This is a genomic window from Pseudoduganella sp. LjRoot289 (assembly GCF_964252925.1).
Classification (GTDB): domain Bacteria; phylum Pseudomonadota; class Gammaproteobacteria; order Burkholderiales; family Burkholderiaceae_D; genus Rugamonas.
Genome location: NZ_CAXUPN020000001.1, coordinates 3,981,825 through 4,039,495 on the forward strand (window position 1 = coordinate 3,981,825; position 57,671 = coordinate 4,039,495).

A 57,671-nucleotide genomic window follows, 5' to 3' on the forward strand; every position below is an offset into this window, starting at 1 on the left:
TAATCCGCTATTTTACCTGCTCCCGTGCCAGTGCCCATGCGGCGCGCTCCCGCCGCAGTATCCGATTCGCCGCAGGTCGGCTATCATGAGGCACAAAATGTTTTCCATTTTATAAACATTCCAATATACATGGAGTCCCGAAACATGACTAAAGCTTCCCCGTCCACGCCCGGCGAAATCACAGCACGCGGCGTGATCCTGGGCATCCTGATTACGCTGGTGTTTACCGCGGCGCAGGTCTATCTGGGCTTGAAAGTGGGCCTGACCTTCGCCACGTCGATCCCTGCGGCGGTGATTTCGATGGCCTTGTTGAGCGCCTTCAAGAACGCCACCATCCAGGAAAACAACATCGTCCAGACCATCGCCTCGGCCGCCGGCACGCTGGCGTCGGTGATCTTCGTGTTGCCGGGCCTGCTAATGATAGGCTGGTGGGCCAACGTGCCGTTCTGGCCGACCTTCGGCGCCTGCGCCATCGGCGGCGTGCTGGGCGTGATGTACACGGTGCCGCTGCGCCGCGCGCTGGTGTCGATGTCCGACCTGCCCTACCCGGAAGGCGTGGCCGCCGCTGAAGTGCTGAAAGTGGGCACTTCCTCGCGCGAAGGCGCCGCCGAGGGCAAAGCCGGCCTGATGGCCGTGATCCTGGGCAGCGTGGCATCCGCCCTGTACGCGGCCGGCGCCGCCGTCAAGGTGATGGCCGGCGAAATGGCGGTGTATTTCCGTAGCGGTAACGGCGCCACCGGCCTGGGCGCTTCGAGCTCGCTGGCCCTGATCGGCGCCGGCCACCTGATGGGCATCACGGTCGGCATCGCGATGCTGGCCGGCCTGGCGATCGCCTGGGGCGTGCTGGTGCCCATCCTGACCGCCGCCCAGCCGATGGCCGATTTGTCGGCTGCCGACTGGGCGCTGAAAGTGTGGAAAACCGATGTGCGCATGATAGGCGCGGGCGCCATCGGCGCGGCCGCCATCGTCACCCTGGCCGGCCTGGCCAAGCCCGTCGTCGGCGGCCTGAAGTCGGCCATGGAATCGTCGCGCAAGGCCAAGGCCAACGGCGGCGAACTGCCGCGCACCGAACAGGACCTGCCCATCTTCATCGTCGGCCTGGTGACCCTGCTGGCCATGGTGCCGGCCGGCTGGCTGCTGGCGACCTTCCTGCAGGGCGGCGTGCTGTCGAGCATCGCACCGGCCCTGATCGCCGTGGGCGTGGCCTACATCCTGGTGGCCGGCATCTTCGCCGCCGCCGTGTGCGGCTACATGGCAGGCCTGATCGGTTCGTCGAACTCGCCGGTGTCCGGCATCGCCATCCTGACCGTGCTGGGCGCCGCCCTGTCGGTGGGCGCGGTCGGCAAGCACATCATGGGCCCGGAAGTGGCGCACGCGCTGATCGCGTTCGCCCTGTTCGTCACCACCGTGGTGCTGGCCGTGGCCGTCATCGGCAACGACAACCTGCAGGATCTGAAGACCGGCCAGCTGGTCGACGCCACGCCCTGGAAGCAGCAGGTCGCGCTGCTGATCGGCGTGCTCGCCGGTTCCTGCGTGGTGCCGCCGGTGCTGGAACTGCTGAACCGCGCCAACGGCTTCGCCGGTGCGCCCAACCTGCAGGCGATTTCCTCGCAGCCGCTGGCCGCGCCGCAGGCGACGCTGATCTCCACGCTGGCCAAGGGCGTCATCGGCGGCAACCTGCCGTGGCACCTGATCGGCTGGGGCGCCGCGCTGGGCCTGGGCCTGGTGGTGGTGAACTTCGTGCTGAAGAAGGCCAGCAACGGCAAGTACAGCCTGCCGCCGCTGGGCGTGGGCCTGGCGATCTACCTGCCCAGCACGGTGACCGCACCTGTGGTGGTGGGCGCCGTCGCCGGCTACCTGTTCGAGCGCGCGGTGCATCACCAGACCTGGGGCGAAATCGCCAAGCGCCTGGGCGTGCTGATCATGTCCGGCTTCATCGTCGGCGAGAGCCTGTTCAACGTGGCGCTGGCCGGCCTGATCGTGCTGTCCGGCGAAGGCGAGCCGCTGGCCATCCCGCTCGGCCTGGGCGAACACACCACCATGCTGATTTCGCTGGTGGTGGGCGCCGCCATCGTGGCGGGCCTGTACCGCTGGTCCAGCACCAATGCGCGCCGCGTCTCCGCTTAAGTATGTAAATATTTACAAGAAAGCCAGGCAATAAGCAGGCCGCCATGTCTCCGACATGGCGGCCTTTTTCTCGAGGATGTGTACAGCAGACGCGGCCGATGGTAATGTGTCCCAGACATTTCCCGGTGGCCGCCCATGAGATTTGAAACCCTGCGCAAGTGGCAGAAGCTGTTTGCCGTGCTGGCGGCAGCCGTGGCAGTGGTGTTTCTGCTCGTGACCGGGTTTGTGCTGCATACGCTGCACCAGAGCCGCGAGCGCTACTACGCGAACGCCGAGGAGACGTCCAAGAACCTGGCGATCACGCTGGAGAACTTCCTGCGCGGACACTTCTACGAGGTCGATCTGGCGATGCGCCGCGCGGCGCTGGAATTCCGCACTCTGCACGAACAAAAGCGCTTCGACGGCGATGCCTTCAGTGCCTATGTGCGCTCGCTGAAGGAGCGCATCCCGCACGCGCGCTCGGTGCGCGGCTCGGACCGCAACGGCCTGGTGGTCTACGGCGACGACATCGACCCGGCCAAGCTGCAGGATTTGAACATCCGCGAATTCTTCCAGCGCGCCAAGACCGAGCGCGAACTGGTGTTCGGCGTGCCGGTCAGGTCGCGCATCACCGGCGAGATGGTGCTGCCGCTGATGTACGCGCTGACCATGCCGGACGGCAGCTTCGGCGGCACCGCCTGGGCCAACATCACGAACGACACCATCACCGAAGTGCTGAAGTCGCTCAACGTGGGCGGGCACGGCGTAATCACGCTGCTCGACAGCCAGCACCGCCTGCTGCACCGCTATCCGGAAGTGAAGGAGGTGGCCATCGGCAGCAAGGTGACGCTGTCGGCGCCCACGCTGGCCATGCTGGCGAGCCAGCGCCAGCGCGGCACCTACACCTCCATCAGCGTGCGTGACGGCTTGCAGCGCGTGATCAGCATCGAGCGCATCGGCAAATATCCGGTGTATGTGCTGGTGGGCCTGTCGAGCAAGGACTTCCTGGCGCCCTGGCACGAAGAGGTGCGCAACAGCGCCCTGTTCCTGGCGCTGCTGTTCGTCATGGCGTGCGCCTTGCTGCTGGGTGCACGCTATGCGCTACGCCAGCAGTACCGGGCCCTGGAAGCGCTCACGGCCGCCAAGGACCAGGCGCTCGAGGCCGGCCGCGCCAAGTCCAGCTTCCTGGCCAATATGAGCCACGAGATCCGCACGCCGATGAACGCGGTGCTGGGCATGCTGCAACTGCTGCAGCAGACGCCGATGGACCTGCGCCAGCGCGACTACGCGGCCAAGGCCGAATCGGCGGCGCGCGCCCTGCTCGGCCTGCTCAACGACATCCTCGATTTTTCCAAAGTGGAGGAAGGCAAGCTGGCGCTCGATCCGCATCCCTTCAGCCTGGACCGGCTGCTGCGCGATCTGTCGGTGATCCTGTCGGCCTATGTCGGCGACAAGGCCGTCGAGGTGCTGTTCGAGGTCGATCCGGCGCTGCCGGCGTGGCTGCTGGGCGATGCGCTGCGGCTGCAGCAAATCCTGCTCAACCTGACCGGCAACGCCATCAAATTCACCGAACACGGCGAGGTGGTGCTGTCGGTGCGGCGCGTGCCCGGTGGCGCAGGACAGGGCGTGGCCTTCGCCATCCGCGACACCGGCATCGGCATCACGGCCGAACAGCGCGCCCATATCTTCGACGGGTTTTCGCAAGGCGAGGCCTCCACCGCGCGCCGCTTCGGCGGCACCGGCCTGGGCCTGGCCATCTCGCAGCGCCTGGCGCGCCTGATGGGCGGCGTGCTGCAGGTGGCCAGCACGCCGGGACGCGGCAGCATCTTCAGTTTCGAGCTCGAGCTGCCGCAGGCGCCGCAGCCCGACACGGCGGACGGGGCGGCCAAGATGCGGGAGCTCGATTGCCTGGTGGTCGACGATAACCCGAGCGCGCTGCAGGTGCTGGCGGAAATGGCCGCCTCCTTCGGCTGGCGGGTCGACACGGCCGGCAACGGCGCCGACGCGCTCAAGCTGGTGGCGCGGCGCAGCGCCCAGCAGCCCTACGACGTGCTGCTGGTGGACTGGCGCATGCCGCTGCTGGACGGCTGGGAAACCAGCGTGCGGATCCGCGAACTGGCGCCGCCGGGCGGCACGCCGCTGATCATCATGGTCACGGCCCACGACCGCGAGCTGCTGGCGCAGAAGCAGGCCCAGGACGGGACGGTGCTGGACGGCGTGCTGATCAAGCCGGTGACGGCGTCGATGCTGTTCGACGCAGTGGCCGGCGCGCGCGCGGGGCACCGTCCCGCAGTGCTGACGCAACCGCCGCCGCAGCAGCACCTGCTGGAGGGCTTGCGCATCCTGCTGGTCGAGGACAATCCGACCAACCAGCAGGTGGCCGGCGAACTGCTGAGCCACGAGGGCGCGCTGGTCGAGGTGGCGCCCTGCGGCGCCGACGCCATCGCCGCCGTGGCGCGCGCAGGGCCGCTGCCCGACGTGATCCTGATGGACATCCAGATGCCGGACATGGACGGCCACGCCGCCACCCGCGCCATCCTGGGCCTGCTGCAGGGCGCCGCGCCGCCCATCATCGCGATGACCGCCAACGCCATGCATTCGGACCGCGAACAGGCGCTGGCGTCCGGCATGGTGGACCATATCGGCAAGCCTTTCGATTTGCCGCAGCTGATCGCAGTGATCCTCGCGCATGTGGACGGGCGGCGCGCGCAGGCCTCGCCCTTGCCCGACCTGGGGCCGCACAACGAGGTGGCTGCGGCATCGGGCGCGCCGGCGGCATCGGCAGCATCAGCCACACCATGCGCATCAACGGCATCGGCCGTATTCACCCCACCCGCGTCCCCTGCGGCGCCTGCCGCATCCGCGCCGCCGGCGGCATCCCAGGCAAGCCCGCTGGACACGGTGGGCGCGCTCAAGCGCATGGGCGGCCTGACGGGGGTGTACCAGATCGCGCTGCGCAACTTCAGTGCGGAGGCGGCGGTACTTGCAGGGGAACTGCGCGCCGCGCTCGACACGCAGGATTTCGCCGCGGCCAAGCCTGCGCTGCACGTGCTGAAAGGCTTGGCCGGCACCATAGGCGCAGAGGAGCTCAGCGACCTTGCGTCACGGGCGGAAATGGCATTGCGGCAGCGCGCCGGCGCGGCGGCCTGCGGGGCCTGCATTGCAGCGGTGCTGGCGGCCATCCCGTCCGTCGTCGAACAGGTCGGGCAGCACGTGGCGCCAGCCTGAGCCTGCCCGTGTCGTCCTCGCGCATGCGGGGACCCATACTCAGCGGCTTACGGTCTAGCCCCATGGATTCCCGCATGCGCGGGAACGACATGCGCCTATCGCTGCCGCGCGTAGCTCACCGTCAGCATCTCCCACTGGTGGCCGGCCGGCTCGTTCCAGTAGATCATGCTGCCGCCGTACTCGGTGTTGATCTTGCTGTCGCTCGGTCCGCGCACACTGCTGCGGTAGGCGATGTTGCGCTCCTTGATGCGCGCCAGGATGGCGTCGAACCCGGGCTGGCTCACGCGGAAGCAGTAGTGGTGCACGGGGAAGGCTTCCTCCGTATTCAGGAAGTCCAGCGTCAAGCCGTCGTTGATGAACACCGGCGAGAACGGCCCCGGCGCGGTTTCCGACCACGGCACGTCCAGCAGTTCCGCCAGCATCCTGGCCGACGCCACCTGGTCATGCGTCGGCACGATAAAGTGATCGAGCTCAATTGCCATGATGCACCTCCGATTCTTCTGACTGTGCTTACAGCTCCGCCAGCACCTTGACGTGGGCCACCACGCTGCGGCCCAGCGCGGACAGGTTGTAGCCGCCCTCCAGGCAGCTGACAATGCGCCCTTGCGCGTACTGGCTGGCCACCGCCATCACCTGCGCGGTCAGCCAGGCGTAGTCCGCCTCGACCAGGCCCATGCCGCCGATGTCGTCCTCGCGGTGGGCGTCGAAGCCGGCCGAGATGAAGATCATCTCCGGCTTGAAGGCGTGCAGCGCGGGCAGCCATTTGTCGGCCACCAGCTGGCGCACCACGTCGCCCTTCGAGCCGCCCGGCACCGGCACGTTGACGCGGTTCGGCGTGTCCGGTATCGGCGGCGTGTAGGGGTAGAACGGATGCTGGTAGAAACTGACCATCAACGCGCGCGGCTCGTCCAGCAGCGCTTCCTCGGTGCCGTTGCCGTGGTGGACGTCGAAATCGACGATGGCGACCCGCTTCAGGCCGCGCACGTCCAGCGCGTGCTTGGCGGCGATGGCGACGTTGTTGAACATGCAAAAACCCATGGGCTCGCCCGGGCGCGCGTGGTGGCCGGGAGGACGGATGGCGCAGAAGGCGTTGGCGATCTCGCCGTCGATCACCGCGTCGGTGGCCGCCACGGCCGCGCCGGCCGCGCGCAGCGCAGCCTGCCAGCTGTGCGCGTTGAGCGAAGTATCGCCGTCGATCGGATAGTACTCGCCCGCCGCCGGCACGTTGTCGCGCACGATGCCGATGGCGTTGCGGCTGTGGTTGCGCTCGATGTCGGACAGCTGCGCCAGCGGCGCTTCGCGGTGCTCCAGCAGGTCGTGGATGTGCGAGTTGATGAGCTGGTCGGCAATCGCCTGCAGGCGCGCGGGCGATTCGGGATGCCAGTCGCCCATCTCGTGGCGCTGGCAATCGGGGTGGCTGTAAATTGCTGTACTCATGTCTCGTTTCTTTACCGCAGCGATCAGGGTGGTTCCCATGCGGGTTCTCGCATAGAATTGTAAATCTACCACGGGATAATAACAGGAACCATGTACACCAAACTGCACGCGGTAGCCCGCCAGGTTGGCCAGGTCATCGTCGGCAAGGATGCCCAGGTGCGCCTGGCGCTCACTTGCATGCTGGCAGGCGGTCACTTGCTGGTGGAGGACGTGCCGGGCGTCGGCAAGACCACGCTGGCGCACGCGCTGGCCATCTCGCTGGGCCTGAACTTCAACCGCATCCAGTTCACCAGCGACCTGCTGCCGGCCGACGTGTCCGGCATCTCGATCTACGAGCGCGAGAAGAACGGTTTCGTGTTCCATCCCGGCCCCATCTTCACGCAGGTGCTGCTGGCCGACGAGATCAACCGCGCCACGCCGAAAACCCAGTCCGGCCTGCTCGAGGCGATGGAGGAGCGGCAGGTGTCGGCGGACGGCGTCACGCGGCCGCTGCCGGAACCCTTCTTCGTCATCGCCACCCAGAATCCCACGCACCAGGTGGGCACCTTCCCGCTGCCCGAGTCGCAGCTGGACCGCTTCCTGATGTGCTTGTCGCTCGGCTACCCGGACCCGGCCGCCGAGCGCGCCCTGCTGCTGGGCGACGACCGCCGCGCCATGCTGAAGACGCTGCCGCCGGCCATGAGCTCGGCCGAGCTGGCCGAGGCGCAGCGCAGCCTGCGTCAGATCCACGCCTCGCCGGCCTTGGTGACCTATATCCAGGCGCTGGCGCAAGCGTCGCGCCAGAGCGGCGCTTTTGCCGAAGGCTTGAGTCCGCGCGCGGCGCTGGCGCTGCTGCAGGCGGCGCGCGCCTGGGCCGCGCTGGAGGGCCGCGACCACGTGCAGCCGGAGGATGTGCAGGCGGTGCTGGTACCGGTCTGCGCGCACCGTTTGCGGCCGCTGAAGGCCGCGCACGGCGTGGCCCTGGCCAGCCGCGACCTGGTGCTGCAGCTACAGGCCTCGGTGCCGGTCTGAGCCATGCTGGCCGCGCTGCGCAGTCTCATGAACCGCTGGCTGTTCCAGCTGCGCGAGCGCGAGCCGGGCCAGGTGCTGCTGGTGATGCGGCGCGTGTTCATCGTGCCGACGCGCCCTGGCCTGGCCTTCACCGGCCTGCTGCTGATCATGCTGATCGGCTCGGTCAACTACACGCTGGGCCTGGGCTTCGCGCTGACCTTTTTCACCGGCGCCTGCGCGGTGGCCGACATGGTGATGACAGCCCGCAACCTGGGCTTGCTGCGCCTGGCGCCGGGGCGGGCGCAGCCGGTCTTTTCCGGTCAGGAAGCGCAGTTCGAACTGCATCTGCATAACGGCACGCCGCGCGACCGCTACGGCGTCTGGCTGGGTTTCCTGCACGACGGCGAACCGCGCCAGGCGGTCGACGTGCCGTCCGGCGGCAGCGCGGCGCTGGTGCTGGCCGCGCCCACCGAGGGGCGCGGCTGGCTGGCCGCGCCGCGCGTGCGGCTGGTGACGCGCTTCCCGCTCGGCCTGTTCCGCGCCTGGGCCTACTGGCAGCCGGACCTGCGCGTGCTGGTCTATCCCGCGCCGGAAAGCAACGCGCCGCCGCTGCCGATGAGCGGCGCGGCCAGCGAGGACGGCCACGGCCAGGTCGGGCTGGACAATTTCGCCGGCATCCGCAGCTACCAGCCGGGCGATCCGGTCCGCCATCTGGCCTGGCGCCAGATCGCGCGCGTCGACCCGGCGCTGGGCGGACAGCTCACCACCAAGCACTTCGACGGCGGCGCGGTGTCCGAGATGGTGCTGGACTTCGCGCTGCTGCCGCTGAATATGGACCTGGAGCACAGGCTGTCGCGCATGACGCGCTGGGTGCTGGAGGCCGAACAGCGGGCCCTGCCCTACGCCTTCCGCATCGGCCACCACGACATCCCGCCGGGGCTGGGCGACGCCCACCGCGCCGCCTGCCTGCGCGCGCTGGCGCTGTACGGCCAGGAGGCGTACGCGTGAGCGCCGCGCGCCAAGCCGGGCGTAGCGCTGCGGCGCTGCAGGCCGGTCCGGCCAGCAGCCGAGGCGCCGCATGAGCGCACCGGGCAAGACCGGTATGCGCACCGCCCGCGGCCCGCTCGCGCGCTGGGGGCAGCGGCTGACGCGCGACAAGGCCGACACGCTGCTGCTGCTGGCCGCCGCGCTGCTGGTGCTGGCGCCGCACTTCGGCCATCTGCCGCTGTGGACCAGCGCCAGCATAGTCGCCGTGCTGCTGTGGCGCGCCAGCATTACCTTGCTGGGCAAGCGCATGCCGCCGCTGTGGCTGCTGCTGCCGGTGTCGGTGCTGGCCATGGCCGGCGTCTACCTGTCCTTCCGCACGCTGCTGGGACGCGACGCCGGGGTCGCCATGCTGGCCTTGCTGCTGGCCTTCAAGCTGCTGGAAATGCATGCCCGGCGCGACGTGTTCGTGGTCATTTTCCTCAGTTTCTTCCTGCTGCTGACCAATTTCTTCTACTCGCAGAGCATGCTCACCGGCGCGGCCATGGTGGCCACCATCATCCTGCTGCTGGCCACGCTGCTCACCTTCCAGTACACCGGCATTGTGCCGCCGTTGCGCCAGCGCCTGCGCACGGCGGGCAAGATCTTCCTGAGCGCCGCGCCGCTGGCGCTGCTGCTGTTCTTCGCCTTCCCCCGCATCCAGGGTCCGCTGTGGGGCATGCCGGGCGATGCGCACGGCGCCCGCAGCGGCATTTCGGACACCATGGCGCCGGGCAGCATGACCAGCCTGGCCCTGTCCGACGAGGTGGCCTTCCGCGTGCGCTTCCACGGCAAGCTGCCGGAGCAGCGCCAGCTGTACTGGCGCAGCATCGTGCTGGGCAATTACGACGGCAAGACCTGGACCCGCAGCGCCCGCAGCCGCTACCGGGGCGTCAGCAAAGACCTCGCCCGCATCTCCGGCGAAGGAGTGCGCCACGAGGTGACGATGGAGCCGACCGGCAAGCGCTGGCTGTTCATGCTGGAGCTCACCGATCCCGGCTTGCGCACCCCGGGGCTGCAAACCGCCTACAACGAGGAACTGGAAATCTTCAGCCGCGAGCCGGTACTGCAGCGGGTGCGCTACGAGGCCATGGCCTACCTGGACTACCAGATGCAGCCGGCACTGGACGAGCAGCAACGCGAGCGGGCGTTGCGCCTGCCGCAAGGCTACAACCCGCGCACGCTGGCGCTGGCCGCGCAGCTGCGCCGGGACAGCCCGGCGGCGTCGGCGCAGGCGGTGCTGAAGATGTTCCGCGAACAAAAGTATTCGTATACGCTGGAGCCCCCGCTGCTCGGCCGCGACGCCGTCGACGATTTCCTGTTCGACAGCAAGGCCGGCTTCTGCGAACATTATTCGGGCGCCTTCGTCGTGCTGATGCGCGCCATGGGCGTGCCGGCGCGCGTGGTCACCGGCTACCAGGGCGGCGAACTGAACCCGGTGGACGACTACCTCACCGTGCGCCAGTCCGACGCCCACGCCTGGGCCGAAATCTGGCTGGCAGGACGCGGCTGGCAGCGGGTCGATCCGACCGCCGCCGTGGCGCCCGAGCGCGTCAGCCTCGGCCTGGGCCGCGCACTGCCGCGCCAGGCGCCGTTCGGCCTCGGCGCCCTGATGGATTTGCGCAATGACGGCAATTCGTGGCTGGGGCAACTCCGATTCCGCTTTCATGCGGTGAATAATGCTTGGAACCAATGGGTCCTCGATTACAATCCAGAGAGGCAGAGCAGTTTCCTTGGGGAACTAGGAGACGCTTTCGGCAACTGGCGCGGCGCCGCCGCGCTGCTCGCCGCGCTGGCGCTGCTGTGGCTGGCGCGCAAGCTGCGCATGCGCGCGGCGCTGGACCCGGTGGAAGCGGCCTACGACGCTTTTTGCCGCATGATGGCCAAGCGCGGCATGGAACGCGCGCCGCATGAAGGTCCGCACGGCTATGCTCGGCGTTTGCAGGCCATGGACGCACCGGAAGAAAAGAAGGCCGCGATGCGCGCCTTCCTGGAATTGTACGGCGCGCTGAAGTACGCAGCGCCTGCAGGTGGGATAACAGCGCCAGCCAAACAGCTGGCCATTTTGCTGAAACGATCACGATGACACTGTCTTTGCGCAACAACACTTTCTCCTCCATGCTGCTGGCGCTGGCGTTGGCCGGCACCGCCCTGGCCCCTTCGGCGGCCGCTGCCGCATCCGACGCGCCCAGCAAGAAAGCCAAGGCTGGCGCCGCGAAAAAGGACAAAGCGGGCAAAGCGGCCAAAGCCGCCGCCGCGAAAAAAAGCACCGACTACGAAGGCGAGTTCGTCAACTTCGGCCAGTGGAAGGAAGTAAACCAGTTCCTCGACGAAATGGCAGGCAAGCACGGCTTCGAACGCGCCGAGCTGGACGCCACCATCGCCAAGGTGCGCTACGTCGATTCGGCGGTGCAGCTGATGAAACCGGCGCCGCCGGGCAAGCCGAAGAACTGGCAGGCGTACAGCAAGCTGTTCATCGAACCGGTGCGCATCAACGGCGGCGTGAAATTCTGGAACGAGAACCGCGAGGCGCTGGCGCGCGCCGAGGCGCTGTACGGCGTGCCGGCCGAGGTCATCGTCGGCATCATCGGCGTCGAGACCGTGTACGGCGCCAACACGGGCCGCTTCCGCATCATGGACGCGCTCACCACGCTGGCCTTCGCCTACCCGCTGGCGCCCTCGCGCGAGGCGCGCATGGCTTTCTTCAAGGGCGAACTGGAGAGCACGCTGCTGTATGCGCGCCAGACCGGGGTCGATCCGTTTTCGCTGCTGGGCTCTTATGCAGGCGCGGTCGGCCTGCCGCAGTTCATGCCAAGCAGCATCATGAAATACGCGGTGGACTTCGACGGCGACGGCCGCATCGACCTGCGTAACTCGGCCACCGACGCGATCGGCAGCGTGGCCGCCTTCCTGGTGCAGCACGGCTGGCGCCGCGACGATACTGGCCCGCTGGTGTACCAGGCGACGGTATCGCCCAGCCGCAACTGGGAACGCTACATCAACCAGGGCCTGGAAGCCAAATTCCGCCAGCAGGACTTGATGTCGGCCGGGGTCGTCACCACATCGTCCTTGCCCGAGGGAATGCTGTTCGGCCTGGTGGACTTGCAGAACGGGTCGGAGCCGACCGAGTTCTGGTTGGCGAACAATAATTTCTTTGCGATCACGCAATACAACCGCAGCTATTTCTACGCGATGTCGGTCATCGAACTGGGTCGCGCGGTCAAATTATCGCGCCGGGAAATGTAATGAAGCGTAAAGACACTTGAAATCTTTCCTCGCGGCAGCTATTGTATAGCTGACAGCAGTATTAAATACTTCGAAGCACGACAAGAATCATATCGTGCGGCAATCCTCGAGGTTTTTGCCGTATACTCAACTTTGTCCAAAAGACAAAAATATGGCGGGATCCGCAGAGGCATGGTAGCACAGGCCGCATGCGTCAATTCTCACACATTGTTGCGGACCGACAACAATAAGTACTTGCGCCAGATATTTTTTATTGCTCGCAAGTATTACATTGCCCAACGTTGTATAATTGTGTATATATTATGAAACTTGTTATTTCGGAATTCCGTCCGTGTGGTGAATTCGTTCCCAAGTAAGGATGAACATGGCTAGGCTCCGAGTGTTTCACTTTGCAGGACAAACTTTACAGAAGGAACAGACGAATCATGACTAACCAAGTGGGTATTGATATGAACAGCGATGCGGAAGGCGACGATCTGCTGCAGTACAATCCGAACCGGCTGCTCGACACGCTGATTGAAAACCTGCGCCTGAAAAACGATGCCGCCTTGTCGCGCGCATTGGAAGTGGCGCCACCGGTGATCAGCAAAATCCGCCATCACCGCTTGCCGGTGGGCGCTTCGCTGCTGATCCGCATGCACGAGGTCAGCGACCTGAGCATCCGCGACCTGCGCTACTTGATGGGCGACCGCCGCAACAAGTTCCGCATCAGCGACAAGCAGTTCAAGCCTAAAGAAGGCGAAACCCCGCAACAGGGTTGATGGCAGCCAGGCTGAACGCAGCCTGACCGACGTTCCCTCCCCTCGCCGGGGAGGAGGAACTTTGTTTGCACAGACTGTTACGCCGGGAACACGCCGGTCGACAGATAGCGGTCGCCGCGGTCGCAGACGATGAACACGATGGTTGCGTTCTCCACGGTCTGCGAAATCCGCAATGCAATCTCGCAGGCGCCAGCCGCCGAGATGCCGCAGAATATACCCTCTTCCGCCGCCAGTCTGCGCGCCATGCGCTCGGCTGCCGCCTGCGTCACGTATTCCACCTGGTCCACGCGCGCCTTGTCGTAAATCTTGGGCATATAGGCTTCCGGCCATTTGCGGATGCCGGCGATCTGCGAACCCTCTTCAGGCTGCGCGCCGATGATGCGCACCGCCTCGCTCTGCTCCTTCAGATACTGCGACACGCCCATGATGGTGCCGGTGGTGCCCATGGCGCTGACGAAATGCGTGACCCGGCCTTCGGTGTCGCGCCAGATTTCGGGGCCGGTGCCGACGTAGTGGGCGCGCGGATTGTCGCCGTTGCCGAACTGGTCCAGGATGATGCCCTTGCCGTCCTTCTGCATCTGCTCGGCCATGTCGCGCGCGTATTCCATGCCGCCCGTTTTCGGCGTCAGCATGATCTGGGCGCCGTAGGCCGCCATGGCCTGCTTGCGCTCCTCGCTCTGGTTCTCCGGCATCAGCAGCAGCATCTTGTAGCCGCGGATCGCGGCCGCCATGGCCAGCGCGATGCCGGTGTTGCCCGAGGTCGCCTCGATCAGCGTGTCGCCCGGCTTGATGTCGCCGCGCTCCTCGGCGCGGCTCAGCATGGACATGGCGGCGCGGTCCTTGACGGAACCGGCCGGGTTGTTGCCTTCGAGTTTGCCGAGGATGATGTTGCCGCGCGCGGCGGCGTCGGCGCCGGGGATGCGCACCAGCTGCACCAGGGGCGTGTTGCCGATCGTATCGGCAATAGTCTTGTAAGCCATTGTGTTCTGTTTTCGTTCAGCAAAAAGAGCATTTTAATCCGGGACGCGAAAGCGCGCCCGGCAGGGGGCTAAAGCTTGAAGCTCATCAGCGTGTAGGCGAGCTGCTCACCGTCGATGCGGAACATGTCGGCGATCTCGCCGGTCTGGCGGAAACCGCAATCGCGGTATAGCGCGCAGGCCGGTTCGTTGACGCTCAACACTTCCAGGTCCACCCACGCCAGGCCCTGCTTGCGGGCCCAGTCCATGGCCGAGGCCACCAGCACGCGGCCCAGGCCCTGGCGCCGGGCCAGCCGGTGCACGCCCATGCCCAGCAAGGCGCGGTGCGCGCTGGCGTTCTCCGGCCGGGCGCGCAAGTCGATATGGCCGAGGATGCCGTCCTGCCCGGTGGCGATCCAGGCACGGCGCCAGCCGGGCTGGCCGACCGCGATGCCCAGGCCCTTGGTAAAGGCGGCCGCCTTGTCGTCCGGGAAAACGGACTGGCCGCGCGGCATGGGCTGGAACAGCGGATGGCCGTTGCCGCCATTGTCCCGCAGGTGATCGTTCAGGTAGGCGAAGAACTGCGGCGCTTCGCGCGGATCGAGCGCGCGGATGGCGGGGACATGGGAGAGGGGGACGGCGGACATGGCGTTGTTGTCAAGATGAATACCAAAGATTGTACCAGCCCAGCTCCCCAATAAGATGTTGGCATGGAAGTGACGGCTTGCGCTAGACTGCAGCTTACACCGCAGGTGACAACCCACACTCGAAAAAATCCGCCATGGCCACCGAAGACTCCCCATTTGCAGCAGACGCCAACGCCAGCGAGGGCAACGCCGTCCTGCCCGAATCCCTCGAATCGCGCCGGCACCAGATGTTCCCCACGCTGAGCGAGGCGGAAATCAAGCGCATGCACCGCTTCGGCACCGTGCGCCACTTCCGCGACGGCGAACGCCTGCTTGAAGCGGGCCGCACCGCCTTCGGCATGCATGTGGTGCTGAAAGGCAAAATCGCCATCAGCCGCTACGACGGCCTGGGCAACACCTCGCTGATCACCATGCACACGCCGGGCCAGTTCGGCGCCGAGGTGGGCCAGCTGTCGGACCGGCCTTCGCTGGTCAACGGCGACGCGGTGGGCGACGTCGAAGTGCTGGTGATCCCGTCCGAATCGCTGCGCGCGCTGGTGGTGGCCGAGGCCGAGCTGGGCGAACGCATCATCCGCGCGCTGATCCTGCGCCGTGTGGGGCTGATCGAAGCGCCGTCGGGCGGCCCGGTGCTGGTCGGCCCGCCCGGCCATCCGCGCCTGCACCACCTGCAAAGCTGGCTGGCCAGCAACGGCCATCCGCACTCGGTGCTCGACCCCAAGACCGATGCCCAGGCGCGCGCGCTGTGCGAGCACTACCAGCCTACGCCGGAGGAATTGCCGCTGGTGGTGTGCCCGGACGGCAGCGTGAAAAAGAACCCGACCAATGTCGAGCTGGGCCGCTGCCTGGGCATGCTGCCCGAACTGAGCAGCGACAAGGTGTGGGACGTGATCGTGGTCGGCGCCGGGCCGGCGGGGCTGGCGACGGCGGTGTACGCCGCGTCCGAAGGCTTGTCCGTGCTGGCGCTGGAAACGCGCGCCTTCGGCGGCCAGGCCGGCGCCAGCGCGCGCATCGAAAACTACCTCGGCTTCCCGACCGGCATCTCCGGTGGCGCGCTGGCCGGCCGCGCCTATGTGCAGTCGCAGAAATTCGGCGTCGAGATCGCCATCCCGGCGCCGGCCGGGCGGCTGATCTGCGACACCTACCCGCTGCAAGTGGAAATGTGCGGCAGCCTGACCAAGCTGCAGGCGAAGACCGTGGTGCTGTCCTGCGGCGCGCGCTACCGGCGCCCGTCGCTGGCCAACCTGAAGCAGTTCGAAGGACGCGGCGTGTACTACTGGGCCTCGCCCATCGAAGCCAAGCTGTGCAAGTCGGAGGAAGTGGTGCTGGTTGGCGGCGGCAACTCGGCCGGGCAGGCGGCGGTATTCCTGTCCGCGCACGCGTCCAAGGTGCACATGCTGGTGCGCGGACCGGGGCTGGCGGCCACCATGTCCAGCTACCTGATCGAGCGCATCGAAGCCACGCCCAACATCGTGCTGCACACGCACAGCGAAATCGTGGCGCTGGAAGGCGACGAGGAACTGGGGCTGCAGCAAGTGCGCATCCGCTGCAGCCGGACCGACGCCGAGACCGACTACGACGTCTGCCGCGTATTCCTCTTCATCGGCGCCGACCCCAACACCGGCTGGCTCAGCGACTGCGGCGTGGACGTCGACGAGAAAGGCTTCATCCGCACCGGTTTCGACGTCACCAAGGCGCAATGCCGGGCCAACTTCACCAAGGGCGTGTACCCGGCCGAGCTGCCCGCGCGGGCGGCGCTGGAAACCAGCGTGCCCGGCGTGTTCGCGATCGGCGACGTGCGCGCCAATTCCACCAAGCGCGTGGCGGCGGCGGTCGGCGAAGGCGCGGCCGTGGTCTCGCAGATCCACAACTTCCTCGCCAGCCTGCCGCGAAACACCTGATCCGTCGGCACTGGCGGGTTACGCGACAGGCGCTAGCCCGCCCTTGGACCATCGGCGGCACCGGCCTGTTACGCGACGGGCACCACCCCGTCCGTGGACTGCGGTGCCGTAGGGCGCGTAACCCGCCGCGGCGCTAACGCAGAGGTACGGGGTAGCTGGCTGGACTGGCGTTGCCGTCCGTATCGATCGCCTGCACGCCGAAGTAATAATTGTCTTTCGACAGCGGGACGCGCGCTTCTGTGACGTTGCCGACAAAGGTGCTGCCCTGCCAGGCGGCCGCGCCCGTTTCGCGCCACACGATGCGGTAGCCGGCCAAATCGGGCTCGCCATTGGCTTTCCACACCAGCGCGGTGTCGTTCTCCAGTTGCGCCGTGCGCACCTGCACTTGCTGCGGGGCTGCGGGCGCCAGCGCCAGCGTGGCCAGCGCGGCGGCGTTCACCCGCGCCACCTTGGCGATGTAGCCGTAGTCGTTGTACCCGGGCATGTCGCCGATGAGCACGCCGTTTTCCGTGCGCACGTTCTGGTGCTGGTGGTTGAAGTCTTCCGCCGGTTCGGTAAACCGCAGCGCCGCGTAGCCACGCTCCAGGAAGGGCATGTGGTCGCCGCCGCGCAGGTAGCGGTCGCGCCGCTGGATGACGTTGACCTTGAAGCCCTTCACATAGCGTTCGCCATACTCCTTCACATGCCGCGCCAGCTGGCGCGATAGCGAATCGTTCTCGCCGCCGGTCTGGATCAGGGTGCGGTTGGTTTCGCTGGCCTCCTTCTCCACCGGCAGACCTTCTGCGAACAGGCGCACCTGCTTGTCGTCCACCTTGCCGTGCTCGTTGCGCGAACTGCCGATGATGTCGTTGGTGAACATGCCGGCGATGTTCAGCTTCTTCTGCCTGGCCTGCTCGGCCCAGTGCGCCGCGCCCAGCAAGCCCTGCTCTTCCGCCGCCACCGTCATGAACACCAAGGTCGCGTCGAATTTGTATTTGGACATGACACAGGCCATCTCAATGACCGCCGCCGTGCCTGAGGCGTCGTCATTGGCGCCGGGCGCCAGGCCAACGGCATCCATCACGTCGGTGTTGCGCGAGTCGTAATGGCCGCTGACGACGTAGATGCGCTCCTTCGATGCATCCTGCGTGCCGGGCAAGGTGGCCACCACGTTGACGATCTCGGTCGGACGGCTGATGCGGCGCGACACGGGCGCGATGTGGCTGTCGAATTCGACTTGCAGGTGGCCGCCGTTCTGCGCGTTGCAGCGCTCGAATTCGCTCTTGATCCAGCGCCGCGCGGCGCCGATGCCGACCGTGTCGGACTCGGTCTCGGACATCGTGTGACGGGTCTGAAAGCCGACCAGCTTGCGTATCGTCGCTTCGATGCGCTGCGGCGAAATCTCGCTGATGATCTTCTCGATCTGCGGCTGCCGGCGGGTCGTGTCCGCACTTGGTGCGGCAGCTTTAGGAGCCGGGGCGGCGGCGATGGCACTTCCTGCAGCCAGTGCGGTGACGGTGGCGATGAAGATCTTCTTGGTCTGAGCCATATCGTTGTCCTGGTTGATACAGCCTGCAATATTCTCACGAACCTCGCACACCAAGTAACCGTATTTTTGTATCGATAAGTAGCTGCTCGCGTTCGCCCCGTCGCTACAATGGCTTGCCGTTCAGCCTGACGGCACAGCCCTGGAACGGCTGCGCAAACGGTGGTTGGTTCAGCACGTAGATTTCGACCTGCCGGGTGATCTGCGGCTCGCTCCAAGTCGCGCCGCCATCGGCCGACGTGCTATGAAAAACCGCGGTCACCCGTTAATCGTTACCTCCAGTGTTGATAAGTGGCCGCTCAAATACCAGCCGCCCGCTGCGCGGCAATACCAATGAGTAGCTCAGCACCGGCATCGCGCCAATGGCCTGCAGTTGCGCGCGTATTTCGGGAGGCTGGGATTTCGTTGCTGGATATAGCAGCAGCTTGCTCGGTAACAGCGCGTCATCAAACCATTTCCTTCCCGGTTCCAAGTAGCTACCGCTGACGAGCAGCACGCCGTCGACAATGCCAATGTGGCTGCAAGCTTCAACACCAGCCGAGTGCGGGATTGACCGCGGCGGGTGTTGCGCATCTCGGCCGCCGCTTGCTTCAAACCGTATTTGCCACGACTCTTGATTCAGACGCTTCGACAAGTCGGCTGGAATGATTTCTGCCAGCGGACTCCATTCATAACGGGCCGTCAAGGTGGCCCGCCCGCCGTTCGGCAGAGCGCATTCCAACACATCCTTCCGTGGGATCGCTTGCGCCGCCGTAGCAACGCCCGCAAGCAGGCAGAATGCCAGGGGCAGCCGAACTGGCCGCAGCATCATAGTCCCCTCATCTTGGGTTCACCTTCTTGCCGTTGAGCTTGACCGCACGCCCCTGGAACGGCTGCGCGAAGGGTGGCTGGTCCAGCACATAAATTTCGGCTTGCCGGGTAATCTGTGGCTCACTCCAATTTGCACCGCCATCGGCCGACGTGCTTTGAAAGACTGCAACCACATTACGAGGTGCGCCTGGTTTTATGTCGAACAGTGCCATCTCGTAGACCAGCCGTCCGTTGCGCGGCACTATCAAAGCATAATCCAGCACCGGCATCGCCCCCATGGCCTGCAGTTGCGCGCGTATGACAGGTGGCTGAGATTTCGTTACGGGAGTAAGCAAAAGCGGTCTAGGCAGCGAAGCGTTATTAAACCATTTTCCGCTTGGTTCTAGATAACTCATATTGACAATCAGCATACCGTCGATGACGCCGACACGGCTGCACGCTTCCACACCATGGACATGCGATATGGACGTCGGCGCGCGTTGCTTACTTCGACCACCGTTAACGTCGAATTGAATCTGCCACGGCTCCTGATTCAGGCGCTCTGACACATCCGCCGGGATTATTTTTGCCAGTGGACTCCAGTCGTAAGTGGACGTTAAGGTCGCCCTTGCGCCACCAGGCAGTGCACACTCCAGCACATCTTCCCTAGGGATCGCGTGCACTGCGGTACCGAACGCACCCAGGACGCCCGCAATTGCGACGAGAACTGCTTTCTTCATCGGACTGTCCTATTTCGTCGGTGGCAATTTGCCATAGCTAGTACTGTGCTGCCCTAATGCCTTGGCGTCCATCTTGAGACTGAGCCCACGCGAAGAAGCGGGGCCAACTGTAAACGCAGAACATCGCGTACATTTTCACAAAATGTAACGATAGCAAATAAATAATATTTATTTTAAATTAGTGCTTTTATTGCAACTATCTCAATCGTGCGCGGCGGATGATTCGGTTACGATAGCCGCCCGGCGGCGGCGTGAAAAAAACCCCGCCGGCTCGCGCCGGCGGGGTTTTTAGGAGTACTGGAACTTATTTGCCGGTAGCGGCAGTCTTGTCTGCCATTTTCTCGGCCGCCTTGGCAGGCTTCTCGGCCTTGGCCGGTTTGGCGGCTGCCGCGCCCTCTTTCGACTTGCCGTTCACTTGCAGGCCCGCCTCGGACAGCTTGATGGCGTTCTTGTCGCCGATGCCTTTTACGCGCTTTTCGAAGTCGGCCCAGTCCTTGAACTCGCCGCCCTTGGTGCGCTCCTCCAGGATGGCTTTGGACTTGGCCGGGCCGATGCCCTTGATGCCGTCCAGCGCGGCCGCGTCGGCCTTGTTGACGTCTACCTGTGCAAATGCGAAGCCCATCGTCACAACCAGCGTAACCAACGCCATCAACAGTTTCTTCATCATGTCTCTCTCCAGGTGAAATAAGCGGCGGCGCGGATGCGCCACGCTCTTTCCTAAACGGCCACAACCCTTCATGGTTGACATACAAGCTTTGTGAAATATCAAGAGTTGTTGTCAACGTCCATCAAGAGTTGCCGCTGCGACGCAAGTCACCCGCCGCGTCCTGCGCCAGCCAGGCGTTGCCGCTGCTGGCCAGGAAATCGAGCGCCTGCGGCCCCTTCAGCATGGCGATGGTGGCGCAGGCACCCGCCGCCACCGTGAGCGGCGCCAGCACGCTGACCGAGCGCCAGTACGTCACGGGGTAGCCGGTGGCCGGATCGAGGATGTGGCAATAGCGTCGCCCGTCCAGTTCGAAATAGCGTTCATAGTCGCCGGACGTAGCCAGCGCACCGCTGCTCACGTCGATGGCGGCGATGGTGGCGCCCTCCCTGCGTGGGTCCTGGATGCCGATACGCCAGGGACTGCCGTCCGGCTGCGGCCCCAGCACACGCATGTCGCCGCCCAGGTTCACGTAGCCGCTGCGCACGCCTTGCGCCAGCAGCGCAGCGGCGGCGCGGTCGGCCGCGTACTCCTTGCCGAAGCCGCCGAAGTCGAGCTCCATGCCGGCCAGCGGCAGGCACACGCCGCGCGCGCTTCCGTCCGTGCCCAGCTCCACCTTGCGCCAGCCTGTCAAGGCCAGCAGCGGGGCCAGCTCGTCGGGCGCGGGTACGCGCGCCTCCTTGAAGTTCCAGGCCTTGCGCAGCACGCCGGTGGTGATGTCGAACAGGCCGCCGCTCAGCGCGAACAGCTGGTCGGCGTATTGCAGCAGGGCCCATGTTTCATCATCCAGGGGCACGGAGCTGCCGCCGGCAGCGCCGTTGATGGCGCTGACCACGCTGTCGGCCCGGTAGCGCGAATACTTGGCTTCGATGCGCCGCACTTCGTCCATGGCCGGCTGCGCCAGGGCCCGCGCCGCTTCCTCGCTGGCGGCGGGCAGCAACACCTGGCACGGACTGGCCATGGCCTGGAATTCGACTGTGTAGAGTGCGCTCAACGGGCCAGCCATTGCTTCGCATACGCTGTTGCCAGCTTTCCGCTGGGTTCTAGCCCGGCCGCGCAGGGCTGGCCAGGCGGGATCCGGCATGCCGGTGCGGCAACGACCGCCACCCGGGCCGTCAAGGCGTTCCCGCCGCGAACCAGGCCGCCAGCACGTCGCGCTCGGCCTGCGTCATGCCGGTCTGGTTGGCCCACGGCATGAACTGCGATTGCACGGCGGTGCTGAAGATCTGCCCAGAGCGGGCGCGTATCTCGGCTTCGGTGTCGAATTTGATGCCGTGCGGGGCCGGGTTGAAGCCCGCTATGGTCGGCTGCGCGGAATGGCATGGCACGCAGCGCTGCGTGATGATGGCGCGCACTTGCGGGAACAGTTGCGGCGGCACCACGACCACCGGCTTGGTCCAGCTGAACACGCCGCGCTGGCCGCTGCTGGTATTGAGCCAGCGGCCGGTCAATATGCCGGACGCCAGATTGATGCTGCCGGTCAGCGTCACACTCTGCCCTCCCGTGGTCCCCAGCGCCACGACGAAGCGTCCGCCCTCCTCCAGCTTGCCGCTGCCGCCGGCATCCTGGTTGACCAGGTGGCCATACAAGGTCATATTGCCATCGGCGGCGACCGTGATGCCTATCGCCCCCCGGTCATCGCCACTCACCGTTACCTCATAGTAGCCCGCGTATTCGGCGATGGCATAGGCGGGCCAGGCGCTGCCCCAGGGCATGAATTCGACGCCGGTGCTGATGTCGGGCAGCACCAGGGCGATGTTTTCGGGCGAGTCCGAGAATTGCGCCAGCACGCCGGCGCGCGTCAGCCGCGCATTGTCGAGATTACCCACATGGAATGCCAGGCCGCCGGCATCCGGGGCGCGCCCCAGCACGTTGGCATACAACAAGGTAACGAAGTCGGTATTGCTCAGCGTGCCATAGGTGTCGATGAATTCCTGGCTGCCGACAAAGCTGGCCGCCACGTCGACCAGCGAGGCGCCGTTGTCCAGCGAGTTGATATGGAAGCCGAGCCCGATGAAGTCCGGCTTGCGCTTGAATGCGGCCTGGTACAGCCTGTACGCTTGGCCCGCGCTGCCATCCAGGTCGAAGCCCAGCGCCGTGTCGCCAAAGCGCAGACGGCTGTTGGCGGCCACTTGCTGGGTGGCGCCGCTGAGGATGTCGGTGACGGTGTAGCCGCCGGCCGATGCGGCGACGGTGTATTGATTGCGGTAGCCGCTGAACGTGATGAAAGGCGCGGCCGCGCCCATGACCGCCGTGGCGGCCATGCGCGGGGGACTGGCGGGTGCCGGCTGCTCGTCGCCCCCGCAGGCGGCCAGCAAGACCAGGATAGCACTGCAGCAGAGGCGGTTTGCCTTCATGACACTCACTCGTTGAGGAACGCGTGCTTACATCTTAGTCATGTGCGCACACTCTGGCAACCGTCGGCATCAGCCGAACAATTCCTCCCGGGTCACCGTGGCCGTGCCCAGCTTGCCGACCACGATGCCGCCGGCACGGTTGGCGGTCTGCACCGCCTCGTTCCAGCCCGCGCCCGCGCCCAGCATGGCTGCCATGGTGGCGATCACGGTGTCGCCCGCGCCGGACACGTCGAACACTTCGCGCGCGGCGGCCGGGATGTGGAACACTTCCTTCTCGGTAAACAGGGTCATGCCCTCTTCCGAGCGGGTCAGCAGCAAGGCGTCCAGTTTCAGCTCGGCGCGCAGGTTCTGCGCCTTGGTGGTCAGTTGCGCCTCGCTGCTCCAGCCGCCGGCGATGTGGCGGAACTCGGACTTGTTCGGCGTCAGCACGGTGGCGCCGGCGTAGCGCGCGAAGTCGTCGCCTTTCGGGTCGACCATCACCACTTTGCCGGCCGCGCGGCCCGCGACGACCATGTCGGCCACGTTGACCAGGCTGCCCTTGGCGTAGTCGGACAGGATGATGACGTCGTAGCCGGCCAGCAGCGCCTTGTACTGCACCAGCTTGTTGCGCAGCACGGTGTCGCTGGGCGGCTCTTCGAAGTCGATGCGCAGCATCTGCTGCTGGCGGCCGATGACGCGCAGCTTGATGATGGTGGAGATCGCCTCGTCGCGCTTCAGGTAGCTGTGGATGCCGCCGGTGTGCAGCAACTGCTCGACCTGATCGCCCGCCTCGTCGGCGCCGACCACGCCCAGCAGGCCGGCGTGCGCACCCAGGGCGGCGGCGTTGCGCGCCACGTTGGCGGCGCCGCCCAGGCGCGCTTCGCGCTTCTCGATGCGCACGATGGGCACCGGCGCTTCCGGCGAAATGCGGCTGACGTCGCCGAACCAGTAGCGGTCCAGCATGACGTCGCCGACGACGAGGATGCGGACTTTGTCCAGCGCGGGGGCTTGATAGGTGGTGATGGAAGTGGTCATGGCGCCTTCATTCTTTGCTGCTAATTCATTACGTTCATTTCTTCGGTGCGGCGCGGCGGGTAGGATTCCCACTTGCTGCAGCCCGGGCAGTGCCAGTAGTACTGCTTGGCCTTGAAGCCGCAGTTGCCGCACTGGTAGCGCGCCAGCTTCTGGGTGTAGCCGTGCACCAGGCCCTTGACCATGGACAGCTCGGACAGCAGCGCGGCGGGCGCGTCCATCATGCGCGCTTCCAGCAGCTTGTCCAGGCCCAGCAGGGTCGGCGTGCGGCGCAGCTCGGCCGAGACCAGCTCCTTGGCCGCATCCACGCCCTCGAGCTCGATGACGGCCTTGAACACCACTTCCAGCAGATCGATGGACGAGGCCTGTTCCAGGTAGGACTTCAGCAGGCTGACGCCTTCCTGCGGCCGGCCGACCTTGCGGTAGCCGTCCATGATGCGCTGCGCCACCAGGGCCACGTGCGGCACGCTTTGCTGCTCCACGCGGCGCCAGGTCGCCAGCGCCGCTTCCACGTCGCCCTGCGCCAGCTGCGCGTCGCCCACCAGGATGGTGGCGCGCACGCTGGTGCGGTCGGCCTGCAATGCCTGCTCGAGCAGCTGCAGCGCCTCTTCCGGATGGATGTGGACCAGTGCATCCTGCGCCATTTCACAGTAGAACTGCGAGATTTCCTTCTGGCGCGCGCCGGCGCCCGACTCCTGCAGGCCGACCGCCGCTTCGATCGCGCGCGGCCATTCCTTCTCGCGCTGGAAAATCTCCAGCAGCGAGCGGCGCGCCTGCACGCCGTACTGGGTGTCGACCAGGCGCTTGAAGGTTTCCTCGGCGCGGTCCAGCAGGCCGGCCTTCAGGTAGTCCATGCCCAGTTCGAATTCGGCGTGCGCCTTTTGCTCGGCCGGCAAGTCCGGGCGCGACAGCAGGTTCTGGTGCACACGGATGGCGCGCTCGGTCTCGCCGCGGCGACGGAACAGATTGCCCAGCGCGAAGTGCATGTCCGCCGTTTCCGGATCCAGGCGCACGATCTCGATGAAGGCGTCGATCGCCTTGTCGGGCTGGTCGTTGAGCAGGAAGTTCAAGCCCTTGAAATAGCCGCGCGGTAAAGTCCGCGACTCGGACACCAGCTGGCGGATGTCCACCCGCGCGGCGACCCAGCCCAGGCCGAAGAAGATGGGCATGCCCAATAACCACCAGAGTTCGAATTCCATGCTTTTTATCGTTGATTACTGCTGAGTATTCACGCTGTCCGGCTGCGGCTGGGCATTGACCTGCAAGGCCGTCGTTTGCAGCGTCTGGATGGTGGATTTTTGTTTGGTCGCTTCGCGCCGGTGGCGGAATACGGTGGGGGTGAGCGCAAGCACGCCGAGGAAGGCGCCGGCGGCAAAAAAGCCGAGCAGCATCAGCACCAGGGGGCCGCGTAATTCGTAGTTCAGGAACAGCACCAGATCGACTTCCTGCGTATTTTTCAGCGCGAAGCCGAAGAACAGGACGAACAGGATAAAACCAAAAACAGTGGAAACAATTTTCATTCGCCAGCTTCCCGTTTCAAAAAAAAACGGCATCCAGGGACGCCGCTCTTTTACATCAGCCGGAACAGGTTCGCACCCGCCCCGGCTACCGTCATGTAGACGCTCAGTCCTCGATGATCGGCTGACCGACCATCGCGTCGACACGCTCGCGCAACTGCTTGCCCGGCTTGAAGTGGGGCACCCGTTTTTCAGGCACCATCACCTTGTCGCCGGACTTCGGATTGCGGCCGATGCGGGGCGGCCTGCTGTTCAGCGAAAAGCTGCCGAAGCCGCGGATCTCGATGCGCTGGCCGCTCGCCAAAGCGCCGGTCATGGCATCGAGTATCGTCTTGACGGCGTACTCCGCATCCTTGGCCACCAGCTGAGAATAGCGCTCAGCCAGGCGGTTGATCAACTCGGACTTGGTCATCTACTTGTCGTCGTCTTAGTTCTTGCTTAGTTCTTATTGTCGAACTTGGCTTTCAGCAGTGCGCCCAGGCTGGTGGTGCCCGAAGCTGCGCTGCTGTCGACCGATGCCATCTTCTGCATGGCTTCTGCAGTTTCAGCACTGTCTTTAGCTTTGATCGACAGCTGGATCGAACGTGCTTTACGGTCGATGTTGATGACCAGCGCTTCAACAGCGTCGCCAACCTTCAGGTGCGTGCCGGCATCTTCCACGCGGTCGCGGGAGATTTCGGAAGCGCGCAGGTAGCCTTCAACTTCTTCCGACAGCTGGATCACGGCGCCCTTAGGCTCAACCGATTTAACGGTACCGTTAACCATCGAACCTTTGTCGTTCATGGCTGCGAAGTTGTTGAACGGGTCGCCTTCCAGCTGCTTGACGCCCAGGGAAACGCGCTCGCGCTCAACGTCGATGGCCAGAACAACGGCTTCCAGTTCGTCACCCTTCTTGAACTTGCGCACGGCTTCTTCGCCGGACTCGGTCCACGACAGGTCGGACAGGTGCACCAGGCCGTCGATGTTGCCAGCCAGACCGATGAACACGCCGAAGTCGGTGATCGACTTGATGGCGCCACGGACTTTATCGCCCTTCTTGTGGGTTACGCCGAAGTCATCCCATGGATTTGCTTTGCACTGCTTCATGCCCAGCGAAATACGGCGACGCTCTTCGTCGATCTCCAGAACCATCACTTCTACTTCGTCGCCCAGCTGGACAACTTTGTTCGGAGCGACGTTCTTGTTGGTCCAGTCCATTTCGGAAACGTGAACCAGGCCTTCGATGCCCTGTTCCACTTCAACGAACGCGCCGTAGTCGGTCAGGTTCGTTACTTTACCGAACAGACGGGTACCCTGTGGGTAACGACGGGACAGACCGGTCCAAGGATCGTCGCCCAGCTGCTTCACGCCCAGCGAAACGCGGTTCTTTTCCTGATCGTACTTCAGGACTTTCGCGGTGATCTCTTGGCCAACGGTCAGCACTTCCGACGGGTGACGCACACGACGCCATGCCAGGTCGGTGATGTGCAGCAGGCCGTCGATGCCGCCCAGGTCCACGAACGCGCCGTAGTCGGTGATGTTTTTCACAACGCCGGTCACTACCGTGCCTTCTTTCAGCGTTTCCATCAGTTTCTGACGCTCTTCGCCCATCGAAGCTTCGATGACGGCGCGGCGGGACAGAACGACGTTGTTACGCTTGCGGTCCAGTTTGATAACCTTGAATTCGAGGGTCTTGCCTTCGAATGGGGTGGTGTCTTTGACAGGACGGGTGTCCACCAGCGAACCTGGCAGGAACGCGCGGATGCCGTTGGTCAGAACGGTCAGGCCGCCCTTGACTTTGCCATTGACGGTACCGACGACGATTTCGCCGGATTCCATTGCTTTTTCCAGAGCCAGCCACGAAGCCAGACGCTTGGCTTTGTCGCGCGACAGGATGGTATCGCCGAAACCGTTTTCCAGCGATTCGATGGCCACGGAAACGAAGTCGCCTACTTTGACTTCCAGTTCGCCCTGGTCATTCTTGAATTCTTCAACAGGGATGAAAGCTTCCGATTTCAGGCCGGCGTTTACGATCACGAAGTTGTGATCCAGACGAACGACTTCAGCGGAGATCACTTCGCCGGAACGCATGTCCTGACGGGACAACGATTCCTCAAAGAGGGCTGCGAAACTTTCCATATTAGACATAGTACTTCCATGTTAGCCAGTAAGACCCGCACGATGCGGCTTCAACTGGGTTAGGGTTAATAAACTGCCAAGGCACTCAGAGCTTGCCCGGCAACCAACTATCTCCCGATGGCCGCATGCCATTGCAGCACCTGCGTTACCGCTTCATCCACGGTCATAAACGAGGTGTCAAGGACATGCGCCCCCTCTGCGGGGACCAGCGGCGCGATGGCCCGGTTTGTATCCCGGTCATCCCTTGCCTTCAAATCCATCAGTAGGTCTTCCATCTTAGCAGAAAACCCCTTAGCTATCAATTGCTTATATCGGCGTTCCGCACGGGCCTGCACGCTGGCGGTCAAAAACACCTTCATGGTCGCGTTCGGAAAGATCACGGTGCCCATGTCGCGCCCGTCCGCCACCAGGCCGGGCGCCTTGCGGAAGCTCAGTTGCAGGCCGAACAGGGCTTGGCGCACCGCCGGGAAGGCGGCGATTTTCGATGCCGTGTTGCCAACGTCTTCCTGCCGGATGTCGTCGGTGACGTTTTCATGCGACAGAAACACCGCGTCGCCGGTGAAGCTGATGTGCAGGTGCTCGGCCAGCTTGGCCAGCGCATGCTCGTCGGTGAGGCTGGTGCCGCGGCGGATCGCCTGCAGCGCGGTCAAACGGTAGAGTGCGCCCGAGTCCAGCAGGTGGAAGCCGAGGTGGTCGGCGACCTTGTGTGCGACGGTGCCCTTGCCGGATGCGGTAGGGCCGTCGATGGTGATCACTGGTATGGGGGATGTCGGCATAGAGTCGGTATCGTTAGGGCCAGGGCCATGTCGTCCTCGCGGCAGCGGGGACCCATGCTGAGCCGGCTACGGATGCTCGGCATGGGTTCCCGCCTGCGCGGGAACGACACGGGCTCAAAACAGGTTGTCGTGCGCAATACCGGCGAAGGCGGCGAAATAGTCCGGGAAGGTCTTCGCCACGCATTTCGGGTCGTTGATGCGCACATTATTGCCTCGACGCAACGCGCCGTCCAGCGAAGCGAGCGAAAAGCACATCGCCATGCGGTGGTCGTCATAGGTGTCGATGGCGGCGCTGCCGATCACGGCCGGCGGCGTCACCTTCAGGTAGTCTGCGCCCTCCTCCACTTCGGCGCCCAGCTTGCGCAGCTCGGTGGCCATGGCGGCGATGCGGTCGGTTTCCTTCACGCGCCAGCTGGCGATGTTGCGCAAGGTGGTGGTGCCGTCGGCGTACAGCGCGGCCACGGCGATGGTCATCGCGGCGTCCGGAATGTGGTTGAAGTCCATGTCGATGGCCTTCAGCGGGCCGGCCGACTTGGCCTCGATCCAGTTGTCGCCCATGGTGATCTGCACACCCATCTGCTCGAGCGCCTGCGCGAAGCGCACGTCGCCCTGGATGGAATCGCGGCCCACGCCTTCCACGCGCACCGGGCCGCCGGCGATCGCGCCGGCGGCCAGGAAGTAGGACGCGGACGAGGCGTCGCCCTCGACGTGGATGGTGCCGGGGCTCTTGTAGTTCTGGCCGGCCTGCACCGTGAACGAGGCCCAGCCGTCCTGCTCCACCGTCACGCCGAAGCGGCGCATCAGGTTCAGCGTGATCTGGATGTAGGGCTTGGAAATCAGCTCGCCCACCACATCGATGGTGACGGCATGGCCGCGCGCCATCAGCGGCGCCACCATCAGCAGCGCGGTCAGGAACTGGCTGGACACGTCGCCGCGCACCGACATGCGCTGGGCCGTCAGGTGGCCTTTGCGGATGTGCAGCGGCGGGAAGCCGGCGTTGCCCGTGTATTCGATCTGCGCGCCGACGGCGTTGAGCGCGTCGACCAGGTCGCCGATCGGGCGCTCGTGCATGCGGCTCACGCCGTGCAGCGTGTAGTCGCCGCCGATCACGGCCAGCGCCGCCGTCAGCGGACGGATGGCGGTGCCGGCGTTGCCCATGAAGAGGTCGGCCTTGTGGTTGGGGAACTGCCCGCCGCCGCCGGTCACATGGTGCACCTGGTGCAGCGTGGCGGGCGCGGTCTGCTCGTCCTGGGTCCAGTGGATGCCCAGTTCGTGCAGCGCGTTCAGCATCACCAGCGTGTCGTCCGATGCCAGCAGGTCGACGATGGTGGTCTCGCCTTCGGCCAGCGCGGCCAGCAGCAGGATGCGGTTGGAGATCGATTTCGAACCCGGCAGCCGCACCACGCCTTCAACGTGCATGACCGGCTTGAGGTCGATATGTTCCGGGTATTTTTGCTGCGTCATGCCATGTCCTTTTTGCTTACTCAGCTTTGTCTTGTGCGGGCGGCGTCTCGGCCGCCTCGATAGTCGCGATCCAGCGCTCGCGCGCGTGCCGGGCGTTGCCGTATACCGCCTCGAGGGCGGCGCCGTCGCCGGCGGCCAGTTGCGCGCGCAGCGTGGTCAATTGTGCCAGATAAGCATCCAGTTCCGTCAGCAGCGCGGCCTGGTTGGCCAGGCTGATGTCGCGCCACATTTCCGGCGACGAGCCGGCGATGCGGGTGAAATCGCGGAAGCCGCTGGCGGCGTACTGGAACAGCAGATCGGCGTGCGGCTTGTGGGCGATGTCGTCCACCAGTGCGTAAGCCAGCAAATGGGGCAAATGGCTGACGGCGGCGAACACTTTGTCGTGTTCTTCCGGCGAGAGGCGATGGATCACAGCGCCGCAGGCACGCCAGGCGGCGGCCACCAGCTCCACGTCCGCGTCGGCGTTTTCGGCCAGCGGCGTGAGCACTACTTTCTTGCCTTGATACAGATTCGGGATGGCCGCGTCGGGGCCGTTGGTTTCGCGGCCGGCGATGGGGTGGCCGGGCACGAAGCGCCCCGACTTCGAGCCCAGCGCGGCGCGCGCGGCGACCGTCACGTCGGCCTTGGTGCTGCCGGCGTCGGTGAGCACGGTGTGCGGATCCAGGTGCGGCAGCAGGGCCGCCAGGATGGCGCCGGTCTGCGCCACGGGGGCGGCCAGCAGCACCAGGTCGGCGCCCTGCACGGCGCTGGCGATATCGCCGCCGATCTCGTCGATGATGCCCAGTTCCAGCGCCCGCTGCAGCGCCACTTGGGAGCGGTCCATGCCGACGATGCTGCGCACGGCGCCGGCCTGCTTCAGCGCCCGCGCAAACGAGCCGCCGATCAGGCCGATGCCGAATACGACTACTTTATTCAGCATCATCTGTCGCTCCCGTGTGGAAGGGGAGCAATGCTGTCGCCCTCGCGCAAGCGGGGGCCCATGCTGCGCATGCACGCCCGCGCCGTATGAATTCCCGCGTTCGCGGCGGTCCGCCGATGCGGAACGACAAGGTGCGGCGGTTCATCATTCCGCCGCCAGCGCCTTTTGCAGCGCGGAGATCAGGATGGCGTTTTCCTGCGGCAGGCCGATGGAAATGCGCAGCCACTCGGGCAAGCCGTAGTTGCCGACCGGGCGTACGATCACGCCCTGCTTCAGCAGCGCCAGGTTGACGCGCGCGCCGGCCGCCAGGTCCTTGCCGACCTTGACCAGCACGAAATTGCCGAACGAGGGCACGTACTCCAGCCCCATCTGCTGGAACGCTTCGACGAACTGCTCGTAGCCGGCGGCGTTGTTGCGCGCGCCGCGCTCCAGGAATTCCTTGTCGTTCAGCGCGGCGACGGCGGCGGCTTGCGCCAGCGAATTCACATTGAACGGCTGGCGGATGCGGTTCATCAAATCCGTCAGCGCCGGCTGGGCGATGGCGAAGCCGACGCGCAGTCCTGCCAGGCCGTACGCCTTCGAGAAGGTGCGCGACACCAGCAGGTTAGGATACTGCTTCACCCAGGCGGCGGACTCGTACTGGTTTTCCGGCGACAGGAATTCGTTGTAGGCCTCGTCCAGCACCACCACCACGTTGGCCGGGACCTTCTTCAGGAAAGCTTCGATGTCGGCGGCGCCGATGAAGGTGCCGGTCGGGTTGTTCGGGTTGGCGATGAAGACCAGGCGGGTATCGGCGTCGATGGCGGCGGCCATGGCGTCCAGGTCGTGGCCGTAATCCCTGGCGGGCACCACGATGGCGCGCGCACCGACGCCCTGCGTGGCCAGCGCGTACACCGCGAACGAGTACTGCGCGTAGACGATGGCCTGGCCGCGCTCGACGAAAGCGTGGGCGGCGATTTCCAGGATGTCGTTGCTGCCGTTGCCCAGCGTGATCCAGTCGGCCGGCACGTCGTAGCGTTCGGCCAGCGCCGCCTTCAGTTCGAAGCCGTTGGCGTCCGGGTAGCGTCCCAGGTCCGCAGCGGCGGCGGCCATCGCGGCCTTGGCCGACTCCGGCACGCCGAACGGGTTTTCATTGGACGCCAGCTTGACGATGGCGTCCTCGTCGAGGCCGAACTCGCGCGCCACTTCGGAGATGGGCTTGCCAGCCTGGTAAGGAGCGATGGCGCGGACGTATTCAGGACCGAAATTCTTAGGCATAAAAAATTCTCAACTGGTTAAGTCAGGCTGACCGGGTAGGAACCCAGCACCTTGAAGAACGCGGCCTGGTCTTTCAATTCGGCCAGGGCCTGGGCGACGGCGGCGTCGTTCACATGGCCGTCCACGTCGACGTAGAAATAGTATTCCCAGGTGCCGATGCGGGCCGGGCGCGATTCGAAGCGCGTCATCGACACGCCGTGCCTGGCCAGCGGCGCAAGCAGCTGGTACACCGCGCCGGCCTTGTTCGGCACTGCCAGCACCAGCGATGTGTGGTCGCGGCCCGATGGCAGCGTTTGCAGGTGGCCGATGACGGCGAAGCGGGTGCGGTTGTGCGGATCGTCCTGGATATGGCCCTTGACCACGCCCAGCTTGTACTGCGTGCCCGCCATTTCACTGGCGATGGCCGCCACACTGGCGTCGTCGCCGGCCATGCGCGCCGCTTCCGCGTTGGAGGCGACCGCGCGGCGTTCGATGTTCGGGTAGTTCTGGTTCAGCCACACCTGGCACTGCGCCAGCGCCTGCGAGTGCGCGCAGATCACCTGCACGCCGTCCATGGAGCCGGTCTTGCTCATCAGGCTGTGGTGCACCGCGATGGCCACTTCGCCGCTGATCAGGGTGGTGGTGGCCAGCATCAGGTCCAGGGTGCGGTTGATGGCGCCCTCGGACGAGTTCTCGACCGGCACCACGCCGAAATCGGCGGTGCCGGCCTCGGTGGCGCGGAACACTTCGTCGATCGAGGCGCAAGGCAGGCCTTCGACGGCGCTGCCGAACTGCTGGTACACGGCCTGTTCGCTGAAGGTGCCGACCGGGCCGAGATAGGCCACGGTGACGCGCTTTTCCAGCGCGCGGCAAGCCGACATGATTTCGCGGAAGATGGTCTGCACGTCGGTGGCGACCATGGGGCCGGGGTTGCGGTCGGCCACGCCGCGCAGCACCTGGGCCTCGCGTTCGGGGCGGAACACCGGCGCGTTGGTCTCGGCCTTCACGTGGCCGACTTCCTGCGCCACTTTGGCGCGCTGGTTCAACAAGGAGAGGATCTGCGCGTCAATCGCGTCGATCTGCTCGCGCAGGGGTTTCAGTTTATCTGTCATGTCCGTCAACTGTATTCGTCTATGTCCTCGAAGCCGCCCGGTGTCGTTCCCGCGCAGGCGGGAACCCATGCTGAGTATGGATTCCCGCTTGCGCGGGAATGACATCAGCGGCCCGCAAATTCGTTCAGGTAGTCGACCAGGGCTTGCACGCCCTCGATCGGCATCGCGTTGTAGATCGATGCACGCATACCGCCGACGGACTTGTGGCCCTTCAGTTGCAGCAGGCCGCGCGCTTTGGCGCCGGCCAGGAATGCTTCATTCTTGCTCTCGTCGCGCAAATAGAACGGTACGTTCATGCGCGAACGGTATTGCGGCAGGACGCGATTCTGGTAGAAGTCGTCCGCATCGAGCGCCGCGTACAGCAGCGCTGCTTTTTCTATGTTGCGGCGTTCCATCTCGGCCACGCCGCCCTGGCGCTTGAGCCACTGGAACACCAGGCCGGCGATGTAGATGCCGTAGGTGGGCGGCGTGTTGTACATCGATTCGTTGTCGGCCACGTTCTTGAAGTCGAACGCGGACGGGCAAAACGGCACCGCCTTGCCCAGCAGGTCTTCGCGCACGATCACCACGGTGACGCCGGCCGGGCCGATGTTCTTCTGCGCGCCGCCGAATATCAGGCCGTATTTGGCCACGTCGACAGGACGGGACAGGATGTGCGAGGACATGTCGGCCACCAGGGTGGGGGTTTTTCCATCCGCGCCCTGGACCGTCGGCACGAAGTCGATCTCGACGCCGTCGATGGTCTCGTTGGTGCACAGGTGCAGATAGGCCGCGCCGGGCGTGAGCTTCCACTCGGACTGCGGCGGCACGAAGGTGTAGCTGTTGTCCTTGGCGCTGGCGGCCACGTTCACCTTGGCGTAGCGCGCCGCTTCCTTGATCGACTTGCTGGACCAGGAGCCGGTCTGCACGAAATCGATGGTGTCGCCGGCGCCGGCGATGAGGTTCATCGGGATCACCGCGTTCTGCGACAAGCCGCCACCCTGCATGAACAGGATCTTGTAGTTGTCCGGCACGGCCAGCAGCTCGCGCAGGTCGCGCTCGGCGGCGCGGTAGATCGAGATGAATTCCGGACCGCGATGGCTCATCTCCATGACGGACATTCCACTGCCGTTCCAATCCAGCATTTCAGCCGCTGCCTGGGCCAGCACTTCTTTCGGCAGCACGGCGGGACCGGCTGAGAAATTGTAGATGTTCGTCACGACTTAATCCTTTTGAAATGTAAAAACGGGGTCAGTGCCATTGTCGCATTATTCCGCGCACACGACACTGACCCCGCTGGATACCGACCATGGGCCATTCCCGTGACAGGCTCGGCGCCCCCACGGGAATGACAGGGTACTTACTCGGGCGCGGTCTCCGGTGCGTCCGGTGCGTCCGGGGCTTCGCCCGCGTCGCCGGCGACGTTGCCGCCGCTCGGCTCCAGCTCCACCTCGTCGATGTCGGTCTCCACGATGCGCTGCAGGCCGGACAGCTTGGTGCCGTCTTCCACCGCGATCAGGGTCACGCCCTGGGTCGCGCGGCCCATTTCGCGGATCTCCGCGACGCGGGTGCGGATCAACACGCCGCCGGTCGTGATCAGCATGATCTCGTCGGTCGGCTCGACCAGGGTCGCGGCGACCACCTTGCCGTTACGTTCGGAGGTCTGGATCGCGATCATGCCCTTGGTGCCGCGGCCGTGGCGGGTGTACTCGGTGATCGGGGTACGTTTGCCGTAGCCGTTCTCGGTGGCCGTCAGCACGGACTGCTGCTCGTTCTCGGCCACCAGCAGGGCGATCACGTTCTGGCCTTCTTCCAGGTTCATGCCGCGCACGCCGCGCGCGGTACGGCCCATCGGACGCACGTCGTTCTCGTCGAAGCGCACCGCCTTGCCGGAGTCGGAGAACAGCATCACATCGTGCTCGCCGTCGGTCAGCGCGGCGCCGATCAGGAAATCGCCCTCGTCCAGGTCCACGGCGATGATGCCGGCCTTGCGCGGGTTGCTGAAGTCCTTCAGCGGGGTCTTCTTCACGGTGCCCAGGCTGGTCGACATGAAGACGTAGTGGTCTTCCGGGAAGGTGCGGTTTTCGCCCGACAGCGGCAGCACCACGGTGATCTTCTCGTCGTCCTGCAGCGGGAACATGTTCACGATAGGCTTGCCGCGCGAGTTGCGCGAGCCTTGCGGCACTTCCCACACCTTCAGCCAGTACATGCGGCCGCGGTTGGAGAAGCACAGGATGTAGTCGTGCGTGTTGGCGATGAACAGCTGGTCGATCCAGTCCTCGTCCTTGGTCGCCATGGCCTGCTTGCCGCGCCCGCCGCGCTTCTGCGCGCGGTATTCGGAGATCGGCTGCGACTTCATGTAGCCCAGGTGCGACAGGGTCACCACCATGTCCTGCGGCGTGATCAGGTCTTCCGTGCCCAGGTCGGTCGCGTTGTGCTCGATGCTCGAGCGGCGCGCGTCCTTGCTGCCGTATTCCAGCTGGGCGGCGGTCATCTCGTCGGTGATGATGGTGGTCACGCGCGACGGCTTGGACAGGATGTCCAGCAGGTCGGCGATCAGGGCCATCACTTCCTTGTACTCGTTGACGATCTTGTCCTGCTCCAGGCCGGTCAGGCGCTGCAGGCGCATCTGCAGGATTTCCTGCGCCTGGTCGTCGGACAGCTTGTACAGGCCGTCCGCCTGCAGGCCGTAGTGGCGCGGCAGGTTCTCCGGACGGAAGGCTTCGATGCCGGCCTGGCCTTCTTCGCCGGTGCGGGCCAGCATTTCGCGCACGATGGACGAATCCCAGCCGCGCGCCATCAGTTCGGACTTGGCCACCGGCGGCGTCGGCGCCGCCTTGATGATGGCGATGAAGTCGTCGATGTTGGCCAGCGCAACGGCCAGGCCTTCCAGCACGTGGCCGCGTTCGCGCGCCTTGCGCAGTTCGAACACGGTGCGGCGCGTGACCACTTCGCGGCGGTGCGACAGGAAGCACGCCAGCATTTCCTTCAGGTTCAGCAGCTTGGGCTGGCCGTCGACCAGCGCCACCATATTCATGCCGAAGGTGTCTTGCAGCTGGGTCTGCTTGTACAGATTGTTCAGCACCACTTCCGGCACTTCGCCACGCTTGAGCTCGATGACCACGCGCATGCCCGACTTGTCGGACTCGTCGCGGATGTCGGAAATGCCTTCCAGCTTCTTGTCGCGCACGTTTTCGGCGATGCGTTCAAGCAAGGACTTCTTGTTGACCTGGTAGGGCAGCTCGTCGACGATGATGGCCGTGCGGCCGCCGTCCTTGCCGTACTCTTCGTAGTGGGTCTTGGCGCGCATCACCACGCGGCCGCGGCCGGTGCGGTAGCCGTCGCGCACGCCGGACACGCCGTAGATGATGCCGGCGGTCGGGAAGTCCGGCGCCGGGATCAGCTCGATCAGCTCGTCGATGGTGCAGTCCGGGTTGCGCAGCACGTGCAGCGCGCCGTTGATCACTTCGGTCAGGTTGTGCGGCGGAATATTGGTCGCCATGCCCACCGCGATGCCGGACGAACCGTTGATCAGCAGGTTGGGGATGCGGGTCGGCAGCACCGTCGGCTCTTTTTCCTTGCCGTCGTAGTTCGGTGCGAAGTCGACCGTGTCCTTGTCGATGTCGGCCAGCATTTCGCCGGCGATCTTGTCCAGGCGGCACTCGGTGTAACGCATGGCCGCGGCGTTGTCGCCGTCGACCGAGCCGAAGTTGCCCTGGCCGTCGACCAGCATGTAGCGCAGCGAGAAGTCCTGCGCCATGCGCACCAGCGTGTCGTAGATCGAGGCGTCGCCGTGCGGGTGGTATTTACCCATGACTTCACCGACCACGCGCGCGCACTTGACGTAGGGACGGTTCCAGACGTTGTTCAGTTCGTGCATACCGAACAGGACCCGGCGGTGCACCGGCTTCAGGCCGTCGCGCGCATCCGGCAAGGCTCGGCCCACGATCACGCTCATGGCGTAATCGAGGTAGCTCTTGCGCATCTCTTCTTCGAGGGAAATTGGGATTGTTTCTTTTGCGAATTGATCCATTGGTGGGTCGTCTGTTCTTTACTGAGGTTGACTTATCTGTTACGCACGCTACCGTGTGAATTACCCGCTGTCCGCAGACAAGCGTACGATTTTAGCATGCGCGCCCTGGCTGCTGCGCAATTCCGGCCAGGCCGGGGCCCTCCCCGCACACCTTCGGCGCCGCCGCGTGCCGGCCGCATCGGTGCACATCCGCGCAGAACTCGCCATGCGCTGTAACAGACCGGACATATTTCCATGTTATTATTCCGGCCAACGTTGCGCCGAAACAACATTTTGGTTGAATGCGGCGCGGATTCAGTTTGTACCAGTCGTATTTTATTTTGCCGTCTATGGCAAAATGGACGAGAAGTTAATTGCTTGTTTCGCAATCGGGAACCGTCGCGACTTTGGTGCATATGTTAGGATGCGCCCCACGTATCATCGTCGCGCAGTTTTTCTGCGGATATCACCCCGAAAGGAAGAAAAAATATGAATAAATATGTTGCATCGATCTTTGCTGCGTCGGCAGTGATTGCTGGTTCCGCCGTGGCCCAGCAGCCAACCACCCCGCCTTTCGCTCCAGTGACCCAGGACATCAAGGCCGCAACGCCGAAAAGCGCCTACGTGCAAGATGCACGTGGCGTCATCGCCCGCGATCCGTTCGGCCTGTGCTGGCGCACCGGCTACTGGACCCCGGCTGACGCCGTGCCAGGCTGCGACCTGCCACTCTGCGTAGAACCAGAGAAGCTGGAAAATGGCAAATGCGTGGCGCCGCCTCCGCCGCCTGCCGCTCCTGCACCGGCTCCGGCCCCTGCACCAGCGCCAGTCAAGCCGGCACCGGCACCGACCTCGGAAAAAGTCAGCTTCGCAGCCGATGCATTCTTCGATTTCGACAAAGCCGTGCTGAAGCCTGAAGGCAAAGCCAAACTGGACGATCTGAGCTCGAAACTGGGCGCGATCAACCTGGAAGTCATCATCGCCGTGGGTCACACCGACTCCGTCGGCACCGACGAATACAACCAGAAGCTGTCGGTAAAACGTTCCGAAGCCGTGAAAGCCTATCTGGTATCGAAGGGCGTGGAAGCAAACCGCGTCTACACCGAAGGCAAAGGCGAGAAGCAGCCTGTGGACGACAACAAGTCCGCAGCCGGCCGCGCTAAAAACCGCCGTGTGGAAATCGAAGTGGTCGGTACCCGCAGCACCAAGTAAGTCATAGCAGCACCATGACAAGCCGCCCGGTTCACGCCGGGCGGCTTTTTTTTTGCCCGCCGCGCGCCCCAAAAACCGCACCGTTGTAAATTTGAAATGCAGGGCGATACTTGTTGACTCGACATCGGCAATTGCAGGACTATTATTTCCAGAAGTAAACCGTCAGACGACAAGAACTGGGGTTAAGCATGATGAATCGCGCTTGGCTGATCGGTGGCATCGCCGCCGTACATTGTCTCACCACCTTGGCCCAAACCGTGCCAGACGCGGGCCGGCTTGAGGACCGTAACCGTCCCGCTCCCCCTCCACCACAGCCAGCGCCGAAAGTCGTCGTCCCGCCCGCCGCGCAAGCGGGCAAGGCGGCGCTGACCGAGGGCAGTTTGCAGGTGAACAGTTTCCGCTTCAGCGGCGACCTGGACGGCATTGCGCCAGCCACGCTGCAAAGCCTGGTTGCCGGCGAAGGCGGCCGCGTGATGGCGCTGAGCGAACTGCACAAGGTGGCCGACAAGGTGGAACGCCACCTGCAGACCGAGCTGGGCCTGGTGGTGGCGAAAGCCTGGGTCCCGCTGCAGGACGTGCAGGACGGCGTGGTCGAGATCCGCATCCTGCAGGGCACGGTGGAGCAGCTCAAGCTGTCGAGCGCGCCCGGCCAGATGGCGGTGCCGTCCGGCGCGCTGGCCTCGGCGCGCATGCTGCTGCCGCCCGGCGCGGCCATCAACCGGGGCAAGCTGGAGGAAGCCGTGTACCGCATGTCCGACTATGTCGGCACGCCGGTGCGCGCGGTGCTGCTGCCGGCCGCCACGCTGGGCCGCTACGACATCCAGTTCGAACTCGATGCGGAGGGCAAGATCAGCGGCAGCTTCAGCGTCGACAACACCGGCAACCGCTACACCAGCCAGTGGAAGGACACGCTGAACCTGAAGGTGGCCAACGTGAGCGGCCACGCCGACCAGCTGCAACTGACCGGCCAGCTGCTGACCGACAAGCAGCGCAGCCTGCGCGTGCACTACCAGTATCCGCTGCCCGGCGACTACCGCCTCGGCGCCACGGCGCAGGCGTCGCGCTACGAGCTGGGCGGGGCCTTCGCGCCGCTGGACGCGCACGGCCGCACCACCATGTTCGGGCTGGACCTGCAGCGCGCGCTGCAGCGCTCGCGCACCTACAACCTGTACGGCAGCGGCGAACTGCTGCGCCGCAAGCTGACCAACCACCAGCTCGGTTCGCTCACCAGCGAGCACACGGTGACCGAGCTGAACGTGGGCATGCGGGCCGACTGGGCCAGCGGCGAGGCCTTCAACTACGGCTGGCTGACCATCACGGCCGGCGACGTCAAGCTGGACGGCGCGGCGCTGGACGCCGTCACCGACCACCTGGGCCCGGACCTGCGCGGCGGCTTCGGCAAGCTCGGCTTCGGCTACACGCGCAGCCAGCCGCTGGACAAGGCCAGCAGCCTGGTGGCCAACCTGTCGGGCCAGCTGGCCAGCAAGAACCTGGACTCGTCGGAAACCTTCCTGCTGGGCGGCCTGGGCGCGGTGCGCGCCTACCCCAGCGGCGAGTCGGCGGGCGACCAGAGCCTGGTGGCGCAGATTGAATACCACCGCCAGTTCGGCCAGGGCGTGCGCGGCTTCGCCTTCTACGACATGGGCTGGATCAAGGTGCGCAAGAATCCGTGGGCGGGCTACCTGGGCGACAACGACTTCATGCTCAAGGGCCTCGGCCTGGGCGTGGTGTGGGTGCCGGCCAGCCGCATCGAACTGTCGCTGATCGCGGCGCGCAAACTGGGCCACAACCCGGTGGCGGACCCGCTGACCGGCCACGACAGCGACGGCCGCTCCTCGCGCTTCCGCGTGTGGGCGTTCGCCAGTTACCGATTCTGAAGGCTGGCGGGCTCCGGCCTCTCTCTAGTCAACTTGCCGTTTTGGGGTGCATATCATGTCGATGACGCAATTCCCTCTCAAACCTCTCGCCCTGTGCTGCCTGCTGGCCTTCGCCGCCATGGAGCGCGCCGCTGCGCAGCCCGCGCCGGGCGCCCTGCCCACCGGCGGCAGCGTCGCCGCCGGCCAGGCCGCCATCAGCCAGAACGCGGCCGCCATGCAGGTGCGGCAGAGCAGCCAGCAAGCCATCATCGACTGGCAGAGCTACAACATCGGCCGCGACGCCAGCGTGCAGTACATCCAGCCGAACGCCGGCGCCAGCGTGCTCAACCGTGTGCTGAACGGCAGCAGCGAGATCGCCGGCCGCCTGAGCGGCAACGGCCGCGTCTTCCTGCTCAATGCCAGCGGCGTCACCTTCAGCCCCACGGCGCGGGTCGACGTGGGCAGCCTGGGCGTGGCGGCGGGGACGGCCAGCAATGCATCCTGGCTGGCCGGCGCGGCGGAGATCCACAACAGCGGCAGCGTGCTCAACCAGGGTGAAATCCGCACCGCCGACGGCGGCAGCGTAGCCCTGACCGGCCTGACGGTGAGCAACAGCGGCAGCATCAGCGCGCCGCGCGGCGCCATCTCGCTGGCGGCCGGCGACGCGGTGCGGCTGAACATCACCGCCGACGGCCTGATCCAGGCGCAGGTGACGGGCGCGGCGGCGCAGGCCCTGGTCGACAACAGCGGCCTGCTTGACAGCGAAAGCGGGCGCATCGCGCTGGCCGCCAGCACGGCGGCCGGCACCGCCGGCGGCCTGGTGGCCAACAGCGGCATCATCCGCGCCAGCGGCGTGGCGCACAACGGCGGCACCGTGTCGCTGACCGGCGGCCAGGTGCAGGCCGGCGGCGCCATCGACGCCTCCTCCACCGGCGGCGACGGCGGCAAGGTCGACGTGTTCGGCGACCTGCAGCACGGCAGCGTGGCATTCAGCGGCAGCATCAACGCGGGCGCCGGCGGCAACGGCAACGGCGGCGCGGTCGAGACCTCGGCCGCCAAGGTGACGGTGGCCGGCGGCGCGCGCGTCAACACCCTGTCGGGCGCCGGCAAGGCCGGCACCTGGCTGATCGACCCGCAAGACTTCACCATCGGCACGGCGGCCGGCGACGACATCAGCGGCGCCACCCTGTCGGCCAACCTGGACAGCAGCAACGTGTCCATCGACAGTGCCGCCGGCGTGCGCGCCGGCACCGGCAACATCTATGTCAACAACCCGGTCAGCTGGAGCGCCAACACCACGCTGGCGCTGAAGGCGGCCAGCGGCATCGTGTTCGCGTCCGGCCCCGTGACCGACCCGAGCAAGCCGAACTTGGCGGCGCTGGCCAACCTCACCGCCACCGGAAACACGGCCGGCTTGCTGATGGACTACAGCACCGACTATGTGCTCGGCGCCAACAAGATCACCTTGTCGGGCAGCACGCCCACGGTCGGCATCAACGGCACCAGCTACGTGGTGATGAACGCCTTCAGCACGGCCGCGCTGAACACCATCCTGCGCACCCAGCCGGGGCGCGCCTTCGCGCTCACCAGCGACATCGACGCCACCGCCACCGCCGCGCTCGACAACGGCCAGGGCTGGCTGCCGGTGGGCGACAACGCTGTGCCGTTCAGCGGACTGCTCGCCGGCTTCGGCCACACCATCAGCAAGCTCGCCATCAACCGCCCGACCACCGACAACATCGGCCTGGTGGGCGTGATGACGGGATCGGTGCGCGACCTCGGCCTCATCGACCCCAGCATCACCGGGCGCAACGGCGTAGGGGGCATCGCCGGCTCGGTGGCCTCCAGCGCCGGCGCTTCAATCCGCAGCAGCTACACGACGGGCGGCGGCGTGAAAGGCACGTCCAACGTGGGCGGCCTGCTGGGCGACGCGGGCAGCGTGACGAGCGAACTGATCAGCGATAGCTATGCCAGCGGCACCGGCATCGGGTCCGGCGCCGGCCAGGCGCATGGCGCCCTGCTCGGCAGCTGGGGGCCGAACAATTCGCTGGTGCTGCACAACAGCTACTACAACCTGGACTCGGCCAACATCAACGGCAAGCAGGAGCTGGACCAGGGCGCGCTGTACGCCGCCCAGTTCGCCGACTGGCTGAAGATCCGCAAGCTCAACATCGCCGACTACGGTTCCAGCCTGCCGCTCGACAGCGCCAGCGGCTACTACATGATCAGCGACGCGCAAGGCATGCGCGACCTGCTCGGCTTCGCCGGCGACAAGAGCGCAGGCCTGAAGGTAAGGCTGGCCGGCAATATCGACCTGAGTGCCTCGGCCGGCTACTTCATCCCCGTGCTGCAGGGCGAGTTCGACGGCGCCGGCCGCAGCATCGCCGGCATGGTGGTAAACGCCCCCTCGCATGGCGGCCTGGTCGGCATCAACAACGGCCTGATCCGCAACGTCAACCTGCAGAACTCCACCATCAGCGCGCCCCACGCGGGCGGCGTGGCGGGCCTGAACGCGGGCACCGTGACCAACAGCCTGTCGGGCAACAACACCATCACCGGCAGCAGCGAGGCGGGCGGGCTGGTGGGCACCAACCAGGGCGTGGTCAGCAACAGCGGCAGCGAAGCCAAGGTGAGCGGACCGGTCGCGGGCGGCCTTGTGGGCCTGAATGAAGGCATCATCAGCAACAGCTACGCCACCGGCAGCGTGACCGGCACCGTGCTGGCCGGCGGCCTGGTCGGCAGCGGGGACATCAGCCTGGTCACCAGCAGCTATTGGGATACGCAGACGTCCGGCCAGGCCGGCAGCAGCAGCGGCAGCGGCAAGACCACCGCCGAGATGCGCAGCAGCGCCACCTATGTCGGCTGGGACCTGGCCAGCGTCTGGCGCATGAGCAGCGCCGGCCCCGTGCTGCGCGCGATCTCGCCGCAGGCCATCGCGCTGACCATCGCCGCCAGCAGCCTGACGCGCAACTACGGCAGCCGCGTCACCGCGCTGGAACTGTCGGTCACCCCGACCGGCCTGACCGACGGCGACAGCCTGTCCTCGCTGGGCGGCACGCTCAGCTATACCGGCACCTGGCAGACCGCCACCAATATCGGCGTCTACACCATCATCCCCGGCGGCCTGATCTCGAGCAAATACGACATCACCTTCGTCAACGGCGCGCTGACCGTCACCAAGGCCGACCTGACCCTGGCCGCCGTCAACGCCAGCAAGGTCTACGGCGCGGCCGACCCCACGCTGCGCTTCACGGCCAGCGGCCTGAAGTACAACGACACGATCTCCGTGGTCAAGGGCGCAACCATCAGCGCCCCCACCGGCGCGGCGGCCACGGCCGGCACGCACGCCATCGCCATGACGGTCACCGGCGCCACTGCGGACAACTACAACATCCTCAGCGCCACCGGCGGCACGCTGACCGTCAGCAAGGCCAGCCTCGCGCTGAGCCCCAGCAACGCCAGCACCGTGTACGGCGTGAACCCGTCGCTGACCTTAGCCGCCACCGGCCTGTTCTACGGCGACAGCGCCTCCGTGGTATCCGGCGTCAACTTCAACACCACCACCGGCGCGGCCGCCAAGCCCGGCACCTATCCCATCACCCTGTCCGGCGGCACGGCGGCCAACTACAACATCACCGGCTACGGCAGCCCGGCCACGCTGACGGTCGACAAAGCCACCCTGACCGTGCGCGCCGACGACAAGAGCAAGCTGCTGGCCGATCCCGACCCGGCGCTGACCTACAGCGTGCTGGGCCTGGTGTACGCCGACACGCGCGAGCTGGTCACCGGCGTCTCGCTCAGCACCAAGACCGGCGCCGACGCCACCGTCGGCAGCCACCCCATCGTCTCCACCGGCGGCGTGGCCGCCAACTACATCGTGCGCAACGAGAACGGCACGCTGGTGGTGTCGTTGCCGCCGGTAATACCGCCGGAGCCGGAGAAACCGGTGGAACCTCCCGTGGCCACCAAATCGCTGGACACGGTGGTGGTGGTGCAAGCCGCCGCGCCGGCCAAGGTCGAGCCCGAGAAACCGGTGGCCACGGTCGGCGGCGTGGTCAGCGCGCAGCGCAAGGCCCTGTTCGAGCCGGCCAACCAGTTGATCACCAACAACCCCAACATCGCCAGCCTGAAGGACTGCGGCAGCGACAACGAGGGCGAGTGCATCGCCCGGCCGCGCACGCCGGTGCAAGCGCGCATCGACACCGAGGGCCAGGCCGCGCCGGCCGCCGTCATCAAGCGCAAGATGGCGCTGGTGATCGGCAACCAGCTGTACGGTTCGCCGCTGACCAGCCTGGAAGGCGCGGGCGCCGACGCCGAGGCCGTGGGCTACGCGCTGAAGAAGCAAGGCTACGAGGTGCTCAGCCTGAACAACGCCTCGCGCGCCGAGATGGTGACCGGCATGAACAAGCTGATCAAGGATGCCGACGGGGCCGACAGTGTGCTGGTGTTCTACGCCGGCCATGGCCACATCCACCCCGGTTCCTCGGTCGGCTACTGGATCCCGGCCGACGGCCGCATCGACAATCCGCGCGGCTGGCTGTCCAACATCGACATCGCGCGCTTCCTGGCCAACATTCCGGCGCGGCAGGTGCTGCTGGTGTCCGACAGCTGCTTCTCCGGCGCGCTGACGCGCGAGACTGGCGCGGCGAGCGGCAGCACGCTGAGCCGCAACGCCATCCTGAACCGGCGCTCGGTGGTGGCCATGTCGTCCGGCGGCGAGGAAGTGGTGGCCGACAGCGCCTTCGAAGGCCACTCGCCGTTCACCTACTTCCTGCTCGCCGAGCTGGAGAAGGACAGCGAACAACCCGCCAAGGTGGTGCTGGAGAAGGTCCGCGAGCAGGTGCGCAAGAGCGCCGAGCAGGTGCCGGCCTATGGCGCCATCGTCTCGTCGGGCCATGTCAACGGCGGGGAATATCTGGTCAATCCCGTCAAGTAGCAAGGCCAAGAGGTGGCGTCATGAAAGTGTCCGTGTTGTTGTCGCTTGTGCTGCTGCACGGCGGCGCCGTGCTGGCGCAGAGCGCGCCGACCGTTCCGGCGGCCGAACCGTCGGCCCAGCAGATCATCGACGCGCTCAAGCCGCGGCCGGCCGAAGCGGCCGCCGTGGCGGAACCGGCGGCACCGCCCAAGCGGAAGATGCGCAACCTGACGGTCGAAGCAGTGCCGGCCGGGGGCGAATCGGGCGGCGGCGGTGCGGGCGGCGGCGGTGCGGGCCGTGTGGGTGTTGGCGGTGGCGGTGGCGGTGGCGGTGGCGGTGGCGGTGGCGGTGGTGCGGGTGCGGGTGCGGGTGCGGGTGCGGGTGCGGGTGCGGCCGTGTCGGCCGGAGCGATGGCAGGCTCCATGCCGAGCCAAACGCGGCCGGCGTCGCAAGCATCGATCAGCCTGGCCATCCAGTTCGAATACAACTCCGACAAGGTGCAGGCCGGCAGCATGCGAACGCTGTCCAGCCTGGCCAGCGCCATGCAGTCGCCCGAATTGTCCAAACTGCGCTTCCGGCTCGAAGGCCACACCGACGGCACCGGCACGGCGGCATACAACGTCAAGCTGTCCGAGCAGCGCGCCGAGCAGGTGCGCAAGGTGCTCATCGCCAACAACGTCTCGCCCAGCCGGCTGGTCACCGAAGGCAAAGGCGCAAGCGAACTGCTGAATGCGGCCGACCCGGCCGCCGCCGAAAACCGCCGCGTGCGCATCGTCAGCCTGGAGCAATGACGTGGCCGCATGCACCATCCAGGCTAAGCGCGCCGCGCACGCGCTGGCATCGGCCGCACACGCGCCTTTAGCCGGCCTGACGGCGCGGTCCCAGCCGGCAGCCTTGACCTGGTGGACGGACCTCGAAGGAGCGGCAGCCAGTCCATGGCCCCCTGCCGAGCCGGTCGCGCTGGCCATCGTGCTTGCGCTGGCGATGCTGGCCGGCTTAGCCACGGCGCCGCCGCCTGCCCTCGCCGCCGCCCCAACCGCTGCCGTGCCCGTCGCCAGTTCCGCCCCCTCGCAGCCGCGCGCCGGGCGCCATGCACTGATCATCGCCATCGGCGACTACATCAGCCCCGCCGTGCCCCCGCTGCTGGGCACAGACTACGACGTCGACTCCGCCAGCCAGATGGCCAGCGCCATGCAAGTGCCGGCGCAAAACATCCGCGTGCTGCGCAACCGCGACGCCACGGCCGCCCGCATCGAACAGGAAATCGCCGAACTGAACAAGCGCACCCAGCCCGGCGACCGCGTGTTCTTCTACTTCTCCGGGCACGGCAGCCGCTACTTCAACACCGCCGCCAGCGAGCAAGGCTGCGTCGAAGCGCTGCTGCCCGCCGACAGCGTGCCGCTCACCAACGGCCGCATCGCCAGCCTGCTGAAACCAATCTCCGACAAAGCCGACAAGATGTTCGTGTTCTACGACGCCTGCCACTCCGGCGGCATCCTGGGCAAGCCGCTGGCCGTCACGCGCAGCCTGGCCGGGCGTCGCAAGCTGACGCCCAAATTCAGCCCGGCCGGTGTGGCCGACGTGTGCACCAAGCCGGCCAACATCAAGACGCGCAGCCTGAGCAGCGAAGCCGCCAGCGCCGGCGCGCTGCCGCAGAACATCGTAATGGTGTCCTCCTCGCGGCCCGACGAAGTGTCGTTCGACGACGAGCAGGGCGGCGGCGTCGCCACCCAGGCCTGGCGCGACTGCATGCTGCACGACGTGAAAGACCTGGACCAGTCCGGCGCCATCTCCGTCAACGAAATCGCCGACTGCGCGCAAAAGCAGATGGAAGCGCGCTTCGAAGGTGACAAGCAGTTCGGGGTGCAGCACATGATCCTGGGCGGCAACGCCGGCTTCGTCCCCGGCTGGATGGCTGCCGGCAACACCCCGCAAAGCAAGCCGGGCGCCACGCTGGCAGGCGCCGCGCCCCCGGCACCCGCCGCCGCAGCAAGCGCGGCAGGAGCAGCAGCACCAGCAGGAGCAGGTACAGGTGCAGCAGCAGCAGGAGCCGCCGTTGTCGCAGCATCCTCCAGCGGCGGCTCGCCGGCAGTGCCGGCGGCCTCTGGCGCCGCCCTGGCCGACATCCTCGCCCAAAGCGACCCGCGCCGCAAAGTGACCATCGGCGCGGCATCGAAGGTGCTGCGCATCGGCAAGGACGCGCTCGACCTGTCGGTGACGTCCTCGCACGACGGCCACGTCTATATCGTGCTGCTCGGCTCGGACAACCACAGCTACTACATGCTCTTCCCCAACGACCGCGACCGCAACAACGCCATCCTGGCCGGGCAAACGCTCAAGCTGCCGCGTCCGCAGTGGCGCATCACCGCCCAGGGTCCGATGGGGACCGACCGCATGCTGGTGGTAGTCAGCGCCACGCCGCGCGACTTGGGCGTGCTTGGCAACAACAAATCCGGCCCCTTCACCTACAGCCTGACCGACGGCGCCGGCCGTGCCCGCCTGCAATGGCTGCTCAGTACCTCGGCCGCCGTGACGCAGACCGAATGCCAGCCCGGCGCCCCCGCGCGCGACGCCGTCCGCTGCAGTGACGCCTACGGCGCCGCCCTCGCCGAATTCACCGAATTGCCCTAGCAAAACATACCCAGTCCGGAAAAGGGGGGATCGCGCCGCAATGCGGTGCGATCCGAGCCCCTGTAGCAAAAGCAAAAAGGGGCCAGGGTCAAATCGTAAAAAGGGCCAGGGTTATTTATTTGATTTATTTGCCCCACAAAATAAATAACCCTGACCCCTTTTTTCGCGTGCGGACTTTGGCGGCAGGCAAAATCCCGCTATCATGCGCAATATGAACGCCGACCCTTTAGAAATCCAGAAATTTAGCGAACTGGCCCACCGCTGGTGGGATCCCACGTCCGAATTCCGTCCCCTGCACGAAATCAACCCGCTGCGCCTGGAGTGGATCAACGCGCGCGCCCCGCTGGCGGGCAAGAACGTGATCGACATCGGCTGCGGCGGCGGCATTTTGGCCGAATCGATGGCCCGCAAGGGCGCCAAGGTGACCGGCATCGACCTGTCCGAAAAGGCGCTCAAGGTTGCCGACCTGCACAGCCTGGAAACCGGCGTGCAAGTGCGCTACAAACTGATCGCCGCCGAGGACATGGCTGCGCAGGAAGCCGGCCTGTACGATGTGGTGACCTGCATGGAAATGCTGGAGCACGTACCCGACCCGGCCGCCATCGTGCGCGCCGCCGCCACCCTGGTGAAACCGGGCGGCCAGGTCTTCTTCTCCACGCTGAACCGCAATCCCAAGTCCTACCTGTTCGCCGTGATCGGCGCCGAATACGTGCTGCGCATGCTGCCGCGCGGCACCCACGACTACGCCAAGTTCATCACGCCGGCCGAACTGTCGCAATATGTGCGCAGCGCCGGGCTGCAGGTGAACGGCCTGAAAGGCTTGGGCTACAATCCCATCAGCAAGATCTATTCGCTGAACGAAGACACCAGCGTCAACTACATGGTCGCCACCAGCCGCCCCGCATAAACAGACGGCGGCCGCGGCCGCCCACTTCCCGCACATCATGAGCCATCCTGCCCCCACGTCCGCCCCGCGCGCCATCCTGTTCGACCTGGACGGCACCCTGGCCGACACCGCGCCCGACCTGGCCGCCGCCGTCAACCTGCTGCGCAGCGTGCGCGGACTGGAAGCGACGCCATACGAACTATTGCGCCCGACCGCCTCGGCCGGCGCGCGCGGCATGATAGGCGCGTCCTTCGGCCTGTCGCCGCAGGACGATGGCTTCGACGAGCTCAAAAACGGCTTCTTCGACAACTACCAGGCCGCCATCGCCGTGCACAGCACCTTGTTCGATGGCGTGGTCGAACTGCTGTCCGGCCTGGAAGCGGCCGGCCTGGCCTGGGGCATCGTCACCAACAAGCCGGCCCGCTTCACCGACCCGCTGCTGCCGCTGATCGGCCTGGCGCACGCCGGCTGCGTCATCTCGGGCGACACCACGCCGCACGCCAAGCCCCACCCTGCCCCGCTGCTGGAGGCGGCCCGCCGCCTCGGCATCGCGCCCGAGCAATGCTGGTACGTCGGCGACGACCTGCGCGACATCCAGGCCGGCCGCGCGGCAGGCATGGCCACCATCGCCTGCGCCTGGGGTTATTGCGGCGCGACCGAGCCGGCCGGCTGGAATGCCGACCATTTATTGCCGACGCCTCAATCTTTATTGCAACTTGTTCAATCAGTGCTGGCCGCAAACGCGCTGCCAGCCTGATAGATTGTCACATGTCTATTGCCGCACGGCAATTCACCGCGTAAGATAAAAGAGACTGAACAACTTGAAAACCGGAGTACACACATGACTAGCGATGAACTAATCGCCGACGCAGCTGCGCAGAGCCTGACGCCGCAGAGCTGGGATGTGACTGTGTCCGAGTCCAAGTTCTACTGGTACGACCTGCTGACCGACTTCCCGCCGGTGCCCGATTTCCGCGACCCGATGGGGCGTTATTTGCGGCGCATGCAGTTCGCGGTGGAAGCGACGATGGAAAAGCGGCTGATGTTCATGCTGGTAAGCCGTCCCAAGCTGCGTTTCGACACGTCGAAATCGACCAGTTGGGGCTTTTTCGGTCTCAAGCTCAGCATTCCGCTGCTGGTGGGCGCCGACCAGAAGCGCGACTCGGTGTCGATCGAGCTCAAAGTGCCGGAGGACGCCACCTTAAAGAAGCCGACTGTGCAGGTCTTCGAGCGCTTCCTGACGCTGAACTGGGGTTCGCTGATTGAGACCTACTCGGTGCACGACCTGCTGCAGAATTTCGACACCAAGCACGACTTCCCGAGCAAGATTCAATACATCGGCCAGACGCGCGACCCGGCCGGGCGGCTGCTGAAAGGCCGGCACAGCGGCGTCAACCGCGCGTGCGACAACAGCGGTCCCGATAACGACAACTTCCTGCTGATCCAGCGCATCGACTTCAAGCACGAAGGCGTGCTGACGGGGGCCGCGGAAGACACCGAGGCCGCGCACGACCTGCTGCTGAAGGACCAGATGGACCTGCTCGAATGCGTGCTGATCAAGTACTTCGAGAAGGAAGACGAGAAAATGCGCAGCGTGCGCGAAGTGACGGCACGAGAAGCGCGCGTCGCCAGCCTGCAGCAGGCGCACATGGTGCAGCGGCTGCAGGTGGACCTGGGCATGGAGGCGCCGGACGCGTTCCAGGACCTGTATTCCGAGCGGGTCAAGGTTGCGCCCCGGCACCGCTTCGAGTGCAACTTCGACGCTGAAGGCCCATGGTTCAGGGCGCAGGGCAAGGCGTGATGCACGCGGTGCCGTCGACGCACGCCTGATCCGGATGGTCGGCAACGCATGATGCGCGGCGTCTGGGAATGGAGTACAATGACAGTTCTGTGGGGACGACCTGGCTTCGACGTGGGTTGCAAAGCAGAACAGGGCATACCGAGGGCTGGTCACCTCGTAAATACATCCAGAAATTTAATACCTGCAAACGATAACTCGTACGCACTGGCAGCTTAATTGCTGTTAGCTCCACAACGCTTCTTCCCTGGGGCGGGCCGTTAAAAGCTGTGGAGTCATTTACAGGGAATCGCGCTATAACGGGTCACTTGAAGTAGCGTTAAATCTAAGGTGAATCGCTGGTACGTAACGTGCACGTCCGTGACGTACTGGTTAAATTAAATGATAGTGCTAAGTATGTAGAACTGTCTGTAGAGTGCTTGCGGACGCGGGTTCGATTCCCGCCGTCTCCACCACTGAATAAAAACAAAGGGCTCCAAGCTACGCTTGGGGCCCTTTGTTTTTATTCAGGGTGTTCGACGGGCGGGAATCGAATCCGCGTCCGGCACGGACGGCTTTACGGGGAATTCGCGCCATGCATGGCGCGCCCGTAAAGCGGGCTGGCGCTGCTGCGCCAGCCCTCTGGGATTACAGTGGTTTCGGCGAACATGCTCGCCGCCGCAAAAGCGGGTTGCGCTTGCAAGCGCAACACTCTCCGATTCGTCCATTCCGAAGATCGCCTTTGGCGATTTTCCGCGTGCGTCATCTATCGTCGAAAAAACTTCAGCAAGCAACAATTGAAATTGATCTGGTTATGGCCGCGAGATCCGCTGAAAATTTGCAGCGTCCAGACTACGCCAAGGTCTTGGGGTTGTCACACAACGAATGAAAACTGATACAGTTTCCGCATCAGTCAACGAGTCATAGAACAAAAATACCAACTGATCGGTTCGTGTCTGAATGTCGGAACTGACCCCGACGCCGCCGTGACGCCGCGCTACGCCGCCCCGCTACGCCACGTCCCGACCGGAACCAGTATTCGATCCAGCAGAGGTCTACTCCCCCATGGGCACATCATTCTCATTTCAACAACAAAACCACGCAGTTTGTTGTGCGATATCAACGATTGTATGATTTTGTTCGCTCGCAACCATACATTCCGCCCCCCTCTCGAATCACGCCTTCATAGGAGACGATGGACCAGCTATGCAATAAATGCAGCATTATCAATGTTATCGATATCCTTTATCGATAACAGAAATAACTGCTGCCCTGTTAGCATGAACGCGCTGTCAGAACACTCACAAAACCAACGCAGCCCCTTCATGGAGACCTCCGAATGACGCAGCCAAACAATCACGTCGATACTTCCCCCGCCTTCCCCACCAGCGCAGACAACGCCGAGCTGGCGCAGCACCTGTCGCGCCGCAGTTTCCTGTACAGTCTGAGCGCGATAGCACTGACTGCCTGTGGCGGCGGCGCCGGCGAACTGCTGTCGGCCGCCGCCCCACGGGTGGCGGTCCGGGCCGGCGCGCCGACGCCGTTCACGCACCCCGGCCTGCTGCATACCAGCGCGGACTTTACGCGCATGGCGGCGAAGTATACGACCAGCCCATGGTCCGACAGCTGGGCCCTGTTGATCGCCAACGGGCACGCGCAGAGCACGTATTCACCGTCGCCGCAAGCGGTGGTGTATCGCGGCAGCGACGGCGTGCATGCGGAAAATTACTCCAAGCTGATGAACGATGCGGCCGCGGCCTACGAGTGCGCTGTGCGCTGGAAAATCTCGGGCAATACCGCCTACGCCAACACCGCCGTGCTGATCATGAATCAGTGGTCGGCCACCCTGACCGCCATCGGCGGCGACACCAATGCGCTGCTGGCTGCCGGTATCTATGGCTATGAATTCGCCAACGCCGGCGAAATCATGCGCACGTACAGCGGCTGGGCTGCGGCCGACCAGACCGCGTTCAAGAACATGATGTCGGGCATCTTCTACCCGATCTGCACGGACTTCCTGGTCCGCCACAACAACACCGATTGGACCCACTACTGGGCCAACTGGGACTTGTGCGCGATCGCCTGCATCCTGGCCATCGGCGTCCTGTGCGACGACGGCGCGAAGTTCGACGAAGCCGTCAATTACTTCAAGACCGGCGGCGGCAATGGCCGCATCTTCAAAGCCGTGTATTACCTGCACCCGGGCTATCTCGGCCAGTGGCAGGAATCCGGCCGCGACCAGGGCCACGCCACGCTGGGCATCGCATTGGGCGGCGCCATTTGCGAAATGGCGTGGAACCAGGGCGTGGACTTGTATGGCTACGATAACAACCGCTTCCTGGCCGGCGCCGAATATGTCGCCAAGTCCAATTTGATCCAGTCCGGCACCACGTATTACACCGTGCCCTACATCAAGTACAACAACGTCGACAATGTCAACCAGACCGTCTTTGCGACCGGATCGCAAGGCACCAAGCGGTTCTGCTGGGCGCTGGTCTACAACCACTATGTCAACCGCATGGGTCTGGCGGCGCCGTATTCCAAGCAGTTCGCCACCGTGGTGCAGCCGGAAGGCGGCCCGAATATCGGCGAAACCAGCGGCGCTTTCGACCAGCTGGGCTTCGGCACCCTGACCTGCCTGCGCGATCCGATCGCCAGCGGCGCATTGCCGAGCGGCCTGACCGGCTATGTCACCGCCGGCCAGCCGGTGCTGTCGTGGTGGGGCAGCGCATATGCCACCAGCTACAACGTCAAGCGCGCCACCGTATCGGGCGGTCCTTACACCACCATCCAGACCGGCATCACCGACTTGCTGACCTATACCGACACCACCGCGCCGTCCGGCACCAATTACTACGTGGTGACCGCGATTATCTCAGGCGTCGAATCGGCGGTATCAAACCAGGCCACCGTCATCACCGGCACGCCGCTGCACACCTACCTCACCTTTGACGAAAGCAGCGGCACCACGGCAGCCGATGCGACGGGCCTGGGCCACACCGGCACCCTGAACGGCGGCGCCAGCTGGGTCGTGGGCAAGAAAAACAATGCCGTGTCGCTGAACGGCAGCACCGGCTATGTCAGCCTGCCGGCCAATCTCTTGACCGACGTCGGCGACTTCACCATCGCCACCTGGGTCTACTGGAACACGGCCAGCAATTGGCAGCGCATCTTCGACCTGGGCGACGGCACCGGCCAGTACATGTACCTGACGGCCAAGAACGGTTCCGTGATGCGCTTCGCCACCACGATCAATGGCGGCAACGGTGAACAGGGCATCAACCACACGGCGGCGCTGGCCGTGGGGCAATGGGTGCACGTGGCCGTCACGCTGTCCGGCCAGACCGGCACCCTGTACGTCAATGGCGCTAGCGTCGGCAGCAATACCAGCATGTTCCACGCGCCGTTCCGGCTGGGCAGCACCAGCCAGAACTGGCTGGGCCGCTCGCAGTTCTCCGCCGACCCGTACTTCAACGGGAAAATCGACGACTTCCGCATCTACCGCGGGGCGCTGAGCGCATCGGCCATCAGCACGCTATATACGAGCTGATGATGCGCTGCTGATGATGCGCAGCTGATGTACATCCGATGCGGTCCGCCAGGACCGCATCGCCGGGCTGCGCCGTCCGGGCAGAAGAAATCCGCTGAGCGGCTGCGAACAGGCGAACCGCTGCGCTTTGCTGCCGTTGGGTACGCCGCCGAAGCAGGCGCACAGCTGTCCTGCACGCAAAACGGGGCACCAGGGCGAGCGTTACACTCAAGCCCCCAGGTAACCATCGCAAGTCCCTGGCTACCACCACATGCGGGTAGCTCGTTCACAGGGTTCCGAGCAGCTGCTGCAGATCCTTAACGCTATCGATAAAGTACGAGGCCTGGTATTCCGGATGAGTGGTTTGGCCGTCGGCATATTTCCCCGTGCCTACCAACACCGTACGTATGCCAACCGCACTGGCACCGGCCACGTCGGTCGATATATCGTCCCCGACTACCAGCACCTGCTCACGTGCGCAGTCCAGCCCCGCCAGGGCGCTCTCGAAAAACACTTTCGACGGTTTGCCCGTCACCGTGGCTCGGGTGCCGGCGGCCGCTTCCAGCCCCAAGACAAAAGCACCACAATCGAGCTTGGGGCCATCGCTATCGAACCAATACAAGTTCTTCTGCAACGCGATGAGTTCGGCGCCCTCCCGCAGCATCAGGAACGCACGGTTCAGGCTATGGAAATCAAATCCCTCGCCGATATCGCTGATGACAACCACCTGCGGGTGCTTGTCGTCGCGCACGATGCCGTCAAACATCGGCAGTACTTGGGACGGCACCATCAAATGGCAACGCACGCCGGCGCGCGCTCGCAGCATGGCCACGCACACGGTGGTGGCGGTTTGCACTTCAGCGGCGGCGACGGCAATTCCGGCCGCGCTCAAGTCTGCAGCGATGCGTTCGGGTGTGCGCGCCGTGGTGTTGGTCAGGAAGCGCACCTGCATGCCCAGCGCACGCACATGTGCCACCGCCGCTGCGGCCCCCTCAATGGCCTCGCCGCGAGACAGCAACGTCCCGTCGATATCGAACAAAATGGCTCTGACTGGCATAGGGTTTGTCATTGGTTGGCAAGTTGTATTTTTACAGATCTGCATTCTTAGCGACGAAGCCAAGTCTGTCAGCCCGTCAATTCAGCCGCAGCATCAAAGTCATGGGCTGCACCGACGACTGCTGGAAACCGTAATGTTCATAAAATTTTTTGGCATCATCGTGCAGGGCAGGCACCAGAAAAGCCCTCACCCCGGCATGCTGCGAAACGATGGCGGCCCGCCTGAAAGCGTCCTGCAACAGCGCGGCGCCCACCTTCTGCCCCTGCGCCTGACGGTCTACCGCCAACCGCGCCAGCATCAGAACAGGAACCGGCTCCGGCATGTTTCGCCGCACGCGCGATGTCGCCAACCGATGGGATATCGCGCCTGCAGCCAGCGCGTAGTAGCCATACACCCGCTTGCCTTGGTCGACGACCACGAAAGTTCGGCTGGCGCCGCTTATTTGATTGGCCATAGCTCGACGTTTAAGCCATTCGTCGAGCGCGGGTTCACCGCATCCGAATTCATCCAGCAGATGCTCCGCTGCCAATGGCTGCGGCTCCGCGAGCATCAAACTCATTTCGCGGCCTTACTCCAGGGAGCCTGAACGGCCATCAAACGGTCAAGCCCGGTATTCGGGCCAATTGGCGCGTCCACCATCGCTTTGAACTCGGCAAATTTATTGGCATCCAAATCGAAAAAAACTTGGTCGAGCACGACAGCCTGGGCTCGTTCGCAGGCGGTCTCGAGCATAAAGTCAGAGCGGGTTTTACCCAACAGCTCTGCAGCCCGATCGATCAGCTCACGCTGCTCCGGAAGTACCCGCAGGTTGATCGCCGCATCACGCATGGCGCCCCCTGAATGCATACACAATAGATATACAAACTGTAGTCCGGGCCAAGGAAAATGTCAAACGACGACCAATGATTCATTAACGAGGCGCAAGTCCGTCGGCATTAGCCGTGCGCTACCATCTCCCGCTTTCAGGGCAGAATAGACATCCCCAGCTGTGTGAGGCACCCATGCGCATCGCCACGTTCAACGTCAACGGCATCACCAGCCGCCTGCCCGCCCTGCTGCAATGGCTGGAAGAAACCAGGCCCGACGTCGCCTGCCTGCAGGAACTGAAAGCGCCGCAGGAAAAGTTCCCTGAAGCGGCCATCAACGCCGCCGGCTACCAGGCCGTCTGGCACGGCCAGAAGAGCTGGAACGGGGTGGCGGTCCTGGCGCGCGGCGCGGCGCCGGTGGAGGTGGGACGCGGCTTGCCGGGCGATCCGGAAGACGAACAGAGCCGCTATATCGAGGCGGCCATCGACGGTGTCATGGTGGTCTGTTTGTACCTGCCCAACGGCAACCCGGCGCCCGGCCCCAAGTTCGACTACAAGCTGAGGTGGTTCGATCGCCTGATCGCCCGTGGCGCCGAGCTGATCGCCAGCGGCGCGCCGGTGGTGCTGGCGGGCGACTTCAACGTCATGCCCACCGATATCGACGTCTACAAGCCGGAACGCTGGGTCAACGACGCGCTGTTCCGTCCGGAAACGCGCGAGGCCTTCCACCGCCTGCTGGCGCAAGGCTGGTGCGACGCCCTGCGCACCATGCATCCGGACGAGCGCATCTATACGTTCTGGGACTATTTCCGCAACGCCTACGCCCGCGACGCGGGCCTGCGCATCGACCACTTGCTGCTCAGCCCGTCATTGAAGGGGGCGCTGCAGGCGGCCAATGTGGACCGCGAGGTGCGCGGCCGTGAGAAGCCCAGCGACCATGCGCCCACCTGGGTCGAGCTGGACTTGTGAGAGATCTTTAGCTGGACATCCATGCGGCGAGACCTATACTCCTTCTACCCACGCGCTGCCAGCATGAAGGAGATGATCATGGAAACATACGTACCGAAACGCCGCAAATTCGAACAGCAGACCCACTCGGGCACCAGCACCGCCGGCAGCATGGGAGCGGGCGCCACCGGGGACTGCATCAAGGGTTCCGCCTCCCCCGGCAACAGCCAGTCCGCAGGCCGCACCGATGACTTGCTGTCGGGCGGCGTCAGCGAAGACCAGCGCACCGAGGGCTTCCAGCGCGATTGCAAGGAAGACGATTTGCGCAAGGGGCTGGGCGGCAACCGACAATAGGCTAGCGGCTGATCTAATCCGTATTGCGGCTGCCCTCTGCATAGTTCCATTCTTTCGGGCAAAATGGCTGGATTCCAACCGCTAGGACACAGCCATGATTTACGAAGTCGCAGAGATCCAGATCAAGCCCGGCACCCACGCCGCCTTCGAGGCCGCCGTCAAGGAAGCCGTACCGCTGTTCCAGGGCGCAAAGGGCTGCGAGGCGATGCGCCTGGAGCGCATCATTGAGCGTCCGGACACTTACCACCTGGTGGTGAACTGGGCCACGCTGGAAAACCACACGGTCGACTTCCGCGGCTCCGAGGCCTTCCAGGCCTGGCGCGCGCTGGTCGGCGGCTTCTTCGCCCAGCCGCCCAAAGTCGAACACACCGAGACGGTGCTCACCGGCTTTTAAGCGCACAATACGGCCATATTCTTCAAGGAGCACTGATATGGCCGATACCATCCACCGCAATTTCATGTCGCAGGAAGACGCCGAGGCCGCACGCGGCGCTTTGCTGGCAGCCGGCTTTCCCGCCAGCGCGCTGAACCTCGCGCCGCACCGTTCGGGCGCGCAGAGCACCACCGTCAGCGCGGTCGAGAACATCATGAACTCGCTCACGCCCGACAACGCCGACAACACCGACGAGAAGCGCCCGCGCCCTGTCGCCCTGCTGAGCGTGGACGTGCTGGACAACGAGCAGCGCGAGCAGGCTGAAGCCATCCTGCGCAGCCACAACGCCATCGACGCCTGAAACACCCGAGCCACCGAGGCCGCCATTGTTCGTTTTTTGGCCGGAACTGATGCCTCGACATGCTTTCTGCCAGGCCCGTCGCGGCCGATAATGGACTCTTCCAAAACAGGAGTCCATCATGAACTCACCCAGCACCGCCACCAGTCCGGCAACCGCCGGCACCGCCGGCACGATCAAGGCCACCAGCAGCGCCAGCGGCGCATCCATCGAGCACCTGCCCGTCAACCTGTTCGCATCGGTGATGGGCTTGTCCGGCCTGGCGCTGGCCTGGCGCTCCGCAAGCAAGACCTTCGGCGCCGACGCCGCCATCGCCGATGCAGCCGGCGTGCTGGCCATCCTCGTCTTCCTGGCCCTCGCCGCCGGCTACCTCTACAAGCTGGCACGCTACCCGGACGCCGTCCGCCGCGAATTCACCCACC

47 protein-coding genes and 1 other RNA gene (1 of these 48 only partly in view) are annotated in these 57,671 nt (G+C 65.1%); 23 read left to right on the plus strand and 25 right to left on the minus strand.

Annotated features, from left to right (window positions below):
* The first annotated feature begins 144 nt into the window (after positions 1-144).
* Positions 145-2,127 (plus strand): OPT family oligopeptide transporter, encoded by a 1,983-nt coding sequence (locus ACSQ8Y_RS16970; RefSeq protein WP_436267608.1) that lies wholly within the window; start codon positions 145-147, stop codon positions 2,125-2,127.
* Positions 2,128-2,262: 135 nt separating this feature from the next.
* Positions 2,263-5,334: a response regulator gene (locus tag ACSQ8Y_RS16975; RefSeq protein WP_436267609.1), complete on the plus strand. Its 3,072-nt coding sequence runs from the start codon at positions 2,263-2,265 to the stop codon at positions 5,332-5,334.
* Between the two features lie 95 nt (positions 5,335-5,429).
* On the opposite strand, the gene ACSQ8Y_RS16980 is transcribed toward ACSQ8Y_RS16975, so the two are convergent.
* Together ACSQ8Y_RS16980 and ACSQ8Y_RS16985 are read right to left on the minus strand one after the other, a co-directional pair.
* Positions 5,430-5,816, minus strand: a complete 387-nt coding sequence (locus tag ACSQ8Y_RS16980; protein WP_436267610.1) for a VOC family protein — start codon at positions 5,814-5,816, stop codon at positions 5,430-5,432.
* A gap of 28 nt (positions 5,817-5,844) precedes the next feature.
* Entirely contained in the window at positions 5,845-6,771 is a 927-nt protein-coding gene (locus ACSQ8Y_RS16985) for a histone deacetylase family protein (protein WP_436267611.1), read from the minus strand.
* 90 nt (positions 6,772-6,861) lie between these two features.
* Here ACSQ8Y_RS16985 and ACSQ8Y_RS16990 point away from each other — a divergent pair, with 90 nt between their 5' ends.
* From ACSQ8Y_RS16990 to ACSQ8Y_RS17010, 5 genes are all read left to right on the plus strand, one after another.
* A complete protein-coding gene (locus ACSQ8Y_RS16990) occupies positions 6,862-7,782 on the plus strand; it encodes an AAA family ATPase (protein WP_436267612.1) in 921 nt (306 codons plus the stop codon).
* Between the two features lie 27 nt (positions 7,783-7,809).
* The gene (locus ACSQ8Y_RS16995) at positions 7,810-8,769 is read left to right on the plus strand and encodes a DUF58 domain-containing protein (protein ID WP_436267613.1); all 960 of its coding nucleotides are present in this window, start codon (positions 7,810-7,812) and stop codon (positions 8,767-8,769) included.
* A 70-nt stretch (positions 8,770-8,839) separates the two neighbouring features.
* Positions 8,840-10,870 (plus strand): transglutaminase TgpA family protein, encoded by a 2,031-nt coding sequence (locus ACSQ8Y_RS17000; RefSeq protein ID WP_436267614.1) that lies wholly within the window; start codon positions 8,840-8,842, stop codon positions 10,868-10,870.
* Entirely contained in the window at positions 10,867-12,030 is a 1,164-nt protein-coding gene (mltB, locus tag ACSQ8Y_RS17005) for a lytic murein transglycosylase B (protein WP_436267615.1), read from the plus strand. Before ACSQ8Y_RS17000 ends, mltB begins: the two co-directional genes overlap by 4 nt.
* A gap of 425 nt (positions 12,031-12,455) precedes the next feature.
* Positions 12,456-12,791 (plus strand): hypothetical protein, encoded by a 336-nt coding sequence (locus tag ACSQ8Y_RS17010; RefSeq protein WP_436267616.1) that lies wholly within the window; start codon positions 12,456-12,458, stop codon positions 12,789-12,791.
* Positions 12,792-12,868: 77 nt separating this feature from the next.
* Here ACSQ8Y_RS17010 and cysM read toward each other — a convergent pair whose 3' ends face one another.
* Together cysM and ACSQ8Y_RS17020 are read right to left on the minus strand one after the other, a co-directional pair.
* Positions 12,869-13,771 (minus strand): cysteine synthase CysM, encoded by a 903-nt coding sequence (gene cysM / locus ACSQ8Y_RS17015; RefSeq protein ID WP_436267617.1) that lies wholly within the window; start codon positions 13,769-13,771, stop codon positions 12,869-12,871.
* A gap of 68 nt (positions 13,772-13,839) precedes the next feature.
* Positions 13,840-14,394, minus strand: coding sequence for an N-acetyltransferase family protein (locus ACSQ8Y_RS17020; RefSeq protein ID WP_436267618.1), 555 nt, complete (start codon positions 14,392-14,394; stop codon positions 13,840-13,842).
* Positions 14,395-14,528: 134 nt separating this feature from the next.
* Here ACSQ8Y_RS17020 and ACSQ8Y_RS17025 point away from each other — a divergent pair, with 134 nt between their 5' ends.
* On the plus strand, positions 14,529-16,292 hold the full coding sequence (locus tag ACSQ8Y_RS17025) for an FAD-dependent oxidoreductase (protein WP_436267619.1): 1,764 nt from the start codon (positions 14,529-14,531) through the stop codon (positions 16,290-16,292).
* A gap of 133 nt (positions 16,293-16,425) precedes the next feature.
* Here the strand turns inward: ACSQ8Y_RS17025 and ACSQ8Y_RS17030 are convergent, their stop codons facing one another.
* The 18 genes from ACSQ8Y_RS17030 to gyrA all read right to left on the minus strand — a co-directional run bounded on the left by ACSQ8Y_RS17030 (position 16,426) and on the right by gyrA (position 36,571).
* Positions 16,426-17,820 (minus strand): M28 family peptidase, encoded by a 1,395-nt coding sequence (locus tag ACSQ8Y_RS17030; RefSeq protein ID WP_436267620.1) that lies wholly within the window; start codon positions 17,818-17,820, stop codon positions 16,426-16,428.
* Between the two features lie 262 nt (positions 17,821-18,082).
* Complete coding sequence (locus ACSQ8Y_RS17035) at positions 18,083-18,628, minus strand: hypothetical protein (protein WP_436267621.1); 546 nt, start codon at positions 18,626-18,628, stop codon at positions 18,083-18,085.
* 7 nt (positions 18,629-18,635) lie between these two features.
* A complete protein-coding gene (locus ACSQ8Y_RS17040) occupies positions 18,636-19,346 on the minus strand; it encodes a hypothetical protein (protein WP_436267622.1) in 711 nt (236 codons plus the stop codon).
* Between the two features lie 304 nt (positions 19,347-19,650).
* Entirely contained in the window at positions 19,651-20,013 is a 363-nt protein-coding gene (locus ACSQ8Y_RS17045; protein WP_436267623.1) for a ComEA family DNA-binding protein, read from the minus strand.
* Between the two features lie 121 nt (positions 20,014-20,134).
* Positions 20,135-21,043 (minus strand): FAD:protein FMN transferase, encoded by a 909-nt coding sequence (locus ACSQ8Y_RS17050; protein ID WP_436267624.1) that lies wholly within the window; start codon positions 21,041-21,043, stop codon positions 20,135-20,137.
* A gap of 121 nt (positions 21,044-21,164) precedes the next feature.
* Positions 21,165-22,406, minus strand: coding sequence for a DUF4214 domain-containing protein (locus tag ACSQ8Y_RS17055; RefSeq protein ID WP_436267625.1), 1,242 nt, complete (start codon positions 22,404-22,406; stop codon positions 21,165-21,167).
* A 69-nt stretch (positions 22,407-22,475) separates the two neighbouring features.
* Positions 22,476-23,420 (minus strand): D-glycero-beta-D-manno-heptose-7-phosphate kinase, encoded by a 945-nt coding sequence (rfaE1, locus tag ACSQ8Y_RS17060; RefSeq protein WP_436267626.1) that lies wholly within the window; start codon positions 23,418-23,420, stop codon positions 22,476-22,478.
* 20 nt (positions 23,421-23,440) lie between these two features.
* Positions 23,441-24,616, minus strand: a complete 1,176-nt coding sequence (gene lapB / locus ACSQ8Y_RS17065; protein ID WP_436267627.1) for a lipopolysaccharide assembly protein LapB — start codon at positions 24,614-24,616, stop codon at positions 23,441-23,443.
* Positions 24,617-24,631: 15 nt separating this feature from the next.
* Entirely contained in the window at positions 24,632-24,937 is a 306-nt protein-coding gene (locus tag ACSQ8Y_RS17070; protein WP_436267628.1) for a LapA family protein, read from the minus strand.
* Positions 24,938-25,040: 103 nt separating this feature from the next.
* On the minus strand, positions 25,041-25,346 hold the full coding sequence (locus tag ACSQ8Y_RS17075; RefSeq protein WP_436267629.1) for an integration host factor subunit beta: 306 nt from the start codon (positions 25,344-25,346) through the stop codon (positions 25,041-25,043).
* Positions 25,347-25,372: 26 nt separating this feature from the next.
* Positions 25,373-27,052, minus strand: coding sequence for a 30S ribosomal protein S1 (rpsA, locus tag ACSQ8Y_RS17080; protein WP_436269850.1), 1,680 nt, complete (start codon positions 27,050-27,052; stop codon positions 25,373-25,375).
* Positions 27,053-27,159: 107 nt separating this feature from the next.
* The gene (cmk, locus tag ACSQ8Y_RS17085) at positions 27,160-27,828 is read right to left on the minus strand and encodes a (d)CMP kinase (RefSeq protein ID WP_436267630.1); all 669 of its coding nucleotides are present in this window, start codon (positions 27,826-27,828) and stop codon (positions 27,160-27,162) included.
* Positions 27,829-27,942: 114 nt separating this feature from the next.
* The gene (gene aroA / locus ACSQ8Y_RS17090) at positions 27,943-29,292 is read right to left on the minus strand and encodes a 3-phosphoshikimate 1-carboxyvinyltransferase (protein ID WP_436267631.1); all 1,350 of its coding nucleotides are present in this window, start codon (positions 29,290-29,292) and stop codon (positions 27,943-27,945) included.
* A 16-nt stretch (positions 29,293-29,308) separates the two neighbouring features.
* A complete protein-coding gene (locus ACSQ8Y_RS17095; RefSeq protein WP_436269851.1) occupies positions 29,309-30,211 on the minus strand; it encodes a prephenate dehydrogenase in 903 nt (300 codons plus the stop codon).
* Between the two features lie 144 nt (positions 30,212-30,355).
* The gene (gene hisC / locus ACSQ8Y_RS17100) at positions 30,356-31,468 is read right to left on the minus strand and encodes a histidinol-phosphate transaminase (protein WP_436267632.1); all 1,113 of its coding nucleotides are present in this window, start codon (positions 31,466-31,468) and stop codon (positions 30,356-30,358) included.
* A 17-nt stretch (positions 31,469-31,485) separates the two neighbouring features.
* On the minus strand, positions 31,486-32,559 hold the full coding sequence (gene pheA / locus ACSQ8Y_RS17105; RefSeq protein ID WP_436267633.1) for a prephenate dehydratase: 1,074 nt from the start codon (positions 32,557-32,559) through the stop codon (positions 31,486-31,488).
* Between the two features lie 104 nt (positions 32,560-32,663).
* A complete protein-coding gene (gene serC / locus ACSQ8Y_RS17110) occupies positions 32,664-33,758 on the minus strand; it encodes a 3-phosphoserine/phosphohydroxythreonine transaminase (RefSeq protein ID WP_436267634.1) in 1,095 nt (364 codons plus the stop codon).
* Between the two features lie 140 nt (positions 33,759-33,898).
* Positions 33,899-36,571 (minus strand): DNA gyrase subunit A, encoded by a 2,673-nt coding sequence (gyrA, locus tag ACSQ8Y_RS17115; protein ID WP_436267635.1) that lies wholly within the window; start codon positions 36,569-36,571, stop codon positions 33,899-33,901.
* A 468-nt stretch (positions 36,572-37,039) separates the two neighbouring features.
* Between gyrA and ompA the strand changes: the two genes are divergently transcribed.
* The 10 genes from ompA to ACSQ8Y_RS17165 all read left to right on the plus strand — a co-directional run bounded on the left by ompA (position 37,040) and on the right by ACSQ8Y_RS17165 (position 53,374).
* The gene (ompA, locus tag ACSQ8Y_RS17120) at positions 37,040-37,759 is read left to right on the plus strand and encodes an outer membrane protein OmpA (RefSeq protein WP_436267636.1); all 720 of its coding nucleotides are present in this window, start codon (positions 37,040-37,042) and stop codon (positions 37,757-37,759) included.
* A 188-nt stretch (positions 37,760-37,947) separates the two neighbouring features.
* Complete coding sequence (locus tag ACSQ8Y_RS17125; protein WP_436267637.1) at positions 37,948-39,636, plus strand: ShlB/FhaC/HecB family hemolysin secretion/activation protein; 1,689 nt, start codon at positions 37,948-37,950, stop codon at positions 39,634-39,636.
* Between the two features lie 61 nt (positions 39,637-39,697).
* Positions 39,698-44,551, plus strand: a complete 4,854-nt coding sequence (locus tag ACSQ8Y_RS17130) for an MBG domain-containing protein (RefSeq protein WP_436267638.1) — start codon at positions 39,698-39,700, stop codon at positions 44,549-44,551.
* Positions 44,552-44,583: 32 nt separating this feature from the next.
* Positions 44,584-45,321 carry an OmpA family protein gene (locus ACSQ8Y_RS17135; RefSeq protein ID WP_436267639.1) on the plus strand — a complete coding sequence of 246 codons (738 nt, stop codon included), beginning with the start codon at positions 44,584-44,586 and terminating at the stop codon, positions 45,319-45,321.
* A 1-nt stretch (position 45,322) separates the two neighbouring features.
* On the plus strand, positions 45,323-47,161 hold the full coding sequence (locus ACSQ8Y_RS17140; RefSeq protein WP_436267640.1) for a caspase family protein: 1,839 nt from the start codon (positions 45,323-45,325) through the stop codon (positions 47,159-47,161).
* A gap of 211 nt (positions 47,162-47,372) precedes the next feature.
* Positions 47,373-48,068 (plus strand): bifunctional 2-polyprenyl-6-hydroxyphenol methylase/3-demethylubiquinol 3-O-methyltransferase UbiG, encoded by a 696-nt coding sequence (ubiG, locus tag ACSQ8Y_RS17145; protein ID WP_436269852.1) that lies wholly within the window; start codon positions 47,373-47,375, stop codon positions 48,066-48,068.
* Positions 48,069-48,105: 37 nt separating this feature from the next.
* Positions 48,106-48,804 carry an HAD family hydrolase gene (locus ACSQ8Y_RS17150; protein WP_436267641.1) on the plus strand — a complete coding sequence of 233 codons (699 nt, stop codon included), beginning with the start codon at positions 48,106-48,108 and terminating at the stop codon, positions 48,802-48,804.
* Between the two features lie 84 nt (positions 48,805-48,888).
* On the plus strand, positions 48,889-49,848 hold the full coding sequence (locus tag ACSQ8Y_RS17155) for a hypothetical protein (RefSeq protein ID WP_436267642.1): 960 nt from the start codon (positions 48,889-48,891) through the stop codon (positions 49,846-49,848).
* 91 nt (positions 49,849-49,939) lie between these two features.
* Positions 49,940-50,300, plus strand: a transfer-messenger RNA (tmRNA) gene (gene ssrA, locus ACSQ8Y_RS17160).
* Positions 50,301-51,163: 863 nt separating this feature from the next.
* Positions 51,164-53,374, plus strand: coding sequence for a LamG-like jellyroll fold domain-containing protein (locus tag ACSQ8Y_RS17165; RefSeq protein ID WP_436267643.1), 2,211 nt, complete (start codon positions 51,164-51,166; stop codon positions 53,372-53,374).
* A 265-nt stretch (positions 53,375-53,639) separates the two neighbouring features.
* Here ACSQ8Y_RS17165 and ACSQ8Y_RS17170 read toward each other — a convergent pair whose 3' ends face one another.
* The 3 genes from ACSQ8Y_RS17170 to ACSQ8Y_RS17180 all read right to left on the minus strand — a co-directional run bounded on the left by ACSQ8Y_RS17170 (position 53,640) and on the right by ACSQ8Y_RS17180 (position 55,238).
* Positions 53,640-54,392, minus strand: coding sequence for a TIGR01458 family HAD-type hydrolase (locus ACSQ8Y_RS17170; protein ID WP_436267644.1), 753 nt, complete (start codon positions 54,390-54,392; stop codon positions 53,640-53,642).
* A gap of 94 nt (positions 54,393-54,486) precedes the next feature.
* Positions 54,487-54,969 (minus strand): GNAT family N-acetyltransferase, encoded by a 483-nt coding sequence (locus ACSQ8Y_RS17175; protein ID WP_436267645.1) that lies wholly within the window; start codon positions 54,967-54,969, stop codon positions 54,487-54,489.
* Entirely contained in the window at positions 54,966-55,238 is a 273-nt protein-coding gene (locus ACSQ8Y_RS17180) for a DUF1778 domain-containing protein (protein ID WP_436267646.1), read from the minus strand. Before ACSQ8Y_RS17180 ends, ACSQ8Y_RS17175 begins: the two co-directional genes overlap by 4 nt.
* A gap of 173 nt (positions 55,239-55,411) precedes the next feature.
* Between ACSQ8Y_RS17180 and xth the strand changes: the two genes are divergently transcribed.
* The 5 genes from xth to ACSQ8Y_RS17205 form a co-directional block, all read left to right on the plus strand.
* Positions 55,412-56,185, plus strand: a complete 774-nt coding sequence (gene xth / locus ACSQ8Y_RS17185) for an exodeoxyribonuclease III (protein ID WP_436267647.1) — start codon at positions 55,412-55,414, stop codon at positions 56,183-56,185.
* Between the two features lie 78 nt (positions 56,186-56,263).
* The gene (locus ACSQ8Y_RS17190; protein ID WP_436267648.1) at positions 56,264-56,518 is read left to right on the plus strand and encodes a hypothetical protein; all 255 of its coding nucleotides are present in this window, start codon (positions 56,264-56,266) and stop codon (positions 56,516-56,518) included.
* Between the two features lie 94 nt (positions 56,519-56,612).
* Positions 56,613-56,912 carry an antibiotic biosynthesis monooxygenase family protein gene (locus ACSQ8Y_RS17195; protein WP_436267649.1) on the plus strand — a complete coding sequence of 100 codons (300 nt, stop codon included), beginning with the start codon at positions 56,613-56,615 and terminating at the stop codon, positions 56,910-56,912.
* 37 nt (positions 56,913-56,949) lie between these two features.
* Entirely contained in the window at positions 56,950-57,252 is a 303-nt protein-coding gene (locus ACSQ8Y_RS17200) for a hypothetical protein (protein WP_436267650.1), read from the plus strand.
* A 118-nt stretch (positions 57,253-57,370) separates the two neighbouring features.
* Positions 57,371-57,671, plus strand: the start of a protein-coding gene (locus ACSQ8Y_RS17205; RefSeq protein WP_436267651.1) for an SLAC1 anion channel family protein. It continues 725 nt past the right edge of the window; 301 of the gene's 1,026 nt are visible here — the first part of the coding sequence; it begins with the start codon at positions 57,371-57,373; the stop codon falls past the right edge of the window.

Excerpts from the sequence above, each read along its gene's own strand:
- ACSQ8Y_RS16970 (WP_436267608.1), top strand. The coding sequence starts at position 145 with ATGACTAAAGCTTCCCCGTCCACGCCCGGCGAAATCACAGCACGCGGC.
- ACSQ8Y_RS16975 (WP_436267609.1), top strand. The coding sequence starts at position 2,263 with ATGAGATTTGAAACCCTGCGCAAGTGGCAGAAGCTGTTTGCCGTGCTG.
- ACSQ8Y_RS16980 (WP_436267610.1), bottom strand. The coding sequence starts at position 5,816 with ATGGCAATTGAGCTCGATCACTTTATCGTGCCGACGCATGACCAGGTG.
- ACSQ8Y_RS16985 (WP_436267611.1), bottom strand. The coding sequence starts at position 6,771 with ATGAGTACAGCAATTTACAGCCACCCCGATTGCCAGCGCCACGAGATG.
- ACSQ8Y_RS16990 (WP_436267612.1), top strand. The coding sequence starts at position 6,862 with ATGTACACCAAACTGCACGCGGTAGCCCGCCAGGTTGGCCAGGTCATC.
- ACSQ8Y_RS16995 (WP_436267613.1), top strand. The coding sequence starts at position 7,810 with ATGAACCGCTGGCTGTTCCAGCTGCGCGAGCGCGAGCCGGGCCAGGTG.
- ACSQ8Y_RS17000 (WP_436267614.1), top strand. The coding sequence starts at position 8,840 with ATGAGCGCACCGGGCAAGACCGGTATGCGCACCGCCCGCGGCCCGCTC.
- mltB (WP_436267615.1), top strand. The coding sequence starts at position 10,867 with ATGACACTGTCTTTGCGCAACAACACTTTCTCCTCCATGCTGCTGGCG.
- ACSQ8Y_RS17010 (WP_436267616.1), top strand. The coding sequence starts at position 12,456 with ATGACTAACCAAGTGGGTATTGATATGAACAGCGATGCGGAAGGCGAC.
- cysM (WP_436267617.1), bottom strand. The coding sequence starts at position 13,771 with ATGGCTTACAAGACTATTGCCGATACGATCGGCAACACGCCCCTGGTG.
- ACSQ8Y_RS17020 (WP_436267618.1), bottom strand. The coding sequence starts at position 14,394 with ATGTCCGCCGTCCCCCTCTCCCATGTCCCCGCCATCCGCGCGCTCGAT.
- ACSQ8Y_RS17025 (WP_436267619.1), top strand. The coding sequence starts at position 14,529 with ATGGCCACCGAAGACTCCCCATTTGCAGCAGACGCCAACGCCAGCGAG.
- ACSQ8Y_RS17030 (WP_436267620.1), bottom strand. The coding sequence starts at position 17,820 with ATGGCTCAGACCAAGAAGATCTTCATCGCCACCGTCACCGCACTGGCT.
- ACSQ8Y_RS17035 (WP_436267621.1), bottom strand. The coding sequence starts at position 18,628 with ATGATGCTGCGGCCAGTTCGGCTGCCCCTGGCATTCTGCCTGCTTGCG.
- ACSQ8Y_RS17040 (WP_436267622.1), bottom strand. The coding sequence starts at position 19,346 with ATGAAGAAAGCAGTTCTCGTCGCAATTGCGGGCGTCCTGGGTGCGTTC.
- ACSQ8Y_RS17045 (WP_436267623.1), bottom strand. The coding sequence starts at position 20,013 with ATGATGAAGAAACTGTTGATGGCGTTGGTTACGCTGGTTGTGACGATG.
- ACSQ8Y_RS17055 (WP_436267625.1), bottom strand. The coding sequence starts at position 22,406 with ATGAAGGCAAACCGCCTCTGCTGCAGTGCTATCCTGGTCTTGCTGGCC.
- rfaE1 (WP_436267626.1), bottom strand. The coding sequence starts at position 23,420 with ATGACCACTTCCATCACCACCTATCAAGCCCCCGCGCTGGACAAAGTC.
- lapB (WP_436267627.1), bottom strand. The coding sequence starts at position 24,616 with ATGGAATTCGAACTCTGGTGGTTATTGGGCATGCCCATCTTCTTCGGC.
- ACSQ8Y_RS17070 (WP_436267628.1), bottom strand. The coding sequence starts at position 24,937 with ATGAAAATTGTTTCCACTGTTTTTGGTTTTATCCTGTTCGTCCTGTTC.
- ACSQ8Y_RS17075 (WP_436267629.1), bottom strand. The coding sequence starts at position 25,346 with ATGACCAAGTCCGAGTTGATCAACCGCCTGGCTGAGCGCTATTCTCAG.
- rpsA (WP_436269850.1), bottom strand. The coding sequence starts at position 27,052 with ATGGAAAGTTTCGCAGCCCTCTTTGAGGAATCGTTGTCCCGTCAGGAC.
- cmk (WP_436267630.1), bottom strand. The coding sequence starts at position 27,828 with ATGCCGACATCCCCCATACCAGTGATCACCATCGACGGCCCTACCGCA.
- aroA (WP_436267631.1), bottom strand. The coding sequence starts at position 29,292 with ATGACGCAGCAAAAATACCCGGAACATATCGACCTCAAGCCGGTCATG.
- ACSQ8Y_RS17095 (WP_436269851.1), bottom strand. The coding sequence starts at position 30,211 with ATGCTGAATAAAGTAGTCGTATTCGGCATCGGCCTGATCGGCGGCTCG.
- hisC (WP_436267632.1), bottom strand. The coding sequence starts at position 31,468 with ATGCCTAAGAATTTCGGTCCTGAATACGTCCGCGCCATCGCTCCTTAC.
- pheA (WP_436267633.1), bottom strand. The coding sequence starts at position 32,559 with ATGACAGATAAACTGAAACCCCTGCGCGAGCAGATCGACGCGATTGAC.
- gyrA (WP_436267635.1), bottom strand. The coding sequence starts at position 36,571 with ATGGATCAATTCGCAAAAGAAACAATCCCAATTTCCCTCGAAGAAGAG.
- ompA (WP_436267636.1), top strand. The coding sequence starts at position 37,040 with ATGAATAAATATGTTGCATCGATCTTTGCTGCGTCGGCAGTGATTGCT.
- ACSQ8Y_RS17125 (WP_436267637.1), top strand. The coding sequence starts at position 37,948 with ATGATGAATCGCGCTTGGCTGATCGGTGGCATCGCCGCCGTACATTGT.
- ACSQ8Y_RS17130 (WP_436267638.1), top strand. The coding sequence starts at position 39,698 with ATGACGCAATTCCCTCTCAAACCTCTCGCCCTGTGCTGCCTGCTGGCC.
- ubiG (WP_436269852.1), top strand. The coding sequence starts at position 47,373 with ATGAACGCCGACCCTTTAGAAATCCAGAAATTTAGCGAACTGGCCCAC.
- ACSQ8Y_RS17150 (WP_436267641.1), top strand. The coding sequence starts at position 48,106 with ATGAGCCATCCTGCCCCCACGTCCGCCCCGCGCGCCATCCTGTTCGAC.
- ACSQ8Y_RS17155 (WP_436267642.1), top strand. The coding sequence starts at position 48,889 with ATGACTAGCGATGAACTAATCGCCGACGCAGCTGCGCAGAGCCTGACG.
- ACSQ8Y_RS17165 (WP_436267643.1), top strand. The coding sequence starts at position 51,164 with ATGACGCAGCCAAACAATCACGTCGATACTTCCCCCGCCTTCCCCACC.
- ACSQ8Y_RS17175 (WP_436267645.1), bottom strand. The coding sequence starts at position 54,969 with ATGAGTTTGATGCTCGCGGAGCCGCAGCCATTGGCAGCGGAGCATCTG.
- ACSQ8Y_RS17180 (WP_436267646.1), bottom strand. The coding sequence starts at position 55,238 with ATGCGTGATGCGGCGATCAACCTGCGGGTACTTCCGGAGCAGCGTGAG.
- xth (WP_436267647.1), top strand. The coding sequence starts at position 55,412 with ATGCGCATCGCCACGTTCAACGTCAACGGCATCACCAGCCGCCTGCCC.
- ACSQ8Y_RS17190 (WP_436267648.1), top strand. The coding sequence starts at position 56,264 with ATGGAAACATACGTACCGAAACGCCGCAAATTCGAACAGCAGACCCAC.
- ACSQ8Y_RS17195 (WP_436267649.1), top strand. The coding sequence starts at position 56,613 with ATGATTTACGAAGTCGCAGAGATCCAGATCAAGCCCGGCACCCACGCC.
- ACSQ8Y_RS17200 (WP_436267650.1), top strand. The coding sequence starts at position 56,950 with ATGGCCGATACCATCCACCGCAATTTCATGTCGCAGGAAGACGCCGAG.